A 57,671-nucleotide genomic window follows, 5' to 3' on the forward strand; every position below is an offset into this window, starting at 1 on the left:
CGGGATCCGCGAAAGATCGCGCTCCGGAAAACACACGGGCGCCGCTGTCGGATACCGAACCTCTTGCAAAACCTCAACCGCAAGAACCCGGTTTTTACGTCGTGCCCAGAAGCACGACTCGCGAACAGCTGGAGTCCACGCTGTTCCCTTCGCGCGATCCGACGGTCCTCAGAAAGTTTCTGGCGTTAAATCCGAACCTGGGCGATGTCAAAGCCGGCTCGATGATCGTCCTCAGTGAGCCGAACAACTGGCAGTGCACTCGCGAAGAAACGCTGCTGATGGAAACGGCGGCCAAGGTGAATGACGCGCTCAAGCCCCTGAGCGCGCAGGAAGCCGATTTCATGCTGCGTCACCGTGACGAAATCGAAACTTTTCTTGCCCAGGGTTCAGCCGCTATCGGTATCGGCGAAGCCATGTTCGCCAAGAACCTGGAGGACGTTAAAACCGTTCTGCGTGATATTGAAGCCTTGCACCAACGCACGTTTCAGGCAAATGGCCATTTGCGCTCGCCAGAGTTCTTTGCTGAACGTAAACAGCTGTTGGCAAAGCTCGACACCCACCTGACAACCATGACGCGAAAGGGCATTGGTTTCCCGGATCATCCAAACTTGAAAAGTGCCCTGGGCATTTCCAGTCGCAGCTTGGTTCATCGCTGGACCCAGGCCGGCGCCACCGGGCAAATCCCGGGGTATGCCACCCATATCGAAGGCGTGTCCAAGGCGGCTAAAATTATTAAATACGGCGGTTGGATCGGTACGGCCCTTGGCGGCGGAGCCTCGTATTTCAAGGTTCAAGAGGTTTGCACGGCAGGTAATACCGAGGCGTGCGAGAAAATCAAATTCACGGAGACAGGTAGTTTTACAGGTGGGGTGGCGGGTGGTGCGACAGCAGGTGGTTTTTTGACAGTTCCTGTCGTTGGAGCTTTGTGTGTTGGGCTGGGTGTGCCGACTGGGGGGTTCGCCACTTTGGCGTGCGGTGTCGTAGTGGTCGGAGCTGGATCTTTTGCGGGAGGTGCTCTTGGCGGAATGGGAGGAGAGACCATCGGCGAGATCATCTATGAGAGTGTTAAATGACCAGCGCTGCGTTTATTGTTGGTTATCTATGCGGTTTGGTGCTCCTCTGCATATTTGCTTTGATCGCAATCTCGTTGCGTTTGGCCTACACCAAGATGGATGTAATGCTTGAGCACCTCAAGAACAGCTCTTCAGTTATGTCTTTGGCAGCACTTAGGCATGGTGGGCCTTGGGGAAAATTGCTGTTGGTCGGTGGAATTTCTGGTTTTGTCACATTCTCCGGTTTTTATCTTAAACATGGCGGGGTAGATGCTGAGGATCTGAAAAATTTTCCCGTATCGCTTAAGCGCAAACTAACGATATTGCAGTGGAGTGCAATAGGACTGCTAGGTGCTTTAGCATTTTTTGTAGCATTATACAAAGTAATAGTGGCGTACCATATCTGACATTGAGTAACCGTCTAACATCGAAAGAGCATCCAAGACTGCCAATGGTTGGATCGGTACGGCCCTTGGCGGATAGATTCGTTTGGATTGGAGTCGTGCTGCAATGGGCTGCCACTGAGCGACGATCCGCTCAAACCTCACTCACCTCTCACGCACACTCGCGCTACGTCATCACTTAGCCTGGAGGACAAACTGGTCACGGCGCTATCGATCCTGCAATCGGCAGCGGCCACGGCGTATGCATCCGCCGACCAACTCGACGGGGCAAAGCGTAAGTTGGCAATGGGCACGATCCATTTGATCGAGTTGGCCCAGTCGTGGGTCGACGCAGTGATCGATGAAACGTCGACAGTGGGGAATGCTAGCTGATCCAGAGCCTGAGCTGGAGTTAAAGACGCCTTCGCGGGCAAGCTCCGCTCCCACATTAGGTTCTCGATCGGCCACAGGCTTCATGCTCGACGCGAATTTCTAATGTGTGAGGGCCTGCCGGATTCTACAGGTCCGTGTGTCATTGCAAAAATAACGTCGTGCCGAGCTGCTGGTCAGGCTCCCTCAGCGACGGTTCGCCCAACGCAGGCGCAACCACTCCAGGTCTTCAGGGCGGGTGACCTTGATATTGTCCGAACGCCCTTCGATCAGGCGCGGTGCCTGCCCTGCCCATTCCATCGCCGAGGCTTCATCGGTGATGGTCGCATCGGCCACCAGGCTGTCGGCCAGTGCCCGGTGCAAGGCCCCGAGGCGGAACATCTGCGGCGTATAGGCCTGCCAGATCAAGCTACGGTCGATGGTTTCCAGCACCCGCCCGTGCGGGTCGACACGTTTGAGCGTATCCCGTGCCGGCACAGCCAGCAGGCCGCCCACCGGGTCATTGGCCAACTCGGCGAGCAAGGTGTCGAGATCATGGCGCGACAGGTTGGGCCGTGCCGCATCATGGACCAATACCCAATCTTCCTCCGCCGCCCCCAGGGTATGCAGGTGCAGCAAGGCATTGAGCACCGAGTCGGCCCGCTCGTCACCGCCGTCGACCCGTTGAATACGCGAATCCGTGGCACAAGCCAGGTCCGGCCAATAGGGATCGTGCGGGGCCAGAGCAACCACCAGGCCTTTCAAGCCCGGATGATCGAGGAAACAGCCGAGGCTGTGTTCGAGAATCGTGCGTCCGCCCAGGGACAGGTACTGCTTGGGACGGTCCGCGGCCATGCGGGCACCGACGCCCGCGGCAGGAATCACGGCCCAGAAGGCCGGTAGGGAGAATTCAGTCATTGCGCCAGCTGATAAAGGGTTTCACCGTCCTTGACCATGCCCAGCTCATGGCGAGCGCGTTCTTCAACGGTCTCCATGCCTTTCTTCAGTTCAAGAACTTCCGCGTCAAGCACGCGATTGCGCTCCAGCAGACGCTCGTTTTCGGCGTGCTGCTCGGCAATCTGCTGTGTCAGGTCGGCTACCTGCGCCAGGCTCCCATTGCCCACCCAAAGGCGGTACTGCAGGCCAGCCAGCAGCAAGAGCAGAACGAGGAACAACCAATTGGGACTGCGCATCGAATTTCAGTTATCCAGTGGAAAAGACAGCCATGCCAACCATTTCGAACCGACTGATAGCACGAAGCCTGGAAGATCCAGGCTTGTGCTCTCAAAGCATCAGATTAGTGCCAAAAAACCCACGATAGCGACTTTTTCGACACGATCTGGTGTCTTTTTACCATCTACGGCTTATCCGCGAAACTCGGAGCGACCGTTGTACTTGGCCTTGGCGCCCAATTGCTCTTCGATACGCAGCAGTTGGTTGTACTTGGAAACGCGGTCGGAGCGGCACAACGAACCGGTCTTGATCTGGCCCGCAGCGGTGCCCACGGCCAGGTCGGCAATGGTCGAATCTTCGGTTTCACCGGAACGGTGCGAGATCACCGCGGTGTAGCCGGCGGCCTTGGCCATCTGGATGGCTTCCAGGGTTTCGGTCAGGGTACCGATCTGGTTGAACTTGATCAGGATCGAGTTGGCGATCTTTTTATCGATGCCTTCTTTCAGGATCTTGGTGTTGGTGACGAACAGGTCATCACCTACCAGTTGGGTCTTCTCGCCGATCTTGTCGGTGAGAATCTTCCAACCAGCCCAGTCGGACTCGTCCAGGCCATCTTCGATGGAGATGATCGGGTAACGCTCGGTCAGGCCTTTCAGGTAGTCGGCGAAGCCTTCGGCGGTGAACACCTGGCCTTCGCCGGACAGGTTGTACTTGCCGTCTTCGTAGAATTCGCTGGCGGCGCAGTCCAGGGCCAGGGTCACGTCGGTGCCCAGCTTGTAACCGGCGTTGGCCACGGCTTCGGCGATCACTTTCAAGGCATCTTCGTTGGAAGCCAGGTTCGGCGCGAAACCACCTTCGTCACCGACAGCAGTGCTCAGGCCACGGGCCTTCAGCACAGCCTTGAGATGATGGAAAATCTCGGTGCCCATGCGCAGGCCTTCGGAGAAGGTCTTGGCGCCCACTGGCTGAACCATGAATTCCTGGATGTCGACGTTGTTGTCGGCATGCTCGCCGCCGTTGATGATGTTCATCATCGGCACCGGCATGGAGTAGACGCCCGGCGTACCGTTGAGGTTGGCGATGTGCGCATACAGCGGCAGGTCCTGGTCCTGGGCAGCAGCCTTGGCGGCGGCCAGGGACACGGCGAGGATGGCGTTGGCGCCCAGGGTCGCCTTGTTCTCGGTAGCGTCCAGCGCGATCATCGCGTGGTCCAGGGCCTTCTGGTCGGAAGGGTCCTTGCCCAGCAGCAGCTCACGGATCGGGCCGTTGATGTTGCCGACGGCCTTCAGCACGCCCTTGCCCAGGTAACGGCTCTTGTCGCCATCACGCAGTTCCAGCGCTTCACGCGAACCGGTGGAAGCACCGGACGGCGCGCAGGCGCTGCCGATGATGCCGTTGTCCAGAAGCACGTCCGCTTCCACGGTGGGGTTGCCACGGGAGTCGAGAACTTCACGACCTTTGATGTCGACGATTTTTGCCATTGTTGTAAACACTCCAAAGTTGACGAAAACCCTGTAGGAGCCAGCTTGCTGGCGATAGCTATGTTACAGACGCCATCGCCGGCAAGCCGGCGCCCACAAAAGCTAAACGGCCGGCAGGCCAGAGCGAAAATTTGTGTGGCAGTTTACCGAAGAAACGAGGATCAGGCGGTTTCTACCGTCGGAAAACTCTTCACCAGTGTGTCCAAGGCCTTGAGTTGGGCCAGGAACGGTTCCAGCTTGTCCAGGCGCAGGGCACAAGGTCCGTCGCACTTGGCGTTGTCCGGGTCCGGATGCGCTTCCAGGAACAGCCCGGCCAGGCCCTGGCTCATGCCTGCCTTGGCCAGGTCGGTGACCTGGGCCCGACGGCCACCGGCGGAATCCGAGCGACCGCCTGGCATCTGCAGGGCGTGGGTCACATCGAAGAACACCGGGTATTCGAACTGCTTCATGATGCCGAAGCCGAGCATGTCCACCACCAGGTTGTTATAGCCGAAGCTCGAACCGCGCTCGCAGAGGATCAACTGGTCGTTGCCCGCTTCCACGCACTTGCTCAGGATGTGTTTCATTTCCTGGGGCGCGAGGAACTGGGCCTTCTTGATGTTGATCACCGCTCCGGTCTTGGCCATGGCCACCACCAGGTCGGTCTGGCGCGACAGGAAGGCCGGCAACTGGATGATGTCGCAGACCTCGGCGACCACGGCGGCCTGGGCCGGCTCGTGGACGTCGGTGATGATCGGCACGCCAAACGCCTGCTTGATGTCCTGGAAAATCCGCATCCCTTCTTCCAGGCCGGGGCCACGGTAGGAGGTGACGGACGAACGGTTGGCCTTGTCGAAGCTGGCCTTGAATACGTAAGGAATAGCCAATTTCTCGGTAACCTTCACGTATTCCTCACAGACCTGCATCGCCATGTCCCGGCTTTCCAGTACGTTCATGCCGCCGAACAGCACCATCGGCTTGTCGTTGGCAATCTCGATGTCGCCTACGCGGATGATCTTTTGGGCCATGCTTCTATCTCTCCGAGATCACGCGTTCTTCTGGTGTTGAGCCAAGGCCGCCTTGACGAAACCGCTGAACAGCGGATGGCCGTCGCGCGGGGTCGAGGTAAACTCGGGGTGGAACTGGCAAGCAACGAACCATGGATGATCCGGGGCCTCGACCACTTCCACCAGCGCGCCGTCACCGGAGCGACCGGAAATCTTCAGGCCGGCTTCGATGATCTGCGGCAGCAGCTTGTTGTTCACTTCGTAGCGGTGACGGTGACGTTCGACGATCACGTCCTTGGCATAGCAGTCGTGTACCAGGGAGCCGGCTTCGAGCAGGCAATCCTGGGCGCCAAGACGCATGGTACCGCCCATGTCAGAGGTTTCGGTACGGGTCTCGACCGCGCCGGTGGCGTCTTCCCACTCGGTGATCAGGCCCACCACCGGATGAGCGCTGGTGCGATCGAACTCGGTGGAGTTGGCGTCTTTCCAACCCATCACGTTACGGGCGAACTCGATGACCGCCACTTGCATGCCCAGGCAGATACCCAGGTACGGCACCTTGTTTTCCCGGGCGTACTGCACGGCGGTGATCTTGCCTTCCACGCCACGCAGACCGAAACCACCGGGAACCAGGATGGCATCAACGCCTTCGAGCAGCGCGGTGCCCTGGTTTTCGATGTCTTCGGAGTCGATATAACGCAGGTTGACCTTGGTCCGGTTGGTGATGCCGGCGTGACTCATCGCTTCGATCAGCGATTTGTAGGCGTCCAGCAACTCCATGTACTTGCCGACCATGGCGATGGTGACTTCGTGTTCCGGGTTCAGCTTGGCGTCCACCACGGCGTCCCACTCGGACAGGTCGGCACCGCCGCATTGCAGGCCGAAACGCTCGACGACGAAATCATCCAGGCCCTGGGAGTGCAGGATGCCCGGGATCTTGTAGATGGTGTCGGCATCTTCCAGCGCGATCACCGCCCGCTCTTCAACGTTGGTGAACTGGGCGATCTTGCGCCGCGACGAGATATCGATCGGATGGTCGGAACGGCACACCAGCACGTCCGGTTGCAGGCCGATGGAACGCAGTTCCTTGACCGAGTGCTGGGTCGGCTTGGTCTTGGTTTCGCCGGCCGTGGCGATGTAAGGCACCAGGGTCAGGTGCATCAGCATCGCGCGCTTGGCACCGACTTCGAAACGCAACTGACGGATGGCTTCGAGGAACGGTTGCGACTCGATGTCGCCGACCGTCCCGCCGATTTCCACCAGGGCCACGTCGGCATCGCCGGCGCCCTTGATGATGCGGCGCTTGATCTCGTCGGTGATGTGCGGGATCACCTGGATGGTGGCGCCCAGGTAATCACCACGACGTTCCTTGCGCAGCACGTGCTCGTAGACACGGCCGGTGGTGAAGTTGTTGTTCTGGGTCATGGTCGTGCGGATGAACCGCTCGTAGTGACCCAGGTCCAGGTCGGTCTCGGCGCCGTCGTGGGTGACGAAGACTTCACCGTGCTGGAACGGGCTCATGGTGCCCGGATCGACGTTGATGTACGGGTCCAGTTTGAGCATGGTGACTTTCAGCCCCCGCGCCTCCAGGATGGCCGCCAATGAAGCCGAGGCAATGCCTTTCCCCAATGAAGAAACAACACCGCCCGTGACGAATATGTAGCGCGTCATGAAAAACCCTAGAAGTCTGCGTTAAAGCGGTCCGAGCCGCCGGGGAAAGCGAAGGAAGGCCGAAGCCCCCGATTACCTGCGATCATCACAGTGCACCTTTCGAAAAACTGCTGCGTTGAGACGGTCCACAGGGGTAAACCTGCGGTACGGTGCGCGCTACACATTTTTTGGAATCGCCCGGCAAAGACAGCCTGGTAATCGGCAACTCCTGCAATTGCTGGCAATCCACAGAAGTTGTATCAAGAAGGGAGCGTAGTCTACCGGAAAGCGCCTTTCAGCTCAAACCTTGATCGCTCGAAGGTGGCTGCCAATGCAAATGCCAGTCGCCCAACGCCCCGCCGTCCAGGCCTGGAAGGTTCGCCACCGCGAGCAATTCGTCGCCCCGATAGAGCAGCGGCAATCGGCCGCGGATAAACCAGGGCACGCCACTTTCGTTAAGCAGACGCTTCAGATCGCGGTGTCCGCGGTCCGGCAGATGCAAAACCTCACCGCCCTGACGATAGCGCACCTGCAAGGGGCCGGCCGGCGCCTCGCCGACCATCAGTAATTCGCCGTTGTCCGGCAGCTCCAGCGGACGATTCGGACAGTTCCAGGGGATATCCGCCAGCGGCTGGCGCAACCAGGACCCGCTCAACCACCACAGGTGCTCGTCGGCGCGGTGCAATTCGCCCTCGGCCAGACGCCATTTCGGGCGGGCATCATGGGCCGCATCGCGCAGATCGTCCCAACCGGCCCAATGATCGCTGTCCGGCAGCCGGGTCAGCGGTGCCAGCCAATGCCGCAGAGCGTTGCGCTGCCGAGCCGGAGACAGGTCGATCAAGGCGTCCAGAGCCAGCGACGGCATGCCCAGCCAGACGTGCCGGGAATGCGCCAGGGCATCATCGAGGTCGACTTCGGCCAGCTCGTCGAGCAGCTCCTGGGCTTCACGCAGGTGCGCGGCACTGCGCACCATGCTGCTCACCGCTTGTGGCCAGCGCTCGGTCAGCCCGGGGAAGGCCCGATGGCGCAGGAAGTTGCGCGAGAACTGCTGATCGCTGTTGGACGGATCTTCGATCCAGCGCAGCTCGTGCTCACGGGCATAACGCTCGAGCTCGGCCCGGGAAACATCCAGCAACGGACGCACCAGATAGCCACCACCGACCTCACGCTGCGTCGGCATCGCCGCCAGGCCGCGTACCCCGGCACCGCGCAGCAGGCGAAAGAGCAGGGTTTCTGCCTGGTCTTCGCGGTGCTGGGCGGTCAGCAGCACATCGTGCAACTGGGTCACCCCGGCAAAGGCCAGATAACGCGCATCACGGGCGGCACGCTCAAGGCTGGCACCCAGCTGAACGCTGACCCGGATCACCTGCAACGGTACTCCCAACTCATCACAGACCGCCTGGCAATGGGCCGGCCAGCCGTCGGCCACCGCTTGCAGCCCGTGATGGACATGCAAGGCGGCAATCCTGGGCAGGGGCCGGGTTTTCGCCAGGGTGGCGAGCAGGTGCAGCAGTACCGTTGAGTCCAGGCCGCCGGAGAAGCCGATCCGCCAGGTCTGGGCATTGCGCCAGGGCGAAAGGGCTTCGAGCAACCTGGAAGGCAGATCGATATCAGGCTGACGCATGGGTTGCCCCCCGCGCTGGCTCACAAACGATAACGCGCGCTATCAGAGACCGTAGCTCATCAGACGCTCGTAACGACGAGCCAACAGCGCATCGTTGTCGAACTTCTTCAGCATAGCCAACTGCGCGCTGAGTTCGGCACGAATCGAGGCCGCCGCGCTGACCGGATCGCGATGGGCGCCACCCAGAGGCTCGGAAATCACCTTGTCGACAATTCCCAGGCCCTTGAGGCGCTCGGCGGTAATGCCCATGGCTTCGGCTGCGTCCGGTGCTTTCTCGGCAGTTTTCCACAGGATGGAGGCACAGCCTTCCGGGGAAATCACCGCGTAGGTCGAGTACTGCAACATGTTCAACTGGTCGCACACGCCGATAGCCAAAGCGCCGCCGGAACCACCTTCACCGATCACGGTGGCGATGATCGGCGTTTTCAGCCGTGCCATCACCCGCAGGTTCCAGGCAATCGCTTCGCTCTGGTTGCGCTCTTCGGCGTCGATGCCCGGGTAAGCACCCGGGGTATCGATAAAGGTCAGGATCGGCATCTTGAAGCGTTCGGCCATTTCCATCAGGCGACAAGCCTTGCGATAGCCTTCCGGACGCGGCATGCCGAAGTTGCGACGGACCTTCTCGCGCACTTCACGGCCCTTCTGATGGCCGATCACCATCACCGGCTGGTCGTCCAGGCGGGCAATACCGCCGACAATCGCCGCGTCGTCGGAAAAATGCCGATCGCCGTGCAGTTCGTCGAACTCGGTGAAGATGTGGCTGATGTAGTCCAGGGTATACGGACGACGCGGGTGACGCGCCAGACGCGCGATCTGCCAACTGGTCAGCTTGCCGAAAATATCTTCGGTCAGCGTGTTGCTCTTGTCCTGCAGGCGGGAGATCTCATCGCCGATGTTCAGCGAATTGTCGTTACCGACCAAGCGCAGCTCTTCGATCTTGGCTTGCAGGTCAGCGATCGGCTGTTCGAAATCAAGAAAATTCGGGTTCATAAGCATCCGTCTTGGGTCGAGCACAGTAGTTTTTACACAGCCTGGCCGGCCGATTGATCTGTATCGCGCCCTACCTTACGGGATATGGCGCGCTCAGGTCGAGATTAAAAATAGGGTCAAGGTCGCAGCGCAGCGAGTGCGCCACCGTCCTAACGGTATTGGAGGAAGACGTTGTCTCGCCCGAACTGGTCACGCAATGCCTGAATCAGACTGTCCGCCGGGTCGATCCGCCAGCTCTCGCCGAACTGCAACAAGGCCTTGGCGTCGCTGCCGGTGTACTCCAGGGTGATCGGGCAGGCACCCCGGTGCTTGCCGAGCAATTCCCCCAGCCAGCGCAGTTGATCGCCCTTGAGCGCGGCACTTTGCAACTTCAGGCGCAGGCTTTCGGCCAGGTTGGTGCGGGCGTCTTCCATGCTCATCACCCGCTTGACCCGCAGGCGCAGTCCGCCGGAGAAGTCGTCGTTGCTGACCTCGCCCTCGACCACCACCATGGCATCGGTCTGCAACAGCGACTGGGCCGACATGAAGGCATCGGCGAACAACGAGGCCTCGATCCGTGCCGAACGGTCGTCGAGGGTGATAAAGCCCATCTTGTCGCCTTTTTTGTTTTTCATCACCCGCAGGTTGATGATCATTCCGGCGACTGTCTGGGTATCCCGGGCCGGCTTCAGGTCGATGATGCGCTGACGGGCGAACCGGCGGATCTCGCCTTCGTACTCGTCGATCGGGTGACCGGTGAGGTACAGGCCTAGGGTGTCTTTCTCGCCCTTCAGCCGCTCCTTGAGGGTCAGTTCCTTGGCCTTGCGGTGATTGGCGTAGACATCGGCATCCTCTTCGACGAACAACCCGCCAAACAGGTCGGCATGGCCACTGTCATGGGTCCGGGCGGTCTGCTCGGCGGCCTTGATCGCCTCTTCCATCGCCGCCAGCAATACGGCGCGGTTACGGTCGATATTGGCCTGGTAGGCCTTGGCCTCGTCATGGAAATACGGACCGAGGCGATCCAGCGCCCCGCTGCGGATCAGGCCGTCGAGGGTGCGCTTGTTGATACGCTTGAGGTCGACCCGGGCGCAGAAATCGAACAGGTCCTTGAACGGACCGTCCTGGCGCGCTTCGGTGATCGCCTCCACCGGTCCTTCGCCGACGCCCTTGATCGCCCCGAGGCCATAGATGATCCGGCCTTCGTCGTTCACTGTGAACTTGAACTCAGAGGCATTCACGTCCGGTGCGTCGAGGCGCAGCTTCATGGTGCGCACTTCCTCGATCAAGGTCACGACCTTGTCGGTGTTGTGCATATCCGCGGACAGCACTGCGGCCATGAACGGCGCCGGATAGTGGGCCTTCAGCCAAGCGGTCTGGTAGGAGACCAGGCCGTAGGCGGCGGAGTGGGATTTGTTGAAGCCGTAACCGGCGAATTTCTCCACCAGGTCGAAGATGTTCCCCGCCAGATCAGCATCAATATTGTTGGTGGCGCAACCTTCAATGAAACCGCCACGCTGCTTGGCCATTTCCTCGGGCTTTTTCTTACCCATGGCTCGCCGCAGCATGTCCGCGCCGCCAAGGGTGTAGCCGGCCATGACCTGGGCGATCTGCATCACCTGTTCCTGATACAGGATGATGCCGTAGGTCGGCGCCAGTACTGGCTTGAGGCCTTCGTACTGGTAATCGGAGTGCGGGTACGCCAACTCGGCACGACCGTGCTTGCGGTTGATGAAGTCGTCCACCATGCCGGACTGCAACGGCCCCGGACGGAACAGGGCCACCAGGGCGATCAGGTCTTCCAGGCAGTCGGGCTTGAGCTTCTTGATCAGCTCCTTCATGCCACGGGATTCAAGCTGGAACACCGCCGTGGTCTCGGCCTTCTGCAACAGGCTGTAGGTCGGCTTGTCATCCAACGGGATAAAGGCAATATCCAGCGGCGGTTCGTTGACCTTGGCGCGATCACGGTTGATGGTCTTCAGCGCCCAATCGATGATCGTCAGAGTCCGCAGGCCGAGGAAGTCGAACTTCACCAGGCCGGCCGCCTCCACGTCGTCCTTGTCGAACTGGGTCACCAGGCCGTCGCCTTCCTCGTCGCAGTAGATCGGCGAGAAGTCGGTCAACTTGGTCGGCGCGATCACCACGCCACCGGCGTGTTTACCGACGTTACGCACCACACCCTCGAGCTTGCGCGCCATCTCCCAGATTTCCGCCGCCTCTTCATCGACCTTGATGAAGTCCCGCAGGATCTCTTCCTGCTCGTAGGCTTTTTCCAGGGTCATGCCGACTTCGAAGGGGATCATCTTCGACAGGCGGTCCGCCAGGCCGTAGGACTTGCCCTGGACCCGCGCCACGTCACGTACCACCGCCTTGGCGGCCATGGAGCCGAAGGTGATGATCTGGCTCACGGCGTTGCGACCGTACTTCTCGGCCACGTAGTCGATCACCCGGTCGCGGCCGTCCATGCAGAAGTCGACGTCGAAGTCGGGCATGGAAACCCGTTCCGGGTTGAGAAAACGTTCGAACAGCAGGTCGTATTCCAGCGGGTCGAGGTCGGTGATCTTCTGTACGTAGGCCACCAGGGAACCGGCACCCGACCCCCGGCCGGGACCGACCGGCACGCCATTGCTCTTGGCCCACTGGATAAAGTCCATCACGATCAGGAAGTAACCGGGGAAACCCATCTGGATAATGATATCCAGCTCGAAATTCAACCGGTCGACATAGACCTGGCGCTTGGCTTCATAGTCTTCGGTGGTGTCCCTCGGCAGCAGCACCGACAGGCGATCTTCGAGGCCGTCGAAGGACACCTTGCGGAAATATTCGTCGATGGTCATGCCATCGGGGATCGGAAAGTTGGGCAGGAAGTGCTTGCCCAGCTTCACTTCAATATTGCAGCGCTTGGCGATCTCGACACTGTTTTCCAGGGCGTCGGGCAGGTCGCTGAACAGCTCGGCCATTTCCTCGGCGCTTTTCAGGTATTGCTGGTCGCTGTAGTTCTTCGAGCGCCGCGGGTCGTCGAGGGCCCGACCTTCACCGATGCAGACGCGGGTTTCGTGGGCCTCGAAGTCTTCCTGCTTGATAAAGCGCACATCGTTGGTCGCCACCAGCGGCGCCCCCAGCTTGTCGGCCAGGGCCACGGCGCCGTGCAACTGCTCCTCGTCGTTGGGACGGTTGGTACGCTGGACCTCCAGGTAGAAACGGTCCGGGAACACCGCCATCCATTCACGGGCCAGGGCTTCGGCTTCAGCGGCGTTGTCGCCGAGCAGGGCCATGCCGATCTCACCTTCCTTGGCCGCCGAGAGCATGATCACGCCCTCGCTGGCCTCGGCCACCCACTCGCGCTCGATGATGACCATGCCGTTGCGCTGGCCATCGATATAGCCACGGGAAATCAGCTCGGTGATGTTGCGGTAGCCGACGGCGTTCATCGCCAGCAGGCTGATGCGACTCAGCGGGGCATCGGGATCCTTGTTCGACAGCCACAGGTCGGCGCCGCAGATCGGCTTGATCCCGGCGCCCATGGCGGCCTTGTAGAACTTGACCAGGGAACACATGTTGTTCTGGTCGGTCACCGCCACGGCGGGCATGTTCAGGCCGTTCAGGGCCTTGACCAGCGGCTTGATCCGAACCAGGCCGTCGACCAGGGAGTACTCAGTGTGCAGGCGTAGATGAACGAATGAAGCCGGCATAGTGATCCTGTCTAATCTGTATAAACAACAAGGCCCGGATTGTACCGGGCCTTGGCTAAAACATCAGCAGCGTTAAAGTTCGCCCGAGCGCCCATGAACCTCATAGGCCAAGCGTACCGGTGCGAACGAGCGCCGGTGAATCGGCGTCGGCCCCAGCCGTTGCAGGGCTTCCAGGTGCACCGGTGTCGGATAGCCTTTATGCCCGCCGATGCCGTAACCCGGGTAGATCAATTCGACAGCCGCCATTTCACGATCACGACTGACCTTGGCCAGGATCGATGCCGCCGCGATCGCCGGCACCTTGCTGTCGCCCTTGACCACCGCTTCGGCCGGCATCGACAGTCTCGGACAGCGGTTGCCGTCGATCATCGCCAGCTTGGGCTGGATATGCAGACCTTCGACCGCCCGCTGCATCGCCAGCATGGTCGCATGCAAAATGTTCAGTTCGTCGATTTCCTCCACCTCGGCCCGAGCGATACACCAGCTCAGGGCCTTTTCGCGGATTTCGTCGTAGAGTTTTTCGCGCCGCGCCTCGGTAAGCTTCTTCGAGTCGTTCAGGCCGAGGATCGGGCGCTTGGGATCGAGGATCACCGCCGCGGTCACCACCGCGCCGCAGAGCGGGCCACGACCGACTTCATCGACGCCGGCCACCAGGTCTTCGGCATCGGCCACCAGGGTGAAGTCCAATCCCATCTGCATTTTCACGTTACTCATACGGTTTGGCCGATCAGCTTCAACACCGCGTCGGCAGCCTGGTTCGAGGCGTCCAGGCGCAAGGTGCGATGGATCTCATCGAAGCCCCGGGTCTGTTCTTCGCCGCCTTCGATCAGGGGCGACAAGGTCTGCGCCAGGGCTTCAGCGGTTGCGTCGTCCTGCAACAATTCAGGCACCAGCAGACGCTGGGCCAGCAGATTGGGCAAGGAGATGTAGGGGCTTTTTACCAGCCGTTTGAGAATCCAGAAGGTCAGCGGCGCCAGACGGTAAGCGACAACCATCGGACGCTTGTACAACAGCGCTTCCAGGGTCGCCGTACCGGAGGCAATCAACACCGCGTCGCAGGCGGCCAGCGCCTGGTGGGACTGACCGTCGAGCAGGGTCAGCGGCAGGTCGCGACCGACCAGCAAGGCCTCGATCTGGGTGCGCCGCTGCGGACTGGCACAGGGTATGACAAACCGGATAGTGGGGTGCATTTCCCGCAGCCGTTGCGCGGTGTCGAGGAACAGGCCACCCAGACGCCCGACTTCACCACCGCGACTGCCTGGCATCAGCGCGACCAGGGGACCGCCCGGTAAACCGAGTTCAGCCCGCGCCTGGGCTCGGTCAGCCTGCAAGGGGATGGCGTCAGCCAGGGAATGCCCGACAAAGCGCACCGGCACGCCTTTCTCTTCATAGAACCGCGCTTCGAAAGGGAACAGCGTCAGCATCAGGTCGCAGCCTTCGCGGATCTTCAGCACCCGCCTCTGCCGCCAGGCCCAGACCGACGGGCTGACATAATGCACGGTCTTGATCCCGGCACGACGGAGCTTGAGTTCAATGTTCAGGGTGAAATCCGGCGCATCGATGCCAATGAACACGTCGGGCCGTTCAGCGATCAGCGTCTGGATCAACAGCTTGCGTCGCTTGAGCAGTTCAGGCAGACGGCCGAGCACCTCCACCAGGCCCATCACCGACAGCCGCTCCATGGGGAAATAGGAGACCAGGCCTTCAGCCTGCATCAGCGGGCCACCGACCCCGATGAACTCGATTTCGGGATGCTGGGCCTTGAGCGCCCGCATCAGACCAGAACCGAGAATATCGCCGGAGGCTTCCCCGGCGACCAGCGCAACTCGCAAAGTCGCCATGATCAGCGGGTAATGCCGCGGGTCGAGGACTGGATCGACTCGCGGAACACCGCCACTTCCGGGTACTGCGCGGCAGGTTCAGCCAACTCGGCAACGGCTTGCTCCACCGTCAGGCCCTGGCGGTACACCACCTTGTAGGCCCGACGCAGGGCGTGGATCACTTCCTCGCTGAAGCCGCGACGGCGCATGCCTTCGAAGTTCATGCTGCGGGCTTCGGCGGGGTTGCCGAATACCGTGACATAGGCCGGGACATCCTTGCCGATGGCGGTGCCCATGCCGGAAAAACTGTGGGCGCCGATATGGCAGAACTGATGGACCAGGGTAAACCCCGAGAGAATGGCCCAATCACCCATGTGCACATGCCCGGCCAACGCGGTGTTGTTGACCAGGATGCAGTGATTACCGATCACGCTGTCGTGCCCGATATGCGCGTAGGCCATGATCAGGTTGTGGTCGCCCAGGGTGGTTTCCGAACGATCCTGCACCGTGCCCCGGTGGATGGTCACACCTTCGCGGATAATATTGTGGTCACCAATGACCAGGCGCGTCTCTTCGCCTTTGTACTTGAGATCGGGCGTGTCTTCGCCTACCGAGGAAAACTGGTAGATGCGGTTGTGTTTGCCGATCCGTGTCAGACCCTTGAGAATCACATGCGGCCCGATCACTGTCCCCTCGCCGATTTCCACACCTGCGCCGACGATCGACCAGGGGCCGACCTCAACGCCTTCGGCCAGTACGGCCGTCGGATCGATGATTGCGCGAGGGTCAATCAAACTCATACTTTCTGTTCCGCACAAATGATCTCGGCCGAGCAGACCGGCTTGCCGTCGACCGAGGCCTGGCATTCGAACTTCCAGATCTTGCGCTTGCAGCTGATGAACTTGGCTTCGAGGATCAACTGATCACCCGGCAGTACCGGTTGGCGGAAGCGCAGTTTGTCGGAACCGACGAAGTAGTACAGAGTACCGTCGGAAGGCTTCACGTCGAGCATCTTGAAACCGAGAATGCCGGCAGCCTGAGCCATGGCTTCGATGATCAGCACGCCCGGCATGATCGGATGCGCAGGGAAGTGGCCATTGAAGAAAGGCTCGTTGATGCTGACATTCTTGTAGGCACGAATGCGCTGGGCCTCGACATCCAGTTCCACCACCCGGTCCACCAGCAGGAACGGGTAACGGTGAGGCAGGTATTCGCGAATCTCTTTGATGTCCATCATTTCGTGGGGAAGCCTGTAGTAAAGAGTGGGAGCGCGCCACGCGCGGCTCCTCTAGCAAATCAAGAAGGCAGCTTGCGTACAGACCCAGGCGGCTACTTGATATGGAAAATGGTATCAGCCATCTGATGAAGCATTAGCGTCCGGGGTCACGTCGCCTACCCGCTTTTCCAGCTGCCGCAAGCGCCGGGCCATGTCGTCGAGCTGGCGAATACGCGCCGCGCTCTTGCGCCATTCGGCGGCCGGCTGCATCGCCGTGCCGGAAGAATAGGCACCCGGCTCGGTGATCGAGTGGGTCACCATGGTCATTCCGGTCAGGAAGACGTTATCGCAAATCTCGATATGCCCCACCAGGCCGACGCCACCGGCGAGCATGCAATGCTTGCCGATCTTGGTGCTGCCGGAGATCCCGCAGCAGGCGGCCATGGCCGTGTGATCGCCGACCTGAACGTTGTGGGCGATCTGAATCTGGTTGTCGAGCTTGACCCCATTGCCAATGATCGTGTCGGCCAATGCCCCGCGGTCAATGGCGGTGTTGACGCCGATCTCCACATCGTCACCGATGGTCACGCCGCCGATCTGGGCAATCTTCTGCCAGATACCCTTTTCGTTGGCAAAACCGAAGCCTTCACCGCCGAGCACGGCACCAGACTGGATCACCACGCGCTTGCCGATGCGCACGTCGTGGTAAAGCGTGACCCGTGGCGCCAGCCAGCCGCCCTCACCGATGTCACAACGGGCACCGACAAAAGACTGGGCGCCGATGGTCACGCCGGCACCAATACGCGCGGCACTCTCGATCACCGCAAAGGCACCGATGCTGGCGCTCGGATCGACCTGCGCATCGGCAGCCACCACCGCGCTCGGATGAATCCCGGCAGGCGCCTTGGGCTTGGGGTCGAACAGGTGCGAAATACGCGCATAGGCCAGGTAAGGATCGGCCACCACCAGTGCATCGCCGGCATAACCTTCGGCGTCGGCGGCCTTGAGCAATACAGCGCCAGCCTGGCTGTCAGCCAGGTATTTGCGGTACTGGGGATTTGCCAGAAAGCTCAACTGAGCTGGGCCAGCCTCCTGCAAGGTGGCTAGCCCAGTGATTTGTTTCTCCTCGTTGCCACGTAGGGTGGCACCGAGGATCTCGGCCAATTGGCCGAGCTTGATGGTCGCTGTCATGGATTACTTCAGCTGGTTCATGCGCTCGATCACCTGGCGGGTGATGTCGTACTGCGGTTTGACATCGATCACAGCGCCACGCTCGAACACCAGGTCAAAGGCACCTTTCTTGATGACTTCTTCCACTGCACCATCCAGCTTCGGCTTGAGCTGCTTGAGCATTTCACGGTCAGCAACGGCTTTTTGCTCGTTCAGCTCCTTGGACTGGAACTGGAAATCACGGGCCTTTTGCTTGAATTCCAACTCAAGACGCTCGCGCTCGCCCTGCTGCATCTTGTCGCCGCCGGCCACCAGACGATCCTGGATACCCTTGGCGCTGCTTTCCAGGGCCTTGAGCTTGGTCAGTTGCGGACCGAATTTCTTCTCCGCATCGACGGCGTACTTCTTGGCTGCGTCGGACTCCAGCAAGGCCATCTGATAGTTCAGGACCGCGATTTTCATTTCGGCAAAGGCCGGGGTCGCTACCAGAACAGTGGCCAGCAGAACCAGTTGAGTCAACTTACGCACGATAAACTCCTACAAAATCCGTTGTCGTTATCTAGGGGCAGGCCGTTAGAAGGTCTGACCGAGGGAGAATTGGAAAACCTGGGTTTCAGCGTTATTAGGCTCTTTGATCGGCATTGCCAGAGCGAAACTCAACGGCCCCAGGGCAGTCACCCAGGTCACGCCAACACCCACGGAACTGGCCATGTTGCTGAAACTGATATCGTTGCACTGAGTCTGCGACAGCGTGCCATTGGTGTTACGAACCTGTTCGCACTTGGAGTCGAACACGTTACCCACGTCCCAGAACAGCGAGGTACGCAGCGAACGCTGGTCTTTCACGAATGGCAGCGGGAACAACAGCTCCGCACCACCTTGAATCAACACGTTACCACCGAACGGCAAGGCGCTCGTGCTGGTATCGGCAACCGTACCGACGTTACCGGTCACATCGACGCCACGACTTGGCGTGCCGCGAGGACCCAGGGTGCTGTCCTTGAAGCCACGTACCGAGTTGAAACCACCGGCGTAGTAGTTCTCATAGAACGGCAGACCGTTGGTCGAACCGTAGCCGTCGCCATAACCCAGTTCGGTATGGAGACGCATGGTGTAAGTGTCGCTCAACGGCTGGAACACCTGGCCGCGGTAGTCGAGTTTGAAGAACAACAGGTCACTGCCCGGAATAGTACTTTCCAGGGTCAGGCTCTGGGAATGACCACGGGTCGCCAGCACGCCTTTGTTCAGGGTCGATTCCGACCAACCGGCCGAGGCCTTGTAGTTCAGGAAGCTGTCGCCCTGGTTGTTAACGAAGTTGAAGATTTCGTCGACGGTGTACAGGCCGGTCTGGATCTTGTCCTGCTGGGCCGTCAGGCCGAAGGTCAGGCGCGAGGTCTCGCTGATCGGGTAACCAACGCTGACGCCAGCACCCAGGCTGTCCACGGCATAGCTGGCGACGCTGACATCGAGCTGGGCGTAGTCGGTGGTGCGATAGAACACGTTGTAGCCCAGGCTGACACCGTCCGGCGTCCAGTAGGGGTCGACATAACCGAAGTTATAGCGGCTCTGGTACTGGCTGCGGGTCAGGCCGATGCTGACCTTGTTACCGGTACCGAGGAAGTTGTTCTGGGTGATCGAACCGCCCAGGATCAGACCGGCGCTCTGGGCAAAACCGACGCTGGCGGTAATCGAACCCGAAGCCTGCTCTTCCACGGCGTAGTTCACGTCGACCTGGTCGTCGACACCCGGAACCGCTGGGGTTTCGACGTTGACTTCCTTGAAGAAGCCCAGACGCTCAAGACGGGTCTTGGACTGGTCGATCAGGTAGGTGGAAGCCCAACCGCCTTCCATCTGACGCATTTCACGACGCAGTACTTCGTCCGCTGACTTGGTGTTGCCACGGAAATTGATACGGTTGACGTAGGCCCGCTTGCCCGGGTCGACCACAAAAGTGATATCGACGGTATGGTCGTCCTCGTGCGGCGTCGGGACGCCGTTGACGTTGGCGAAGGTGTAGCCGTCGTTACCCAGGCGGCGGGTGATCAGTTCCGAGGTGGTGGTCATCAGCTTGCGCGAGAACACCTGGCCCTTTTCCACCAGCAGCAGGGATTTGACCTGGTCTTCAGGCACCTTCAGGTCACCACTGAGCTTCACGTCACGGACCTTGTATTTCTGGCCTTCGGTGACGTTGACAGTGATGTAGACGCTTTTCTTGTCCGGGGTGATGGAGACCTGGGTCGAAGCGATATCCATATTGATATAGCCACGGTCCAGGTAGTAGGAACGCAGGCGTTCCAGGTCACCGGAGAGCTTTTCACGGGCGTATTTGTCATCGTTCTTGAAGAACGACAACCAATTGGTGGTCTTGAGCTCGAACAGATCGATCAGGTCTTCGTCCTTGAATACCGAGTTACCCACCACGTTGATGTGCTGGATCGCGGCAACGGTGCCTTCGTTGATCTTGATCTTCAAGCCTACGCGGTTACGCGGCTCGGGAACGACTTCGGTCTCGACCTCGGCCGAGTAGCGGCCTTGGGCGACATACTGACGCTGAAGCTCGTTACGCACGCCTTCAAGGGTCGCACGCTGGAAGATTTCACCCTCGGCCAGGCCGGACTGCTTCAGACCCTTCATCAGGTCGTCAGTCGAGATCGCCTTGTTGCCTTCGATATCGATGCTGGCCACCGAGGGTCGTTCAACGACCGTGATGACCAGGACGTTACCTTCGCGCCCCAGCTGGATATCCTGGAAGAAACCGGTTTTGAACAGCGCACGAGTGGATTCCACCAGGCGACGGTCATCCGCTTGCTCCCCGACATTCAACGGTAACGCGCCAAACACGCTACCAGCGGATACCCGCTGGAGGCCGTTGACACGAATATCGGAGATAGTGAAGGACTCGGCGTGAACTTCGGCGATCATCAATACGGTGAGGACCGCAGTTAGCAGCAGACGTTTCATGAAGTCCTTTCTTATTCCAACTGGCAATAAACAAACTGCCGCACAATGCGGCAGATTCGCAATTTTCGCGAAGCGTTACAGTCGACCCAGATCGTTGACCAGGGCAAGCAACATCACCCCAACCACCAAACTGATACCGATCTGAATCCCCCAACCTTGCACCCGATCCGACAAGGGACGACCACGCGCCCACTCGATCAGATAAAACAGCAAATGCCCCCCATCCAGTACCGGGATGGGCAACAAATTCAGAACCCCTAGGCTGATACTCAGATAAGCCAGGAAATTCAGGAAATCAGCGACGCCCGACTGGGCCGAAGCGCCCGCCACTTTAGCAATGGTTATCGGTCCACTCAAGTTTTTTACCGAGAGCTCGCCGAACAACATTTTCTTCAGCGAGTCCAGGGTCAGGACACTCATGGTCCAAGTGCGTCGAGCGCCTTCGCCAATCGCCGCCAGAGGGCCGTAACTGACCTCTCGTACCATCTCCGGCGGCCAGTCCACAGCCTTGACGCCAGCCCCCAGATATCCGCTCGCCTTCTTGCCTTCGCCGCGGCTGGCCAGGGTCAACGGGACATCGATTTGAGCACCATCACGCTCGACGTGCAGCACAATTTTGGTATCAGGACGTACACGGACCCAATCCACCACCTGCTGCCAATCGTTCAGCGGCTGGTCATTCACCGCCAACAGGCGGTCGCCGGTCTTGAGGCCGGCGGCCTGGGCCGGCCCCTTCGGATCGAGTTCGGCCAGCACCGGCGCCAGCGCCGGACGCCACGGGCGAATCCCCAGGGACTTGATCGGATCGGGCTCATCGGTGCCTTGCAACCAGTGGTCCAGCGCCAGTTCGCGCGGCGAGTCGGCCGTCGAGCCGGACTCACGGACGCGAAATTCCAGGGTGCCACTTTCCCCCAGGCGACGCACCAACTGAAGATTGACCGCCCCCCAGCCGGTGGTCGGCTCGCCGTCGATGGCAACGATTTCCTGACCGCTGCTCAACCCGGCCTTCTCGGCCAGGCTGCCGCTTTCCACGGTACCGATGACCGGGCGCACCTGCTGGCTGCCCAGCATCGCCAGCCCCCAGAAAAACACGATGGCCAGGAGAAAGTTGGCAATCGGGCCGGCGGCGACGATCGCGATACGCTGGCGCACCGACTTGCGGTTGAAAGCCTGGTCGAGCAGCTCCGGCGGAACTTGCGCCTCGCGCTCGTCGAGCATTTTCACGTAGCCGCCCAACGGAATCGCGGCGACCACGAACTCGGTGCCCCGGCGATCATGCCAACGCAGCAGCGGCATGCCGAAGCCCACGGAAAAACGCAGGACCTTGACGCCGCAACGACGGGCCACCCAGAAGTGGCCGAATTCGTGGAAGGTCACCAGCACACCCAGGGCCACCAGGGTGCCGACTATCATATAGAGCGCGCTCATTTACTTTCTCCGCAATCCCAGGTGCCGACAGCCCCGAAGGCTACGCCAGATTCATCGCCCGTGGCGACTCAGCCATTGCTCGGCCAGCGCCCGGGCCTTGGCGTCTGCAGCGAATACCGCATCGAGCTCATTGACCGCGACCACCGGCTCCAGGTTTAAAACGTCCTCGATGATACTCGCGATCTCGAGGTAGCGGATGCGCCGTTCGAGAAATGCCGCCACGGCCACCTCATTCGCCGCATTCAACATCGCCGGCGCGCTGCCCCCGGCCTCGGCAGATTCACGGGCCAGGCGCAGACAAGGAAAACGCTGTTCATCCGGGGCCTGGAAGTCCAGGCGAGCCACGGCAAACAGGTCCAGCGGTGCCGCTCCGGAGTCGATCCGCTCAGGCCAGGCCAGGGCATTGGCGATTGGCGTGCGCATGTCCGGGTTACCCAATTGGGCCAGAACCGAACCGTCCACGTAATCGACCAGGGAGTGAATCACACTCTGCGGGTGGATCACCACTTCGACCTGGGACGGTTTGGCGTCGAACAACCAGCATGCCTCGATCAGCTCCAGCCCCTTGTTCATCATACTCGCCGAGTCGACCGAGATCTTGCGCCCCATCGACCAGGTGGGATGGGCGCACGCCTGCTCGGGGGTGACATCGACCAGTTCGGCCAGCGGCGTTTGCCGGAACGGACCACCCGAGGCGGTCAGCAGGATACGTCGCACACCGACGGCGGCCAGGCCCCGGGCGTGATCCTGGGGCAGGCACTGGAAAATCGCATTGTGTTCGCTGTCGATCGGCAGCAGCACCGAACCGCTCTTGCGCACCGCCTGCATAAAGAGTGCGCCGGTCATCACCAGCGCCTCCTTGTTAGCCAGCAGGATCTTCTTGCCGGCTTCGACCGCCGCCAAGGTTGGGCGCAGGCCGGCCGCGCCGACGATCGCCGCCATCACCGCATCGACCTCGGGATCGGCGGCGATCCGGCACAGCCCCGCCTCCCCCACCAGCACTTCGGTCGCCAGGCCCGCATCGCGCAACTGCGCCTGCAAACCATGCCCCGCAGACGCCTCCGGCACCACCGCGTAGCGCGGGCGATGCCGCACGCACAGGGCAAACAGCTGCGCCAGCCGGCTGAAGCCGCTCAAGGCAAAGGCCTGGTAGCGTTGCGGGTGGCGAGCGATGACATCCAGGGTGCTCAGGCCGATGGAGCCGGTGGCGCCGAGCACGGTAATTTGCTGTGGGCGGCTCACGATGCAGCGATCCACAGGAGGACGGCGAAGGTCGGAATGGCCGCCGTCAGGCTATCGATGCGATCGAGGATACCGCCATGTCCAGGCAACAGGCTGCTGCTGTCCTTGACCCCCGATTGGCGCTTGAACATGCTTTCGGTCAAGTCGCCGACCACCGAGATCACCACGACCAGCGCCGCACCCAGCAGGCTGGCAATCATCTGCCCGACGCCCCAGCCGCGCACGACCCCGACCACCGCAGTGATTACCAGGCTCAACGCCAGGCCACCGTAGACGCCTTCCCAGCTCTTGCCCGGACTGACCGCCGGTGCCAACTTGCGCTTGCCGAACGCCTTGCCGGAAAAGTAGGCACCGATATCAGCGCCCCAGACCAGAACCATCACCGCCATGATCAACCAGTTGCCCAACGGCTCCTGCTTGATCAGAATCAAGCCTTGCCAGGCCGGCAGCAGGATCAGGAAACCGATCACCAGCTTGCTGGCGGTGGTCGACCAGTGCGCGCTGGTGCGCGGGTAGGTCAGCACCAGGAACGCCGCCAGGCCCCACCACAACACCGCCGCCCCCAGCACCCAGGGGGCCAGGTTGGGCAGGATGTACATGAAGAACAGCAGCACCGCGACCAGCGCCGCGTAGACCACGCGGGCCGGCTGCGCCTCAAACCCCGCCAGGCGCGCCCATTCCCAGGCGCCCAGGGTGACGACCAGGCCGATGAACAGCGCAAAGCCGGCGCCTTCGAGCAGGAAGAACCCGCACAAGGCGATGGGCAGGAGAATGAGTGCCGTGATGATGCGTTGCTTGAGCATTAAACCCGGGCTCCTGCTTCGACCTGTTCGCTCGTTTTACCGAAACGACGCTGGCGGGAAGCAAAATCGGCCAGCGCGGTACGCATGGCTTCGTGTTTGAAGTCCGGCCAGAACAGGTCGGAGAAATACAGCTCGGCATAGGCCAACTGCCACAACAGGAAATTGCTGATGCGATGTTCGCCACCGGTACGGATGCACAGGTCCGGCAACGGCAGGTCGCCGGTGGCCAGACAGGTCTGCAGCAGTTCCGGCGTAATATCGTCCGGACGCAGATGCCCGGCCTGCACTTCACGGGCCAGCCGCTGGGCCGCCTGGGCGATATCCCACTGCCCGCCGTAGTTGGCGGCGATCTGCAGAATGAACCGATCACTGCCGACCGTCGCCGCTTCCGCCTCGCGCATCGCTGCTTGCAGCTCGGGGTGAAAGCGCGAGCGGTCGCCAATGATCCGCAGGCTGATATTGTTCTCGTTGAGACGCTTGGCCTCGCGGCGCAGCGCCTTGAAGAACAGGTCCATCAAGGCACTGACTTCGTCGGCGGGACGCTGCCAGTTCTCGCTCGAGAACGCGAACAGGGTCAATACCTCGACCCCGGCCTCGGCACACACTTCAATGACGGCACGCACCGCGTCGACGCCAGCCTTGTGCCCGGCAACACCGGGCAAAAAGCGTTTCTTCGCCCAGCGGTTATTGCCGTCCATGATGATTGCAACATGGCGCGGCACCGAGGACGGTACAACCTGCTTGGTCTTTTCCATGAAAGCGTCCTGACCCTTAAACGGCCATCAGGTCCGCTTCTTTTTGCTTCACGGCCACTTCGATTTCCGCCACGAACTTGTCGGTCAGCTTCTGGATATCGTCAGCCGCACGGCGCTCTTCGTCTTCACTGATCTCTTTTTCCTTGACCAGGTCCTTCAGGTCACCCAGCACATCGCGACGAATGTTACGCACGGCAATACGAGCGTTTTCCGCTTCTTCGCGAGCCTGCTTGGTGAAACCACGCCGGGTTTCTTCGGTCAGCGCCGGCATTGAGATCAGCAGCAGCTCGCCCAGGTTGGTCGGATTGAGGTTCAGGCCGGCACTGCCGATCGCCTTGTCCACGGCACCGAGCATGTTGCGCTCGAAGGCCACGACCTGCAGGGTGCGCGCGTCCTTGACGGTGATGTTGGCGACCTGCTTGATCGGGGTGTCAGTGCCGTAATAAGGCACCATGACGCCTTCCAGAATGCTTGGGTGGGCCTGCCCGGTACGAATCCGGCCAAATGCATGGGCCAGGGATTCCAGGGACTTCTTCATGCGCTCTTGGGCGTCTTTCTTGATTTCGTTGATCATTGTTGGCCTTCCTCGATCAGGGTTCCTTCAGCGCCGCCATGCACGATGTTCAGCAGGGCGCCGGGCTTGTTCATGTTAAATACGCGCAGCGGCATCTTGTGATCGCGGCACAGGCAGATAGCGGTGAGGTCCATGACACCCAGCTTGCGATCCAGTACTTCATCGTAGGTCAGATGATCGAACTTCTCGGCATGCGGGTCTTTGAATGGGTCCGCGGTATAAACGCCATCGACCTTGGTCGCCTTGAGCACCACATCGGCGTCGATTTCGATCGCACGCAAGCAGGCAGCCGAATCCGTGGTGAAAAACGGATTGCCAGTACCGGCCGCGAAGATCACCACTTCCTTGGCGTTGAGGTGACGCATGGCCTTGCGGCGATCATAGTGATCGGTCACGCCGACCATGGAAATAGCCGACATTACGATGGCCGAGATATTCGCACGTTCCAGCGCGTCGCGCATCGCCAGCGCGTTCATCACCGTGGCCAGCATGCCCATGTGGTCGCCCGTGACACGATCCATCCCGGCGGCACTCAAGGCGGCGCCGCGGAACAGGTTGCCTCCACCGATCACCAGGCCTACCTGAACGCCGATACCAACCAACTGGCCGACTTCCAGCGCCATGCGATCCAGAACCTTCGGGTCGATCCCGAACTCTTCCGAGCCCATCAGGGCCTCGCCGCTAAGTTTGAGTAGAATGCGTTTATAGCGAGCTTGATAGCCACTGCCCTGCTGAGCCATTGCGAATCTCTCCTGCGGCGTTTAAAAAAAACTTGCGAGCTGTTTGCAGCCTGCGCTTACTCTAGCTTGGCGCTGCGACAGCGCCATCAGAACACATCTCTGTAAAACGGTTCCGAATGGAAAAAGAGAAACCTCTCCTCCCATTTGAAAAGAGGCTGCGCGCGTAAGCGGGCAGCCTCTTGGGTCGACAGTTGAAAACCGTCTTTTACTTGTTGGCAGCCAGCTGAGCAGCAACTTCTTCAGCGAAGTTGTCCACTGGCTTCTCGATGCCATCACCTACTTTGAAGTAAGTGAAGGAAACGATTTCAGCGCCGGCTTTCTTGACCAGGGCACCGACGGTGACTTCCGGGTTCTTGACGAAAGCTTGCTCAACCAGGCTGGCTTCGGCCAGGAACTTGCTGATACGGCCGCCGACCATTTTTTCAACGATTTCAGCGGGCTTGCCTTTGATCTTGTCTTCGTTGAGGGTCATGAAAACGCCTTTTTCGCGTTCAATGGCTTCAGCGGAGACCTGCGATGGCAGCAGGAACTCAGGGTTGGTTGCCGCAACGTGCATGGCAACGTCTTTGGCCAGATCTTCGTTGCCGCCTTTGAGGGCCACAACCACACCGATCTTGTTGCCGTGCAGGTAAGCGCCGACCACATCGCCTTCGATACGAGCCAGGCGACGGATGTTGACGTTTTCGCCAACTTTGGCAACCAGTGCTTCGCGTGCCGATTCCTGAGCAGCGATCAGCGGAGCCGCGTCGGTCAGTTTGTCAGCGAAGGCTTTTTCAACGCTGGCAGCGACGAAGGCCTTGAAGTCGTCTTGCAGAGCCAGGAAGTCGGTCTGCGAGTTCACTTCCAGGATCACGGCAGCCTTGCCGTCGCCCTTGATTGCGATGGCGCCTTCAGCGGCAATGTTGCCGGCTTTCTTGGCGGCCTTGATGGCGCCCGAAGCGCGCATGTCATCAATGGCTTTTTCGATGTCGCCGTCCGCCTTGGTCAAGGCCTTCTTGCAGTCCATCATGCCTTCGCCGGTACGCTCGCGCAGTTCTTTGACCAACGCTGCAGTAATCTCTGCCATTTCAAAATTCCTCTTGGATAGGTTATCAACCATTCCACCCGATCGAACGGGCGTTCAATTCTTCCCGATCCCGTTGTAGCGGCTACACATTACAAAGGCTGTAGCGGCACCAGCGACCAACGGTTTTCGAGGTGGCAAAAAGGGGGCCAAGCCCCCTTTTTGCTTACTGAGTCAACGCCAGGGCGTGTTACTCAGCTGCGGCGACCGGAGCTTCTTCAGCAGCGGCGAACTCGACGGTGCCACCGTTGACGTTGTTGCGACCACGGATCACAGCGTCAGCCATCGAACCCATGTACAGCTGGATGGCGCGGATGGCGTCATCGTTGCCTGGGATGATGTAGTCAACGCCTTCCGGGCTGCTGTTGGTATCGACTACGCCGATAACCGGGATGCCCAGCTTGTTGGCTTCGGTGATCGCGATGCGCTCGTGGTCAACGTCGATCACGAACAGCGCGTCAGGCAGACCGCCCATGTCCTTGATACCACCCAGGGAACGATCGAGCTTTTCCAGGTCGCGAGTGCGCATCAGCGCCTCTTTCTTGGTCAGCTTGGCGAAAGTACCGTCTTCGGCCTGGATTTCCAGGTCGCGCAGACGCTTGATCGAAGCACGGATGGTCTTGAAGTTGGTCAGCATGCCGCCCAACCAGCGGTGATCGACGTACGGCGAACCGCAACGTGCAGCTTCTTCAGCAACGATCTTGCCAGCGGAACGCTTGGTGCCGACGAACAGAATCTTGTTTTTGCCCTGGGCCAGACGTTCTACGAAAGTCAGCGCTTCGTTGAACATTGGCAGGGTTTTTTCAAGGTTGATGATGTGGATCTTGTTACGCGCGCCGAAAATGTACTTGCCCATTTTCGGGTTCCAGTAACGGGTCTGGTGACCGAAGTGCACACCGGCCTTCAGCATATCGCGCATGTTGACTTGGGACATGATAGTTCCTTGATAAGTCGGGTTTGGCCTCCACGTATCCCAATGACCAACCAGCAGCATCAGCTGAAGGCACCCAGGTCATCGTGTCGACACGTGTGTGGATTTAAGCTTCGCGGGGCTATCCCCGGAAAGCGGCGCATTTTATACCACAGCGACGACCAAAACGAAACCCGCATTCGCATTTCCCACCCCGGGCTTTTGCGCGCACCCTGGATTCAGGCGAGAATGGCCCCAGATTATAGAGAGAAGCGATGGCCGGACGTTCATGGTTTACCCCGTCCGTCTGGTAGAATCGCACTTTTAAGGGTACTGAAACCCCGGGCCAGCCATCACGGCCCCGCCGTTTCACCCCATTCCGTGTTTGTTCGCGCCCGGCGCGTAAAAGAGAGCCTGTATGACCGTCACCCTCAAAACCCCCGAGGACATCGCAAAAATGCGTGTCGCTGGCCGCCTGGCTGCCGATGTACTGGAAATGATCGGTGAACACGTCAAGCCCGGTGTCACCACCGAGGAACTGGACCGTATCTGCCACGACTATATCGTCAACGTGCAGCAGGCCATTCCCGCCCCACTCAACTACAAGGGTTTCCCGAAGTCGATCTGCACCTCGGTCAACCACGTGGTCTGCCACGGCATTCCCGGCGACAAGCCGCTCAAGGATGGCGATACAGTGAACATCGACGTGACCGTCATCAAGGACGGCTACCACGGCGACACCAGCAAAATGTTCCACGTCGGCAGCGTGCCGGTCTGGGCCGAGCGCCTGTCGCAGATCACCCAGGAATGCATGTACAAGGCCATCGAGATCGTCAAGCCCGGCTGCCGCCTGGGTGACATCGGTGAAATCATCCAGAAGCACGCGGAAAAGAATGGCTTCTCGGTGGTGCGCGAGTTCTGTGGCCATGGCATCGGCAAGGTGTTCCACGAAGAGCCGCAGATCCTGCACTACGGCCGCGCCGGCACCGGCATGGAACTCAAGGCCGGCATGACCTTCACCATCGAACCGATGATCAACCAGGGCAAGGCCGACACCAAGGTGCTGGGCGACGGCTGGACCGCAATCACCAAGGACCGCAAGCTGTCGGCGCAGTGGGAGCACACCCTGCTGGTCACCGACACCGGCTACGAGATCTTCACCCTGCGCAGCGATGAGACCATCCCGCGCATCTCGGCCTGATCGGTTGCACCTGCCGCCTTATACAGAACGCCTATAGAACCCAAGGAAAGCCAATCGATGCCGCAGGTGGACCCCGAACTCTTCGACCGCGGCCAGTTCCAGGCGGAACTGGCCCTGAAAGCCAGTCCCATCGCCGCTTTCAAGAAAGCCATCCGCCAGGCTCGCGAGGTGCTTGACGAGCGCTTTCGGGTCGGGCGCGATATCCGCCGGCTGATCGAAGACCGCGCCTGGTTCGTCGATAACATCCTGCAACAGGCCTGGGACCAGTTCAGCTGGAGCGAAGACGCCGATATCGCCCTGGTGGCGGTCGGCGGCTACGGTCGCGGCGAACTGCACCCCTACTCGGACATCGACCTGCTGATCCTGCTCGACAGCGCCGACCACGAGATCTTTCGCGACTCCATCGAGCGTTTCCTCACCCTGCTCTGGGACATCGGCCTGGAAGTCGGCCAGAGCGTGCGCTCGGTCGATGAGTGCGCCGAAGAAGCCCGGGCCGACCTCACCGTCATCACCAACCTGATGGAAAGTCGCACCGTCGCCGGCCCCGAGCACCTGCGCCAGCGCATGCTCGACGTCACCAGCACGGCGCACATGTGGCCAAGCAAGGAGTTTTTCCTGGCCAAGCGCGCCGAGCAGAAGGCCCGCCACCACAAGTACAACGATACCGAATACAACCTGGAGCCCAACGTCAAGGGCTCGCCCGGCGGACTGCGGGACATCCAGACGATCCTCTGGGTCGCCCGTCGCCAGTACGGCACCCTGAACCTGCGAGCCCTGGCCGGCGAAGGCTTTCTGGTGGAGAGCGAAAACGCCCTGCTGGCCTCGTCCCAGGAGTTCCTCTGGAAAGTCCGCTACGCCCTGCACATGCTCGCCGGCCGCGCCGAAGACCGCCTGCTCTTCGACCACCAGCGCAGCATCGCCGGGCTGCTGGGTTTCAAGGGCGACGATGCGAAACAGGCCATCGAAAACTTCATGCAGCAGTACTACCGGGTGGTCATGAGCATTGCCCAGCTCAGCGACCTGATCATCCAGCATTTCGAGGAAATCATCCTCGCCCCGGAAGACGAAGCGCCGCCGCAACCGTTGAACTCGCGCTTCCAGCTACACGACGGTTACATCGAGGCGTGCAATCCCAACGTCTTCCGGCGTACCCCGTTCGCCATGCTGGAAATCTTCGTGCTGATGGCCCAGCAACCGGAAATCAAGGGCGTGCGCGCCGACACCATCCGCCTGCTGCGGGAACACCGGCACCTGATCGACGACGACTTCCGCCACGATATCCGTAACACCAGCCTGTTCATCGAGCTGTTCAAGTGCAAGATCGGCATCCATCGCAACCTGCGCCGGATGAACCGCTACGGCATTCTCGGGCGCTATCTGCCGGAGTTCGGCGATATCGTCGGGCAGATGCAGCACGACCTGTTCCATATCTATACGGTCGACGCCCACACCCTGAACCTGATCAAGCACCTGCGCAAACTGCAGTACACCCAGGTCTCGGAGAAATTCCCGCTGGCCGCCAAGCTCATGGCCAAGCTGCCCAAGCCCGAACTGATCTACATGGCCGGGCTTTACCATGACATCGGCAAGGGCCGCCACGGCGACCATTCGGAACTCGGCGCGGTGGATGCCGCGGCCTTCTGCGCGCGTCACCAGTTGCCGCAGTGGGACAGCCGCCTGATCGTCTGGCTGGTACAGAACCACCTGATGATGTCCACCACCGCCCAGCGCAAGGACCTCTCCGACCCGCAGGTCATCCATGACTTCGCCCAGACCGTCGGCGACCAGGTTCGCCTGGACTACCTGTACGTGCTGACCGTCGCCGACATCAACGCGACCAACCCGAGCCTGTGGAACTCCTGGCGCGCCAGCCTGTTGCGCCAGCTCTACACCGAGACCAAGCGCGCCCTGCGCCGCGGCCTGGAAAACCCGGTGGACCGCGAAGAGCAGATTCGCCAGACCCAGAGCGCCGCCCTGGATATCCTGGTGCGCGCCGGCACCGACCCGGACGATGTCGAGCAGCTCTGGTCGCAACTGGGCGATGACTACTTCCTGCGGCACACCGCCGGCGACGTGGCCTGGCACAGTGACGCGATCCTGCAGCAGCCGGCCGATGGTGGCCCGCTGGTGCTGATCAAGGAAACCACCCAGCGCGAATTCGAAGGTGGCACGCAGATCTTCATCTACGCCCCGGACCAGCACGACTTCTTCGCCGTGACCGTGGCCGCGATGGACCAGCTCAACCTGAACATCCACGACGCCCGGGTCATCACCTCCAGCAGCCAGTTCACCCTCGACACCTACATTGTGCTGGACAACGATGGCGGCTCCATCGGCGACAATCCGAAGCGCATCAAGCAGATCCGCGAGGGCCTGACCGAAGCCCTGCGCAACCCGGACGACTACCCGACCATCATCCAACGCCGGGTACCGCGCCAGCTCAAGCACTTCGCCTTCGCCCCGCAGGTCACCATCCATAACGACGCCCAGCGCCCGGTCACAGTGCTGGAGCTGAGCGCGCCGGACCGTCCCGGGCTGCTGGCGCGGATCGGCAAGATCTTCCTGGAGTTCGACCTGTCGCTGCAGAACGCCAAGATCGCCACCCTCGGCGAACGGGTGGAAGACGTATTCTTCATTACCGATGCCGACAACCAACCGCTGTCCGACCCGCAGCTGTGCAGCCGATTGCAGGACGCCATCGTCGAACAGCTGAGCGTCAACGCCGAACCCCCTCTTGAAACGATGCGCCTGAGTATCTGAATAAATGCTTCGCTGTGGGAGCGTCGAGCGGCCGCCCCCACACTTGATCTGCTGCGCCCGGCAGACCGCATGCCTACAACTGAATTGAACGAGACTGTCCATGAACAACGCCCTGAACCAGTTGCAGCCCTACCCGTTCGAGAAACTCCGTGCCCTGCTCGGCAGCGTGACACCGAACGCGGACAAGCGGCCGATCGCCCTGTCCATCGGCGAACCGAAACACCGCTCGCCGGCGTTTGTCGCCGAGGCCCTGACCGCCAACCTGGAACAGATGGCCGTGTACCCGACCACCCTCGGCGTGCCGGCCCTGCGCGAAGCCATCGCGGCCTGGTGCGAGCGGCGTTTCGGCGTGCCGAGCGGCTGGATCGACCCGGCGCGCAATGTGCTGCCGGTCAACGGCACCCGCGAGGCGTTGTTCGCCTTCACCCAGACCGTGGTCAACCGTGGCGACGACGCGCTGGTGGTCAGCCCCAACCCGTTCTATCAGATCTACGAAGGCGCGGCCTTTCTCGCCGGGGCCAAGCCGCACTACCTGCCGTGCCTGGACGAGAACGGTTTCAACCCGGACTTCGAAGCCGTTCCGGCCGAGATCTGGCAGCGCTGCCAGATTCTGTTCCTGTGCTCGCCGGGCAATCCGACCGGGGCACTGATTCCGCTGGAGACCTTGAAAAAGCTGATCGCCCTGGCCGACGAGCACGACTTCGTGATCGCCGCCGACGAGTGCTACAGCGAACTGTACTTCGACGAACAGACCCCGCCGCCGGGCTTGCTCAGCGCTTGCGTCGAGCTGGGGCGCAAGGACTTCAAGCGTTGCGTGGTGTTCCACAGTCTGTCCAAGCGCTCCAACCTGCCGGGGCTGCGCTCGGGTTTCGTTGCTGGTGACGCGGATATTCTCAAGGCCTTCCTGCTGTATCGCACGTATCACGGCTGCGCGATGCCGGTGCAGACCCAACTGGCCAGCGTGGCCGCCTGGAACGACGAAGTGCATGTACGGGCCAACCGTGCGCTGTATCGGGAGAAGTTCGATGCGGTGCTGGAGATCCTTGCGCCGGTGCTGGATGTACAACGCCCGGATGGCAGCTTCTACCTGTGGCCGAATGTGCAGGGCGACGATGCGGCGTTCTGCCGTGATCTGTTTGCCGAGGAGCATGTGACCGTGGTGCCGGGCTCCTACCTGTCACGCGAGGTCGACGGCGTCAATCCGGGGGCCGGGCGCGTGCGCATGGCCCTGGTTGCACCATTGGCCGAGTGTGTCGAGGCCGCCGAGCGGATTCGCGCGTTCATCCAGCGCCGCAAGTAGTCACTGTCAAAGCCCTCTCAAGCCAAACGCAACCTTGTGGCGAGCGGGCTTGCCCGCGCTCGGCTGCGAAGCAGCCGCAAAAACCTGAGTTTGCGTTCCGCCTGACACAATGAAATAGCTGATTTGGGTCCGCTTCGCGCCCCAGCGCGGGCAAGCCCGCTCGCCACAAGAGCGCGTTCGACTTCAAATATCCGGTCCTTGCGGGAGCAGAGTTTGGTCCGTCCCCTCAGTACCCTGCCCCCCCGCCGGCTATTTCACCGCCCCCAGGTTCGCCTCGCTCAGATCCAGCTCCGCCAGCACCTCGCGCAACACATCGTCGCCGATCTGGTGCTGGCGACTGAGTCGGTACAGCTCCAGGCGCTGCGCCCGTAGCGCCTTCAAGCGCAGGCGGCGATCCAACTGGTCCATCTGGAACGCCAGCGCCTGGGCTTCGGCGGAGTCGTTGAACACCTCCAATTGATGCCGATATTCGGCCATCAACTGCGCTTTCAACTCGATTGCCAACGCGGCCTGGGTCGCATCCTGGACCGCATCCTGGGTTGTGTCCTGCGCAGCCCCCAGTTCCTCGGCCTCCAGTACATGGATCGCCGCTTCGGCGGTCTTCTTCCAGGCCTCACGCACTTCGCCGCGATGCTGGTCATCCTGGCTCTTCGGCAAGTCACGCAGCAGCAACGGCAAGGCAATGCTGGCCGTCGCCAGCGACAGCAGGATCACTCCCGCGGCAATGAAAAACAGCAAATCACGCTCGGGAAAGTCCACCCCCGGGGCGATCAGCAATGGCACCGACATCACACCCGCGAGCGTCACGGCCCCGCGCACCCCGCCCACCGTCAGCAACCAGCAGGAACGCCCCTTGGCCATCCCCGACAGTTGGCTTTTGCCACGCCAGCCACGCAGCAGCTCCGACAACCGCCAGATGCTGTGCACCCAGATAAAGCGCAACGCCACCAGCGCCAGAAAGATCGCCAGCACCTCCAGGCAGCGATAGGCCAGGGTCGGCCACAACGAAGTCTCATGACTGGCGACCGCCTTGACGATATCCGGCAATTGCAAGCCCAGCAGCAGGAAGATCAGCCCGTTGAAGGCGAACTCCAGCAACGACCAGACACTGCGATTGAGCAGCCGGGTACTGGTCTGGCGCGGCAACAGGTCGAGCCAGCTCTGCATCATCCCCGCCGCCACCGCCGAGAGGATTCCCGACACTCCGAGACGCTCGGCCAACACATAGGCGGCGAACGGCAACAGCAACATGAACACCACATGGGTCGCCGGATCGTCCCAGCCACGGGCAATCATCCAGACCCGAAAGCGCCCCACCAGCCAGCTCAGCACCACGCCGACGGCCAAGCCACCGACCGCCACCAGGACAAAGGTCAGGCTCGCAGTGGCCAGGGAGAAGGCACCGGTCACGGCCGCCGCCAGGGCAAACTTGAAGGTCACCAGGCCCGAGGCGTCATTCATCAGCGCCTCCCCCTGGAGCATGTGCGTCAGCGGCGTCGGCAGGCGGTTCTGAGAGATGGCGGAAACCGCCACGGCGTCGGTCGGCGACAACACCGCAGCCAGGGCGAACGCCACCGGCAAGGGGATGGCCGGCAACAGCCAGTGGATGAAATAACCGGCCCCCACCACCGTGAACAGCACCAGCCCCACGGCCAGGGTCAGGATCGGCCCGCGCAGGCGCCACAGCTCGCGCTTGGGCATGCGCCAGCCATCGGAAAACAGCAGCGGCGGCAGAAACAGGAACAGAAACAATTCCGGGTCCAGCGCCACGTGCAGGCCCAGGGTCGGCCAGGCCAACAACGCTCCCGCGGCAATCTGCACCAAGGGCAGCGGCAGCGGGATCACCCGCCAGAGCAGACGCGAGACGCCGACCAGCATCAACAGAATCAGGACGGTGTAGGCAGTCTGCATAAAAAGCTTTCCCAATCGTTTAAAACATATCCCCGGCAACAACCTGCCGTCGAAGTGCCATATTAGCCGCTTAAGCAGCCGCCCGGACGCTGCACCAACGTCGCACTCGGCAGGAGAAGATGTAACCGCACACGACTAAGGCGCCTAAGCGGCCCGGTCATGGCATAATCTTCAACCTTTCATCCCTCGCATCTCCAAAGGGGAGGCAATTGCTGTGACCGCTTCGAGCAAAACCTTGCACCTTTTCGGAATCAAGGCGTGCGACACCATGAAAAAGGCCCGTACCTGGCTCGACGAGCAGGCCGTGCCTTACGCTTTCCATGACTACAAGACCGCCGGCATCGACCGCGAACACCTGACCCAGTGGTGCAACGAGCACGGCTGGCAAGTGGTGCTGAACCGCGCCGGCACCACCTTTCGCAAACTCGACGACGAACGTAAAGCCGATCTCGACCAGGCGAAAGCGATTGAACTGATGCTGGCACAACCCTCGATGATCAAGCGCCCGGTGCTTGATCTCGGTGACCGAACCCTGATTGGCTTCAAGCCAGATAGCTATGCGGCGGCCCTCAACTGAGCCAGAGCGCTCAAGGCCCCCACTCATTTTGCAAGAGGTAACTGCATGTCCACTACTCTGTTCAGCCTGGGCTTCGGCGTTGGCACCCAGAATCGTCAAGGTGCCTGGCTGGAAGTTTTCTACGCCCAACCCCTGATTCAGCCTTCGGCCGAGCTGGTCGCCGCGATCGCGCCGATCCTCGGTTACACCGGCGGCAACCAGGCGATCACCTTCAGCACTGCCCAGGCCTCGCAACTGGCCGATGCCCTGAAAACCATCGACGCCGCCCAGGCCGCCCTGCTGACCCGCCTGGCAGAAAGCCACAAACCGTTGGTCGCCACCGTGTTGGCGCAAGACGCGCAGCTGACTTCCACCCCCGAGGCCTACCTCAAGCTGCACCTGCTCTCCCACCGCCTGGTCAAGCCCCACGGCCTGAGCCTGGCGGGCGTGTTCCCGCTGCTGCCGAACGTGGCCTGGACCAGCCAGGGCGCCATCGATCTGTCGGAGCTGGCCGCGCATCAACTGGAAGCGCGCCTGCGTGGCGAGTGGTTGGAAGTGTTCTCGGTGGACAAGTTCCCGAAAATGACCGACTACGTGGTGCCGAGTGGCGTGCGCATCGCTGACAGCGCGCGGATTCGCCTGGGCGCCTATATCGGCGAAGGCACCACCGTGATGCACGAAGGTTTCGTCAACTTCAACGCCGGTACCGAAGGCCCGGGCATGATCGAAGGCCGAGTTTCGGCGGGTGTCTTCGTCGGCAAGGGTTCGGACCTGGGCGGCGGTTGCTCGACCATGGGCACCCTGTCCGGTGGCGGCAATATCGTCATCAAGGTCGGCGAAGGTTGCCTGATCGGTGCCAACGCCGGTATCGGCATTCCCCTGGGCGACCGCAACACTGTGGAGTCGGGCCTGTACGTGACCGCCGGCACCAAGGTGGCGCTGCTCGACGAAAACAACCAGTTGGTCAAGGTGCTCAAGGCCCGCGACCTGGCCGGCCTGCCGGACCTGCTGTTCCGTCGCAACTCGGAAACCGGTGCCGTGGAATGCAAGAGTCACAAGTCGGCCATTGCGCTGAACGAAGCCCTGCACGCGCATAACTGAGCAGGATTGCCGCAGGCCTTGCGGCACGCCCCCTTGTAAGAGCCAGCTTGCTGGCGATGGCGCCTGAAAGGCCGTCTTCGCGGGCAAGCTCCACTCCCACAGTAGGGCGTTGAGCGCAGTTTTTTGTGCACGGCACAAATCTTTTGTGGGAGCGGAGCTTGCCCGCGAAGAGGCCCTCAAGGCTGCTACAAATCTCGCTGACAAGCTCTGCTCCCAACACCAGGGCCGAACACCATGCTGATACCTTCTCCCTGGCGCGCCGATTTCCCGGCCATCGCCGCCCTGCAACGGCAAGACCAGGTCTACCTGGACAGCGCCGCCACCACCCAGAAGCCCCAGGCATTGATCGATGCCCTGGCGCACTATTACAGCAACGGTGCGGCCAACGTGCACCGCGCCCAACACCTGCCCGGTGCCCACGCCACCCAGGCCTTCGAGGACAGTCGGAGCAAGACTGGCCAGTGGCTCAACGTCGGCCATAGCGGACACATCGTCTTCACCCACGGCGCCACCTCGGCGCTGAATCTCCTGGCCTACGGCCTCGAACCGCTTTTCCAACCCGGCGATGAAATGGTCATCAGCGCCCTGGAGCATCACGCCAACCTGCTGCCCTGGCAGCAACTGGCCCAGCGCCGGGGGCTGCGGCTGGTGGTTCTGCCGATCAGCGACAGCGGCCTGATCGACCTGGAAGCCGCCCACCAGTTGATCGGCCCGCGAACCCGCCTGCTCGCGGTCAGCCAATTGTCCAATGTACTCGGCGCCTGGCAACCGTTGTCGCCTTTGCTGGCGCTGGCCCGGTCGTTCAACGCGCTGACCGTGGTCGACGGTGCCCAGGGTGTAGTCCACGGGCGCCACGACGTCCAGGCGCTGGGCTGCGATTTCTATGTATTCTCCAGTCACAAGCTCTACGGTCCCGATGGCGTCGGCGTGCTCTACGGCCGCCATGAAGCCCTGAGCCAACTGCGCCATTGGCAGTTCGGCGGTGAGATGGTGCTGGACGCGGACTATCAACAGGCCAGCTTCCGCCCTGCCCCATTGGGCTTCGAAGCCGGAACACCACCGATTGCCGGCGTCATCGGCCTCGGCGCGACCCTCGACTACCTGACCGGCCTCGACCAGGCCGCGATCTCGACCCACGAAACGGCGCTGCACGCCCATCTGCTGCAGGGCTTGCAAGTACGCAAGGGCATCCGCCTGCTGGGCGAACCGCAACTGGCACTGGCCAGTTTCATCGTCGACGGCGTGCACAATGCCGATCTGGCGCACCTGCTGACCGAACAGGGAGTCGCCGTGCGCGCCGGCCATCACTGTGCGATGCCATTGATGAAACAGCTCGGGCTGGCCGGCGCGATCCGCGTATCGCTGGGTTTGTACAACGACTCCGAGGACCTGGAGCGTTTTTTCGAGGCGCTGGATCAGGCCCTGGAATTGTTGCGATGAGCCTGCCCGCCGAGGCGCAGTTGGTGCTGGAAAATTTCCAGCACCTGGTGGGCTGGGAACAACGGGCGCGCCTGTTGATGCAATGGGGCGAGCGCTTGCCGCCCTTGAGCGACGTCGACAAGACCGAAGCCAACCGCGTGCATGGCTGCGAAAGCCAGGTGTGGTTGACCGGGCACTTGCGAGACGGTCAATGGCAGTTTGCCGCGAGCAGCGACGCACGAATGATACGCGGGCTGGTGGCGTTGCTGCTGGTGCGGGTCAATGGCCTGAGCGCCGACGAATTGCAGCAGGTCGACCTGCCGGACTGGTTCAACCAGTTGGGCCTGTCCCGGCAATTGTCGCCGTCGCGCAGCAACGGCCTGAATGCCGTGTTGCAGCGGATGCGGAAGCTGGCGCACAGCGCATGATTGAACGGATGTGTGTGGCGAGTGGGCTTGCCCGCACTGGGCCGCGAAGCGGCCCTAAAACCGGCGAGCCCGGTGCATCAGGTACACCGAGGTGCCCGGTTTTGCGACTGCAGCACAGCTGAGCGCGGCGGTGCGGCGCTCCGACAAGCCCACTCGCCACAAAGGAGGCCATCTGCTACTCGGGTTTGATCCGATCCGCCGGCCGGCGCATGCCGGCGACGATCTTGTCCACCGCCTTGGTCGCCGCCACCATGCCGAAGGTTGCCGTGACCATCATCACAGCACCGAAACCACCGGCACAATCCAGTTTCACTCCATCACCGACAAAACTCTTCTGCAGGCAGATGCTGCCATCGGGCTTCGGATAGCGCAGCTGCTCGGTGGAAAACACACACGGCACACTGTAATGCCGGGTCACCGTACGGGAAAACCCGTAGTCACGGCGCAAGGTCGAACGCACTTTCGAGGCCAGGGGATCATTGAAGGTACGGTTCAGGTCACAGACCTGGATCAACGTCGGATCGATCTGCCCGCCGGCACCGCCCGTGGTGATGATCTGGATCTTGCGCCGCTTGCACCAGGCAATCAGCGCGGCCTTGGCATTGACGCTGTCGATGCAGTCGATCACGCAGTCGATGTCCGCGGTGATGTATTCAGCCATGGTCTCGCGGGTCACGAAATCCGTCACCGCGTGGACCTGGCAGTCCGGGTTGATACCCTTCAGGCGCTCGGCCATCACCTCGACCTTGGCCCGCCCCACGGTGCTGTCCAGGGCATGCAACTGACGGTTGCTGTTACTGACGCAGACATCGTCCAGGTCGAACAGCGAGATCTCGCCGACGCCGCAACGGGCAATGGCTTCCGCCGCCCAGGAGCCGACACCGCCGACGCCGACGATCGCCACATGGGCCGCCTTCAGCCGCGCCAGACCTTCAATGCCATATAACCGGGCAACGCCGGCAAACCGCGGATCTTCTGCACTCATGACCATTACCCCAAAAACCGGCGCGCATTATAGGGCCGGGCGTCGGCCGAGGGCAGCTTTAGCCTATGAATGGCGGTCCATGAGCGTTAAATCACAACGCTTTGACGAGAATAGAGCTACAACGAATCAGGAAAGAACTTAAGTCCCGCGTCATTGCCCAATGTCTGCGCGCACTCCACGGTGCTGTACGGTCGACGGATAGCAAGTGTAGGATGCGCGCCGCTCTGTTCCCTGTTCTAGCCCTTTTCGGAACCCGAAATACCTATGTCATCGCGTAAATTTGGACTCAATCTGGTCGTGGTGCTGGCAATCGCCGCACTATTCACCGGTTTCTGGGCGTTGATCAACCGCCCGGTTTCGGCGCCTGACTGGCCCGAGCAGATCGCTGGCTTCTCCTACTCGCCTTTCCAGCAGGGACAATTCCCGCAGAAAGACCAGTACCCGACCGACGATGAAATGCGTCGCGATCTGGAGATCATGAGCAAGCTGACGGACAACATCCGTATCTACTCGGTCGACGGCACCCTCCAGGACATTCCCAAGCTCGCCGAAGAGTTCGGCCTGCGGGTAACCCTGGGGATCTGGATCAGCCCGGACCAGGAACGCAACGAGCGCGAAATCACCCGCGCCATCGAACTGGCCAACACCAGCCGCAGTGTCGTGCGGGTGGTGGTCGGTAACGAGGCGATCTTCCGCAAGGAAATCACCGCCAAGGAACTGGCCGTGCTGATCGACCGCGTGCGGGCCGCCGTCAAGGTGCCGGTGACCACCTCGGAGCAGTGGCATATCTGGGAACACAACCCGGAACTGGTCAAGCACGTCGACCTGATCGCCGCGCACATCCTGCCCTACTGGGAATTCATCCCGATGGACAAGGCCGGCCAGTACGTTCTGGACCGCGCCCGCGAACTCAAGCGCATGTTCCCGAAAAAGCCCCTGCTGCTTTCGGAAGTGGGCTGGCCGAGCAACGGCCGCATGCGTGGCGGTGCCGATGCGACCCAGGCCGACCAGGCTATTTACCTGCGGACCCTGGTCAACAAGCTTAACCGCCAGGGCTTCAACTACTTCGTGATCGAAGCCTTCGACCAGCCGTGGAAGGCCAGCGACGAGGGTTCGGTGGGCGCCTACTGGGGCGTGTTCAACGCCGCGCGCCAGCAGAAGTTCAACTTCGAAGGCCCGGTGGTGGCGATCCCGCAATGGCGCGTACTGGCCATCGGCTCGGTAGTATTGGCACTGCTCTCGCTGACCCTGCTGATGATCGACGGCTCGGCCCTGCGCCAGCGCGGCCGGACCTTCCTGACCTTTATCGCGTTCCTCTGCGGGTCGGTGCTGGTGTGGATCGGCTACGACTACAGCCAGCAATACAGCACCTGGTTCAGCCTGACGGTGGGCTTCCTCCTGGCCATCGGCGCCCTGGGCGTGTTTATCGTCCTGCTCACCGAGGCCCACGAACTGGCCGAGGCGGTCTGGACCCACAAGCGCCGGCGTGAATTCCTGCCGGTGGAAGGCGACTCGGACTATCGGCCGAAAGTCTCGATCCATGTACCGTGCTACAACGAGCCGCCGGAGATGGTCAAACAGACCCTCGACGCCCTCGCAGCCCTCGATTATCCAGACTACGAAGTCCTGATCATCGACAACAACACCAAGGACCCGGCGGTCTGGGAACCGGTGCAGGCCTACTGCGAAACCCTCGGTCCGCGCTTCCGTTTCTTCCACGTCGCGCCACTCGCCGGTTTCAAGGGCGGGGCCCTGAACTACCTGATCCCGCACACCGCCAAGGACGCCGAAGTCATCGCGGTGATCGACTCGGACTACTGCGTCGACCGCAACTGGCTCAAGCACATGGTGCCGCACTTCGCCGATCCGAAGATCGCCATCGTGCAATCGCCCCAGGACTACCGCGACCAGAACGAAAGCACCTTCAAGAAGCTCTGCTACTCCGAATACAAGGGTTTCTTCCATATCGGCATGGTCACCCGCAACGACCGCGACGCGATCATCCAGCACGGCACCATGACCATGACCCGGCGCTCGGTCCTGGAAGAACTGGGCTGGGCCGACTGGTGCATCTGCGAAGACGCCGAGCTGGGCCTGCGGGTCTTCGAAAAAGGCCTGTCGGCGGCTTATCACCACAACAGTTACGGCAAGGGCCTGATGCCCGATACCTTTATCGACTTCAAGAAACAGCGGTTCCGCTGGGCCTACGGGGCGATCCAGATCATCAAGCGGCACACCGCCAGCCTGCTGCGTGGCAAGGACACCGAGCTGACCCGTGGCCAGCGCTATCACTTCCTCGCGGGCTGGTTGCCGTGGGTGGCCGACGGCATGAATATCTTCTTCACCGTCGGCGCCCTGCTCTGGTCGGCGGCGATGATCATCGTGCCGAAACAGGTCGACCCACCGCTGTTGATCTTCGCGATCCCGCCATTGGCGCTGTTTGTGTTCAAGGTCGGCAAGATCCTGTTCCTCTACCGCCGCGCGGTCGGGGTCAACATGAAGGATGCCTTCGCCGCCGCACTGGCCGGCCTGGCCTTGTCCCACACCATCGCCAAAGCGGTGCTGTACGGTTTCTTCACCACCAGCATCCCGTTCTTCCGCACACCGAAAAACGCCGACAATCACGGCTTCTGGGTGGCGATTTCGGAAGCCCGGGAAGAGATGTTCATCATGCTGCTGTTGTGGGCCGCGGCGCTGGGGATCTGCCTGGTGGATGGTTTGCCGAGCTACGACATGCGCTTCTGGGTGGTGATGTTGCTGGTGCAGTCGCTGCCGTACCTGGCGGCGCTGATCATGGCGTTCGTCTCCTCGCTGCCTAAACCGGCCACCGAGCCGGAGCCGGCAGCCGTCGCATAAACGCGATGCACGACACGAAACGGCGGCCTGCGGGCCGCCGTTTTGCTTTAAGATAACCACCCTTTGCGCGCCCCTACCCGTGTAGGAGCCGGCTTGCCGGTGATCCAGGCGCCGCGGTGATCCAGGTTCACCGCGGCTTACGAATCGCCGGCAAGCCGGCGCCTACAAAAAGCACCGGAGCTTTCCCATGACGGCCCACGCCGACCTTTCGCCGACCCTGCAACTCGCTTGCGACCTGATCCGCCGCCCTTCCGTGACCCCGGTCGACGCCGACTGCCAGAAGCTGATGATGCAGCGCCTGGGCGATGCCGGTTTCAAGCTCGAGCCGATGCGTATCGAAGACGTCGACAACTTCTGGGCCACCCATGGCAAGCATGAAGGCCCGGTGCTGTGTTTCGCCGGTCACACCGACGTGGTGCCCACCGGTCCCGTGCAGGCTTGGCAGAATGATCCGTTCGATGCGCTGATCGACGAACACGGCATGCTTTGCGGGCGCGGCGCCGCCGACATGAAAGGCAGCCTGGCCGCGATGCTGGTGGCCGCCGAACGTTTTGTCGGCGACTACCCGGACCACCGTGGTTCGGTCGCGTTCCTGATCACCAGCGACGAAGAAGGCCCGGCCCACCACGGTACCAAGGCCGTGGTCGAGCGCCTCGCCGCCCGTAGCGAGCGCCTGGACTGGTGCATCGTCGGCGAACCATCGAGCACCACCCTGGTCGGTGACGTGGTGAAGAACGGCCGCCGTGGCTCCCTCGGCGCCCGGCTCACCGTGCGCGGCGTACAAGGTCATGTGGCCTACCCGCACCTGGCGAAAAACCCGATCCACCTGGCCGCCCCGGCCCTGGCCGAACTGGCCGCCGAGCACTGGGACGACGGCAATGCCTTCTTCCCGCCGACCAGCTTCCAGATCTCCAACCTCAACTCGGGGACCGGCGCGACCAATGTGATCGCTGGCGAACTGGTGGCGTTGTTCAACTTTCGTTTCTCCACCGAGTCCACGGTCGAAGGCCTGCAACAGCGGGTCGCGGCGATCCTCGACAAGCACGGCCTGGACTGGCAGGTGGAATGGGCACTGTCCGGCCTGCCGTTCCTGACTGAACCGGGCGCGCTGCTCGATGCGGTGTCGGCGAGCATCAAGACCATCACCGGGCGCGAGACCAAGGCCTCCACCAGCGGCGGCACCTCCGACGGGCGCTTTATCGCCACCCTCGGCACCCAGGTGGTCGAGCTGGGCCCGGTCAACGCGACCATCCACCAGGTCAACGAACGGGTCCTGGCCAGTGACCTCGACGTACTGACCGAAATCTACTACCAGACCCTGATCAAGTTGCTTGCCTGATGCTCATCTGCCCTCTCTGCAGTGCCCCCCTGAGCGCGGTCGACAACGGCGTGGCGTGTCCGCTCGGACATCGTTTCGACCGGGCGCGCCAGGGTTACCTGAACCTGTTGCCGGTCCAGCACAAGAACAGCCGTGACCCGGGCGATAACCTGGCCATGGTCGAAGCCCGGCGTGATTTCCTCAACGCCGGCCACTACGCACCGGTGGCCCACCGCCTGGCGCAACTGGCGGCCGAACGGGCACCGGGGCGCTGGGTCGATATCGGCTGTGGCGAGGGCTACTACACTGCGCAGTTGGCCGAGGCCCTGCCCGGGGCTGACGGCTATGCGCTGGATATTTCCCGCGAAGCGGTCAAACGCGCCTGTCGACGCAACCCGCAACTGACCTGGTTGATCGCCAGCATGGCGCGGGTGCCATTGGCCGACGCCAGCTGCCAGTTCATCGCCAGCGTATTCAGCCCCCTGGACTGGCAGGAAGCCAAACGCCTGCTGAGACCGGGTGGCGGTCTGATGAAAGTCGGACCGACCAGCGGGCATCTGATGGAACTGCGTGAGCGTCTGTACGATGAAGTGCGCGAATACACTGACGACAAGCATCTGGCCCTGGTGCCGGAAGGCATGGCGCTGCAACACAGCGAAGTGCTGGCATTCAAGCTGAGCCTGAGCAGCGCCCAGGACCGGGCGAACCTGCTGGCCATGACGCCCCACGGCTGGCGCGCCAGCGCCGAGCGCCGGGCCCAGGTCATCGAACAGCCGGAGCCGTTCGAGGTCAGCGTGTCGATGCGCTACGATTACTTCGTTTTGCAATAACCCCACTTTTCATGGCCTTGGACACGGGTTCAAGGCCGGCAAAATCCGCGAATGGATTTTTCGAACAACCGCAGCGAGGATTTCCATGCGCCAGCCCGATATCGAGATTTACCTCAAGGACGACGACGTCGATCACAAGGCCGTTGCCGCCTGGCTCGGCGCCGCGCTGGGCCCTTGCAGCGACTGGGTCCAGAAAGGCCAGACCTGGAAGTGCCGGGCCGGCAGTGTGCCGGTAACCTGGCTGCCCAAGGCCGTGGGCAAATGGAACAGCCTGTACCTGGAAAGCGACCAGACCCCGTGGGACGATGACATCGCCTGTGCCCGCGCCGCCTTTGCCGCGCTGCATGTGGAAGTGCGTTGTGCCCCGGGCAGCTGGGTCGAGGAAGAAGGCGAGGAGACGGCCGATCGCTGGATCCGCATCAGTGCCGATGGCGAAGAAGAGATCACCTGGCGTACCGCCTGATGCTGATTGCGGGCACGGAGTCTGTGTGCCGAGCGTGCCCCTGTGGCGAGCGGGCTTGCCCGCGCTCGGCTGCGAAGCAGTCGTAAATCGGCTGACGCAGTACACCTGAAAGTTCGCGTCAGCCGGTTTGGGGGCTGCTTCGCAGCCCAGCGCGGGCAAGCCCGCTCGCCACAACGGGCCCCTCAACAGCATCACACCGGCGGTTAGAGCCCAACCACATCCTCGGCCTGCAGGCCTTTCTGACCTTCCACCACCGCGTATTCCACCTGCTGCCCTTCCGCCAGGGAGCGGTGGCCTTCGCCACGAATCGCGCGGTAGTGCACAAACACATCCGCGCCGTCTTCGCGCTGGATAAAGCCGTAGCCCTTGGCATCGTTGAACCACTTCACATTGCCTGTCTCGCGAGTTGCCATGAATCCGTACTCCGTCTTGTTATTGTGGGGAGAGGCCCGGCTCGACGGGCCTTGCCTGCAGCGTCGCCAGAACGCCGTGCTATGCGGATGAATCCTACCGTTCATGGCGAACGTCCGAGTATAAGACAGGTCAAAAAACTCTCAATCAATATTAGTTCGCCGCGTTTTTGCCGATTTTGGGGGAATACGGCACACTAGCCGCCCCGAGCAAACGCTCGGTTCAATCCATTTGCCTGCAGAAGCCGTATGACCCGCTCCCCGTTCCGCCGTCTCGTGTTTGGTACCTTGCGCCGCCTTCTGTACCTCTGGGTGCGCTCGGAGACGATCAACCAGTCGGCGCTGACCCTCGACTTCGACCGCAGCCGGCCAGTGTTCTACGTCCTGCAATCGCCCTCGCTGACCGACCTGGCGGTGGTCGACCACGAGTGCACCAAGGCCGGCCTGCCGCGCCCGGTGCTGCCGGTGTCGGTCGGTTCGCTCATGGAGCCGGCGGCGTTCTTCTACCTGACCCCCGAGCCCGATTGGCTGGGCCGCCAGGACAAGCGCGGCGCGCCACCGACCCTGACCCGCCTGGTCAGCGCCCTGACGCAAAACCCCGCCGAAGACGCCCTGATCATCCCGGTCAGCGTGTTCTGGGGACAGTCGCCAGATAGCGAATCGAGCCCCTGGAAACTCTTGTTCGCCGACAGCTGGGCGGTCACCGGTCGCCTGCGGCGCCTGATGAGCATCCTGATTCTCGGGCGCAAGACCCGCGTGCAGTTCTCCGCGCCGATCCACCTGCGCGGCCTGATCGAACACAACAAGGGCCATGAACGCACTGTGCGCATGGCCCAACGCATCCTGCGGGTGCATCTGCGCAACCTCAAGGCCGCGGTGATCGGCCCGGACATCTCCCACCGGCGCAACCTGGTCAAGGGCCTGATCAACGAGCCGATGGTGCGCCAGGCCGTCCTCGAGGAAGCCCAGCGCGAGAACATCTCCGTGGAGAAAGCCCAGGCCCAGGCCCTGCGCTACGGCAACGAGATCGCCTCGGACTACACCTACACCGCGATCCGCTTCCTCGAAGTGGTGCTGAGCTGGTTCTGGAACAAGATCTACGACGGCATCAAGGTCAACCATATCGAAGGCGTACAGGCCGTGGCCCAGGGTCATGAAGTCATCTACGTCCCCTGCCACCGCAGCCATATCGACTACCTGCTGCTGTCCTACCTGCTGTTTCGCAACGGCCTGACCCCACCGCACATCGCTGCCGGGATCAACCTGAACATGCCGGTGATCGGCAGCCTGCTGCGGCGCGGCGGCGCGTTCTTCATGCGCCGCACCTTCAAGGGCAACCCGCTCTACACCTCGGTGTTCAACGAGTACTTGCACACCCTGTTCACCAAGGGGTTTCCGGTGGAGTACTTCGTCGAAGGCGGCCGTTCGCGCACCGGGCGCATGCTGCGGCCCAAGACCGGCATGCTGGCGATCACCCTGCGCAGCTTCCTGCGCTCCTCGCGCATGCCGATCGTCTTCATCCCCGTGTATATCGGCTACGAGCGGGTGCTGGAAGGTCGCACCTACCTGGGCGAACTGCGCGGCGCGAGCAAGAAGAAAGAATCGATTTTCGACATCTTCAAGGTCATTGGCGCACTCAAGCAGCGCTTCGGTCAGGTCGCGGTCAACTTCGGCGAGCCGATCAAGCTGGCCGAGTTCCTCGACCAGGAACAACCGGACTGGCGCGCCCAGGAACTGGGGCCGCAGTTCCGCCCGGCCTGGCTCAATGAGACGACCAATCGCCTCGGCGAGCGCGTGGCCCGGCACCTGAACGAAGCCGCGGCGATCAATCCGGTGAACCTGGTGGCCCTGGCGTTGCTTTCGACCACCCGCCTGGCCCTCGACGACCGCGCCATGGCCCGGGTCCTCGACCTCTACCTGGCGCTGTTGCGCCGTGTGCCGTACTCGCCGCACACCACCCTGCCGGAAGGCGATGGTCGCGCGCTGATCCAGCATGTCAAGGACATGGACCTGCTGGCCGAGCAAAGCGACGCCCTGGGCAAGATCCTCTACCTGGACGAACAGAACGCCGTCCTGATGACCTATTACCGCAACAACGTGCTGCACATCTTCGCCCTGCCTTCATTGCTGGCGAGCTTCTTCCAGAGCGCCACGCGCATGAGCCGTGAACAGATCCTGCGCTATAGCCGCGCGCTCTATCCGTACCTGCAGGCGGAGCTGTTCATCCGCTGGTCGCTCGACGAGCTGGACGCGGTGATCGACCAATGGCTGGCAGCCTTTGTCGAACAGGGCCTGCTGCGCCTGGAAAACAATGTCTACCTGCGCCCGGCACCGAGTTCTCGGCACTTCGTGCTGTTGACCCTGCTGTCGCGGAGCATCGCCCAGACCCTGCAGCGCTTCTACATGGCTATCTCGCTGCTGCTCAACAGCGGCCAGCACAGCATCAGCGCCGAGGAGCTGGAAGACCTGTGTACGGTCATGGCCCAGCGCCTGTCGATTCTGCATGGCCTGAATGCCCCGGAATTTTTCGACAAGAGCCTGTTCCGCCACTTTATCCAGACCCTGCTCGACCTCGATGTCCTGCGCCGCGACGCGGCCGGCAAGCTGGGCTATCACGAACTGCTCGGCGAGCTGGCCGAGGGCGCGGCCAAACGGGTACTACCGGCGGAAATCCGCCTGTCGATTCGTCAGGTCGCGCTGCATCGTAGCGAGGATGCCGCCGAACAGAGCCCTGTGTCGGGTCCTGATGTGGGATAAAGCGAACCACCCACGTCAGGCCATTCGGTAAAGCAGCAAGGATGTTTCTCCACCGGTTTTCAAGCACAAAGGCCCGTGTAGACTCAATCTTGCGTTGCCTTTGACGCGTTCGATAAGGACATCGAGATGACCGCAAAAAACGTCGTGACCGCTGTTTTCCACTTTCCCGCGGACTACAGGATCCCGGCCAAGGCCGAAACCCGCATCACCCTGCGCAACCGCTGCAACGACACCCTGCTGGGGACCTGGACCAGCGCGCAACTGCCCGACCAGTCGCCCTGGCGCTTTACCTTCGAGCTGCCGGCGGACCTCAAGCGTAACTGCAAGGTCGAGATCGACATCGACCTGAGCGTTGCCGGCGCTTCGCTACTACCGGACATCAAGTACAGCTTCCGCTGGCGCCGGGACAACCAGGAAGAAACCTTTCACCTGAGCCCACCGGGGTATTTGTACCTCAGCGCGGCGTTGGTACCGATGATTGGCACTCAGGACAACACCCTGGCCACCTTGAGGCTGGTCGCGCAGACCGAGCCGGGTATTCCGGTGCATGTCCTCAGCGAAGAGATCACCTTCTTCAAGGGATCGATCCCGCGCTACCTGCGCTACGACGTGAACAAGGTCAAGCCGGGGCAGACCTACGAGACCCAGGGCACCTTCGGCAGCCGGCGCAAGTTCACCATGAAGCCCATTCCGCGCACTGTCGTATTGCTGAAAGAGAAACCGCAAAGCCTTATCCTCAGTGCCTGAGTAGCGTGGCGCCTTTCAAACACTGGCGTTTGTCGATAAATCCGTTAGCTTCTTACAGGCTGGCGCCAGGATTCTTCTGGCGCCACGAACCTGTGAGATCCACCGTTATTCGATCAGTGCTCGCATCGAACCCGACGGCCAGTTACTGTTTATCGACACCTGACATCAAGGCGTTCAATTGAACGGCCAGGATCCACAACTCTTGCGCATCCGTGTCGACGCGGTGCGCTGATTTCCTTAACCGACCCAACAAGGAACTTCCATGCTCCGTCCCTCCCTTCGTCTGGCCGGCCTCTGCGCGGGCCTGCTGATTTCCGTCAATGCCCTGGCCTTGTCCCTCGGCAGTCTTACCCAGGGCGAAGCGTCCGGCGGCCTCAAGGACGCCCTGGCCCAGGGCGCCGTCGCCGCCGTGACCAACCTCGGCAAACCGGGTGGTTTCAGCAATAACCCTGACGTGAAGATCGAACTGCCGGGCAAGCTGGGCAAGGTCGCCAGCAAAATGAAGCAGTTCGGCATGGGTGCTCAGGTCGATCAGTTGGAAACCAGCATGAACAAGGCGGCGGAAGCGGCCATGCCGCAAGCCCAGGCCCTGCTGGTGGACGCGGTGAAGAAGATGACCGTGACCGATGCCAAGGGCATCCTCACCGGGGGCAAGGACTCGGCCACCCAGTATCTGGACAAGACCAGCCGCGAACAGATCCGCGCCAAGTTCCTGCCGATCATCAAGCAGGCCACCGACCAGGTGGGCCTGGCCAAGCAATACAACTCGTTCGCCGGGCAGGCGGCGACCCTCGGCGTACTCGATGCCAAGAGTGCCAACATTGAAGGCTACGTGACGGAAAAGGCCCTGGACGGCCTGTTCAAGATGATCGCGCAGAAGGAAGAAGACATCCGCGCCAACCCGGCGGCGGCGGCCACGAGCCTGGCGAAGAAGGTGTTTGGCGCGCTTTGATGCAACACACTCTAGAAGCTGGTTGGTTCACTTGAGCCCGAGCGCCACCCTGTGCAAGCCAGTTGGCTCACTTGAGCCCGAGCTCCACCTTGTGCAAGCCAGTTGGCTCACTTGAGCCCGAGCTCCACCTTGTGCAAGCCAGTTGGCTCACTTGAGCCCGAGCTCGACCCTGTGGGAGCGGAGCTTGCCCGCGAAGGCGGCAGTGAGGCCGCTAAAAGCTTCGCGGGCAAGCTCCGCTCCCACAAGTTATCCTGCACGCTTTATGGCGCTGTCTTCTTCACCCTGAACCACCCCGCATACAACGCCGGCAGGAACAGCAGGGTCAAGGCCGTCGCCACGATCAACCCCCCCATGATCGCCACCGCCATCGGTCCGTAGAACACGCTGCGAGACAGCGGGATCATCGCCAGCACCGCCGCCAGCGCGGTCAGCACGATAGGGCGGAAACGCCGCACCGTCGCCTCGATGATCGCCTGCCATTGCGACATGCCCGCCCGGATATCCTGCTCGATCTGGTCCACCAGGATCACCGAGTTGCGCATGATCATCCCCGACAGGGCGATGGTCCCGAGCATCGCGACAAACCCGAACGGCTGGCGGAACACCAGCAGGAACAGGGTCACCCCGATCAGGCCCAGCGGCGCGGTGAGGAACACCAGCGCCACTCGCGAGAAGCTGCGCAGTTGCAACATCAACAAGGTCAGCACCACCACTATGAACAGCGGCACGCCGGCATTCACCGAGGCCTGGCCGCGCTCCGAATCCTCCACGGTACCGCCAACCTCCAGCAGGTAACCGTCCGGCAACTCGGCGCGAATCGGGTCCAGGGTCGGCATGATCTGCTTGACCAGGCTCAGCGGCTGCTCCTGGCCGTAGATATCGGCACGGACGGTCACGTTCGGCAAGCGGTTGCGGTGCCAGATAATGCCCTCCTCGAAACCGTACTCCAGGGTCGCGATCTGCGACAGCGCCACGCTGGTGCCGTTGTCCGTCGGTATCGCCAGGCTCGGCAGCGCCGATAACTGGCTGCGCTCCTGAGCAGTGCCGCGCATGAGGATTTCGATCAACTCGTTGTCCTCGCGGTACTGGCTGACACTCGAACCGGTCAGCGTCAGTTGCAGGAAGCGCGACAGGTTCGCGGTACTCACCCCCAACGCCCGGGCCCGGTCCTGATCAACGTTCAGGTACACCACCTTGCTCGGTTCCTCCCAGTCCAGGTGCACGTTGGTCACATGCGGGTTCTCGCGGACCTTGGCCGCCACCTTGCGCGCCAGGGCACGGACCACCTCGATATGCTCGCCGGTCACCCGGAACTGCACCGGATAGCCCACGGGCGGCCCGTTCTCCAGGCGCGTGACCCGCGCCCGGACATCGGCGAACTGCTCGTCGAGGACCTTGATCAGCCAGCTGCGCAGCACTTCCCGATCCTCGATGCTCTTGGCCAGCACGACGAACTGGGCAAAACTGGTGGCCGGCAGTTGCTGGTCCAGGGGTAGGTAGAAACGCGGCGAACCGGTGCCGACATAGGCCACATAGTTGTCGATGCCGGGGTGATCCTTGAGCAGAGCTTCCAGACGCGATACCTGCTCGGTGGTGCTGTTCAGGGAGGCACCTTCGGCCAGCTTGAGGTCGACCATCAGCTCCAGTCGCCCGGAGGCCGGGAAGAACTGCTGCGGCACAAAGCGGAACAGCAGCACCGAGCCGATAAACAGGGCGATGGTCAGCACGATCACGGTTTTACGCCGACGCACGCACCACTCCACCGTGCGCCTGACACGCTGGTAGAACGGTGTACCATAGGGGTCCGGTTGCTCGCCACCGTGCTTGGCGGCGTGGATCTTGGCCAGGTCCGGCAGCAGTTTTTCACCCAGGTAAGGTACAAACATCACAGCGGCAATCCAGGACGCCAGCAGCGCCAGGGTCACCACCTGGAAAATCGAACGGGTGTACTCACCCGTGCCCGACTGCGCGGTAGCAATCGGCAGGAAGCCGGCGGCGGTGATCAGGGTCCCGGTGAGCATCGGGAACGCCGTGCTGGTCCAGGCAAAACTCGCCGCCTTCAAGCGGTCAAAGCCCTGTTCCATCTTGATCGCCATCATCTCCACGGCAATGATCGCATCGTCCACCAGCAAGCCGAGGGCCAGCACCAACGCACCGAGGGAAATTTTGTGCAAGCCGATGCCCAGGTAATACATGGCGGCAAAAGTCATCGCCAGCACCAGCGGAATCGCCAGTGCCACCACCATCCCGGTGCGCACGCCCAGGGAGAAGAAGCTCACCAGCAAGACGATGACCAGGGCTTCCACCAACACCTGGACGAACTCGCCGACGCCGGTCTTCACCGCGGCCGGCTGGTCGGAGACCTTGCTCAGCTTCATGCCCGCCGGCAGGTTTTTCTGGATACGCGCGAACTCGACTTCCAGTGCCTTGCCCAGCACCAGGATATCGCCACCGTCGTTCATCGCCACCGCCAGGCCGATCGCATCTTCGCCCATGAAACGCATGCGCGGCGCCGGTGGGTCATTGAAGCCGCGATGCACATCGGCGACATCGCTGATCCGGAAGGTGCGGTCACCGACGCGAATCGGGAAGTTCCTGATCTCGTCGACCGTCTTGAAGTTACCGCTGACGCGCAATTGCACGCGCTCGGTCGGGGTCTCGAAGAAGCCGGCGGTGGACACCGCATTCTGCTCTTGCAGGGCCTGTTGCACGGCGGTCAGCGGCAGCCCAAGGGTCGCCAGCTTGACGTTCGACAGTTCGATCCAGACCTTTTCATCCTGCAGACCGAGCAGGTCGACCTTGCCCACGTCCTTGACCCGCTGCAACTGGATCTGGATGCGGTCGGCGTAATCCTTGAGCACGGCGTAATCGAAGCCTTCGCCGGTCAGGGCGTAGATATTGCCGAAGGTGGTGCCGAACTCATCGTTGAAAAACGGTCCCTGGATATCCGGCGGCAAGGTCTGGCGGATATCGCCGATCTTCTTCCGGACCTGGTACCAGAGGTCGGGAATCTCCGAGGAGTGCATCGAGTCCCGGGCCATGAAGGTCACCTGGGACTCCCCCGGCCGGGAGAAGGACACGATCCGTTCGTACTCGCCGGTCTCCATCAGCTTCTTTTCGATGCGTTCGGTGACTTGCCGCGAGACTTCCTGGGCCGTAGCCCCCGGCCAGTTGGTCTTGATGACCATGGCCTTGAAGGTGAACGGAGGGTCTTCGCTCTGCCCCAGCTTGGTGTAGGACAAGGCTCCGACCACTGCAAGCAGGATCATCAGGAACAGTACGATCTGGCGATTACGCAACGCCCACTCGGAAAGATTGAAACCCATCGGGGACTACTCCTTGGCCGCCAGATTGACCACGCGGTTGGAGCGATCCACCGGGCGAACCAGTTCGCCGTCATGCAGCACGTGCACACCGGCCGCCACCACCCAATCGCTGGCCGTCAGGCCTTCGAACACCGGAACGGTCTTTTCGCCAAAGGCGCCGACCCGCACCGGGGTGCGCTTGAGGGTGTTGTCCGGCTGGACCCGCCAGACATAGGTCGCACCGTTTTCCGCGGTCAGCGCCGACAGCGGCACCGACAATGGCACCACGCCGGCGGCCTGGATAAACACCCGGGCACTCTGGCCCAGCTCAGCCGGCACCTTGCCAGCGCTGAAGGCGATACGGGCGGCGAAGGTCCGCGACTTCGGATCGGCGGCCGGCGACAACTCACGGATACGCCCGTTGAACCGTTGGTCCGGCTGCGACCAGAGCTCCACGGCGACATCCTGGCCTATCTTGAAACGCCCGAAGGCCTGCTCCGGGAAACTGATCAGCACTTCACGCTCGCCATCGGCGGCCAGAGTGAAGACCGTCTGGCCGGCGGCGACCACCTGGCCGACTTCCACCAGGCGCTTGGCTACCACGCCGTCCTGGGGGGCGCGCAATACGGCATAACCGGCCTGGTTGCTGGACACGTCAAACTCGGCCTTGATCTGCTTGAGCCGGGCTTCGCCGGAGCGAAAGAGGTTTTCCGCGTTGTCGTACTGCGAACGGCTGACCATCTGCCGGTCGAGCAAGGTCTTGTAGCGATCGCGCTCGGAGCGCACCAGGTTGAGGTTGGCCTCGGCGGCCGCGACCTGGGCACGGGTCGCCTCCAGTTGCAGGCGGACATCCTGTGGGTCGAGCTCCGCCAGCGGCTGGTTGGCCTTGACCCGCTCACCCTCCTCCACCAGTCGTCGGCTGACCTTGCCCGCGATGCGGAAGGCCAGGTCGGGCTCGAAACGCGCACGGACTTCGCCGGGGTAGCTGTCCATGGCTTGAGCCGAAGGTTGTGGCTGGACCACCATGGCAGGGCGTACGCTGACCTGGGCCGACTCTTCATGACCACAACCGACCAGGAAAAGGGCTAGACTGACGGGCAACGCAAGGGGCAGGACATAGCGGAACATGGTATGGGACCTTTCGCTAATAGTGCTCAGAATATTTACACTTGCCAGTATGGTATTAATACCAAACTGACCAGTCCAGTATTAAGTAAGAAAATGTCCGACAATCTTTCAGTGCCCAGCGGCCCCGGCCGCCCCAAGGACCTGGCAAAACGCCAGGCCATCCTGCAAGCGGCGAAAGATCTGTTCCTGAGTCATGGATACGCCAGCACCAGCATGGACGCAGTCGCTGCAGCAGCAGGTGTTTCAAAGCTCACGGTGTACAGCCACTTCAACGACAAGGAGACCCTGTTCTCCGCTGCCGTGGTGGCCAAATGTGCAGAACAGCTGCCCGAACTGTTCTTCGCCCTGCCCGAAGGCGTGCCGGTGGACAGCGTGCTGCTGAACATCGCCCGGGGCTTTCATCAGTTGATCAACAGTGACGAGTCGGTGAACCTGCATCGGCTGATCATGACCCTGGGCAGCCAGGACCCGAAGCTCTCGCAGATCTTCTTCGAGGCCGGGCCCCAGCGCATGCTCACGGAGATGGAGCGGTTGCTAAGTCGGATCGACCAGAGCGGTGCCCTGGCGATCGACAGGCCGCACAAAGCCGCCGAGCACTTTTTCTGCCTGCTCAAGGGCGCGGCGAACTTCCGCCTGCTCTACGGCTGCGGCGAGCCGCTGAGCGAGGCCGAGGGCGAAGCCCATGTGCGCGAGGTGGTGGGCTTGTTCATGCGCGCCTACAGGCCCTGAGAGCCCATCGGCCTCAGGGCTTCAGGGCTTTCTTCGGATAGATGTCGTAGCGACTCGACTTGCCGTCCAGGCCATGGCTCGGTTTCGGCCCATCGATGCACGGCGCCTTGCGCGGGCGCTTGACCACCACCCGATGGGTCGCCAGGGCCAGTGCCGCCGCCAGCAACGCCGGCGCATCCGGGTCATCACCCACCAACGGGCGGAACAGGCGCATTTCCTTCTTCACCAGGGCGGTTTTCTCGCGGTGAGGAAACATCGGGTCAAGGTAGATCACCTGGGGCGCTTCCCCCTCCCAATTGCGCATCACCTCGATCGAATTGCCCTTGAGCAGGCGCATGCGCGAGACGATCGGCGCCACGTCGAAATCCTCCAGCCCACGGGCCAGGCCGTCTTCGAGCAAGGCGCCGATCAGCGGCTGGCGCTCGATCAGGCTCATCTCGCAGCCCAGGCTCGCCAGCACGAACGCATCCTTGCCCAGGCCCGCCGTGGCATCCAGCACCCGCGGCCGGACGCCCGGCTGGATGCCCACGGCCTTGGCGATCATCTGCCCGCTGCCGCCGCCATACAGACGTCGATGCGCCGCGCCGCCTTCGACAAAGTCCACCCGAACCGGTCCAGGCGCCTCCGGCCCCAGTTGCTGCAACTGCAAGCCCTGCTCCGACACCTGCAAAGCGAACTCCGCTTCGGGTTCCCGCAACGGCAAACCGAGGCGTTCGGCCCACGCTTCGGCCCGGGATTGCAACCCTTCGGCCAGGGCCTCGACTCTGATACGAACCGGCGCTTGCTGCTCACTCATGAAAAACACGCTCAAAAATTCAATGATCGGCAAAAGCTGCCGATAAAAACATTATCCAGCATTTTGCCAGACCTGAGCGTCACTCGAGAGCCATGTCAGACATTCGCAATACATCCATAGGTTATCTGTCGCCCACGGGCGATTATGGCCTGCGCAACTCCCAGGCACTGAGCGGTGTCAGTCACCTGTGGCAAGATTTCTTTGCCCGGGCGCTGGCCGAACAGGTCGGGGATACGCGGGGTGACAAGAATGTCCAGGCACAACTGCCGGTCGATGGCCCGGTAGAACCTACCGCCGGCGCCGAGTTGCTGGCGCACATCGTCGACCAACGCCAGTGCAATGTGCAGGAAAACCCGGTCCGCCCACCCGAGCCGCTGTTCCTGCCGATTGCCGAATTCGATCTGGACCTGCTGAAACGGCCCGTGCCCTATCCACCGGAAGAAGTCGTCGCCCAGCAGAAGCAGCAGGATTTCGAAAGCGGCTGGGTCCGTCCTATCGTCCTCAACGCCGGCCAGCCGCTGCCCACCCCGGGGCCTGCGCCGCAACCGCGTCCGCTGCACCTGCCGATTGCCGAGTTCGAACTGGATCTGCTGGAGCCGCACGTGCCGTTCGACGAAGCCACCCTGGCCAAGCAGCAGAAAGCCATGGACTACGACCTGAACTGGGCCCGTCCGCTGGTGGCACAGAATCTGCGCCTCGCGGCCTGAGCCTGAAGCCGGTCGAGACTCGATTGCCCGCGAGACCTTTGACTATCTCAAGGGCCCCTTCGCGAGCAAGCTCTGCTCCCACAGTACAGGGTCGCGGCCAGTGTTGTGCTCGAGCGCAAAGCGCCCTAGCCCTTGAACATCTGATTGATCCGCGCAAAGGGCATCGCCTGATCCAGCGCGGTAAATGTCCCCTGCCCACGAATTTCCTCGGCCGCCCGATAAAACGCGCCATAGGCCGCGCGGGCCAGCGCCGACCCGACACTGATACGCTTGACGCCCAGCTCGCCCAACTCGCTCACCGATAGATTGACCCCGCCCGACATCAATACATTCACCGGCTTGGGGGCCACGGCCTTGACCACCGCCAGGATTTCCTCTGGGGTGCGCAGGCCAGGCGCATACAACACATCGGCGCCGGCCTCGGCGAAAGCCTGCAAACGGCGAATCGTATCCGCCAGATCCAGGCGCCCATGCAACAGGTTCTCCGCCCGCGCCGTGAGCATGAAGGGGAAGGACAGGCTGCGGGCTGCGGCAACCGCCGCTTCGACCCGTTCGACCGCCTGGGTGAAGCCGTAGATGGGGTCGTCGGCATGGCCGCTGGCGTCTTCGATCGAGCCACCCACCAAACCGACTTCGGCCGCCCGCAGAATCGCCTCGGCACAGCCGGCGGGACTGTGGGCAAAACCATTTTCCAGATCCGCCGCCACCGGCAGCGTCGTGGCCAGGACAATGCCCCGCGCGTTTTCCAGCGTATCGCTCAGCGAGTTGGCCCCCTCCGCATCCGGACGCCCAAGGGAAAACGCCAAGCCGGCGCTGGTGGTGGCCAACGCCTCGAACCCCAGCGCGGCGAGCATTTTTGCCGAGCCGGCATCCCAGGGATTGGCAATCACGAAGGCTCCGGCACGCTCGTGCAGGGCCTTGAAGGCGTGGGCTCGAAAGGTTTGCGTATCC

At 61.8% G+C, this 57,671-nt stretch carries 49 protein-coding genes (1 of these 49 running past the window's edge); 19 read left to right on the forward strand and 30 right to left on the reverse strand.

All coding sequences use genetic code 11. The annotated features are described in order from the left end of the window. The 3 genes from M5B99_RS20915 to M5B99_RS30335 all read left to right on the forward strand — a co-directional run. Window positions 1-1,073: hypothetical protein (locus M5B99_RS20915; protein ID WP_248805810.1), on the forward strand; the 1,073-nt coding region annotated here is incomplete at its 5' end. Beyond that, window positions 1,070-1,459, forward strand: a complete 390-nt coding sequence (locus M5B99_RS20920; protein WP_248805811.1) for a hypothetical protein — start codon at window positions 1,070-1,072, stop codon at window positions 1,457-1,459. The genes M5B99_RS20915 and M5B99_RS20920, both read left to right, overlap by 4 nt. Before the next feature lie 87 nt (window positions 1,460-1,546). Continuing rightward, on the forward strand, window positions 1,547-1,828 hold the full coding sequence (locus M5B99_RS30335; RefSeq protein WP_412548752.1) for a DUF6124 family protein: 282 nt from the start codon (window positions 1,547-1,549) through the stop codon (window positions 1,826-1,828). Window positions 1,829-2,011: 183 nt separating this feature from the next. On the opposite strand, the gene ispD is transcribed toward M5B99_RS30335, so the two are convergent. The 23 genes from ispD to rpsB all read right to left on the reverse strand — a co-directional run bounded on the left by ispD (window position 2,012) and on the right by rpsB (window position 28,085). Continuing rightward, complete coding sequence (ispD, locus tag M5B99_RS20925; RefSeq protein WP_248805812.1) at window positions 2,012-2,722, reverse strand: 2-C-methyl-D-erythritol 4-phosphate cytidylyltransferase; 711 nt, start codon at window positions 2,720-2,722, stop codon at window positions 2,012-2,014. Next, entirely contained in the window at window positions 2,719-2,997 is a 279-nt protein-coding gene (ftsB, locus tag M5B99_RS20930; protein ID WP_017906255.1) for a cell division protein FtsB, read from the reverse strand. The genes ispD and ftsB overlap by 4 nt, the downstream gene beginning before the upstream one ends. 171 nt (window positions 2,998-3,168) lie before the next feature. Then, entirely contained in the window at window positions 3,169-4,458 is a 1,290-nt protein-coding gene (gene eno / locus M5B99_RS20935) for a phosphopyruvate hydratase (protein ID WP_248805813.1), read from the reverse strand. Between the two features lie 161 nt (window positions 4,459-4,619). Continuing rightward, complete coding sequence (gene kdsA, locus M5B99_RS20940) at window positions 4,620-5,465, reverse strand: 3-deoxy-8-phosphooctulonate synthase (RefSeq protein WP_248805814.1); 846 nt, start codon at window positions 5,463-5,465, stop codon at window positions 4,620-4,622. Between the two features lie 18 nt (window positions 5,466-5,483). Further along, complete coding sequence (locus M5B99_RS20945; protein ID WP_248805815.1) at window positions 5,484-7,115, reverse strand: CTP synthase; 1,632 nt, start codon at window positions 7,113-7,115, stop codon at window positions 5,484-5,486. A 274-nt stretch (window positions 7,116-7,389) separates the two neighbouring features. Next, a complete protein-coding gene (gene tilS / locus M5B99_RS20950) occupies window positions 7,390-8,718 on the reverse strand; it encodes a tRNA lysidine(34) synthetase TilS (protein ID WP_248805816.1) in 1,329 nt (442 codons plus the stop codon). Window positions 8,719-8,760: 42 nt separating this feature from the next. Further along, window positions 8,761-9,708: an acetyl-CoA carboxylase carboxyltransferase subunit alpha gene (locus tag M5B99_RS20955; RefSeq protein ID WP_248805817.1), complete on the reverse strand. Its 948-nt coding sequence runs from the start codon at window positions 9,706-9,708 to the stop codon at window positions 8,761-8,763. 149 nt (window positions 9,709-9,857) lie between these two features. Next, complete coding sequence (gene dnaE / locus M5B99_RS20960; RefSeq protein ID WP_248805818.1) at window positions 9,858-13,379, reverse strand: DNA polymerase III subunit alpha; 3,522 nt, start codon at window positions 13,377-13,379, stop codon at window positions 9,858-9,860. Between the two features lie 72 nt (window positions 13,380-13,451). Then, entirely contained in the window at window positions 13,452-14,078 is a 627-nt protein-coding gene (gene rnhB / locus M5B99_RS20965; protein WP_248805864.1) for a ribonuclease HII, read from the reverse strand. An 11-nt stretch (window positions 14,079-14,089) separates the two neighbouring features. Next, a complete protein-coding gene (gene lpxB / locus M5B99_RS20970) occupies window positions 14,090-15,220 on the reverse strand; it encodes a lipid-A-disaccharide synthase (protein ID WP_248805819.1) in 1,131 nt (376 codons plus the stop codon). 2 nt (window positions 15,221-15,222) lie between these two features. Next, window positions 15,223-15,999 carry an acyl-ACP--UDP-N-acetylglucosamine O-acyltransferase gene (gene lpxA, locus M5B99_RS20975; RefSeq protein WP_248805820.1) on the reverse strand — a complete coding sequence of 259 codons (777 nt, stop codon included), beginning with the start codon at window positions 15,997-15,999 and terminating at the stop codon, window positions 15,223-15,225. Beyond that, a complete protein-coding gene (fabZ, locus tag M5B99_RS20980; RefSeq protein ID WP_040064770.1) occupies window positions 15,996-16,436 on the reverse strand; it encodes a 3-hydroxyacyl-ACP dehydratase FabZ in 441 nt (146 codons plus the stop codon). Before fabZ ends, lpxA begins: the two co-directional genes overlap by 4 nt. Window positions 16,437-16,550: 114 nt before the next feature. Continuing rightward, window positions 16,551-17,606, reverse strand: coding sequence for a UDP-3-O-(3-hydroxymyristoyl)glucosamine N-acyltransferase (gene lpxD, locus M5B99_RS20985; RefSeq protein ID WP_248805821.1), 1,056 nt, complete (start codon window positions 17,604-17,606; stop codon window positions 16,551-16,553). A 3-nt stretch (window positions 17,607-17,609) separates the two neighbouring features. Next, entirely contained in the window at window positions 17,610-18,113 is a 504-nt protein-coding gene (locus tag M5B99_RS20990) for an OmpH family outer membrane protein (RefSeq protein ID WP_248805822.1), read from the reverse strand. A gap of 45 nt (window positions 18,114-18,158) precedes the next feature. Beyond that, window positions 18,159-20,546, reverse strand: a complete 2,388-nt coding sequence (gene bamA / locus M5B99_RS20995) for an outer membrane protein assembly factor BamA (RefSeq protein ID WP_248805823.1) — start codon at window positions 20,544-20,546, stop codon at window positions 18,159-18,161. Between the two features lie 75 nt (window positions 20,547-20,621). Continuing rightward, window positions 20,622-21,974 carry a sigma E protease regulator RseP gene (gene rseP, locus M5B99_RS21000; RefSeq protein ID WP_248805824.1) on the reverse strand — a complete coding sequence of 451 codons (1,353 nt, stop codon included), beginning with the start codon at window positions 21,972-21,974 and terminating at the stop codon, window positions 20,622-20,624. A 51-nt stretch (window positions 21,975-22,025) separates the two neighbouring features. Continuing rightward, the gene (ispC, locus tag M5B99_RS21005; RefSeq protein ID WP_248805825.1) at window positions 22,026-23,216 is read right to left on the reverse strand and encodes a 1-deoxy-D-xylulose-5-phosphate reductoisomerase; all 1,191 of its coding nucleotides are present in this window, start codon (window positions 23,214-23,216) and stop codon (window positions 22,026-22,028) included. Beyond that, window positions 23,213-24,019, reverse strand: coding sequence for a phosphatidate cytidylyltransferase (locus M5B99_RS21010; RefSeq protein ID WP_248805826.1), 807 nt, complete (start codon window positions 24,017-24,019; stop codon window positions 23,213-23,215). Before M5B99_RS21010 ends, ispC begins: the two co-directional genes overlap by 4 nt. Next, the gene (gene uppS / locus M5B99_RS21015; protein WP_248805827.1) at window positions 24,019-24,774 is read right to left on the reverse strand and encodes a polyprenyl diphosphate synthase; all 756 of its coding nucleotides are present in this window, start codon (window positions 24,772-24,774) and stop codon (window positions 24,019-24,021) included. Before uppS ends, M5B99_RS21010 begins: the two co-directional genes overlap by 1 nt. A 16-nt stretch (window positions 24,775-24,790) precedes the next feature. After that, window positions 24,791-25,348: a ribosome recycling factor gene (gene frr, locus M5B99_RS21020; protein ID WP_100938582.1), complete on the reverse strand. Its 558-nt coding sequence runs from the start codon at window positions 25,346-25,348 to the stop codon at window positions 24,791-24,793. Beyond that, the gene (gene pyrH / locus M5B99_RS21025) at window positions 25,345-26,088 is read right to left on the reverse strand and encodes a UMP kinase (protein ID WP_003172271.1); all 744 of its coding nucleotides are present in this window, start codon (window positions 26,086-26,088) and stop codon (window positions 25,345-25,347) included. The genes frr and pyrH overlap by 4 nt, the downstream gene beginning before the upstream one ends. A gap of 205 nt (window positions 26,089-26,293) precedes the next feature. After that, window positions 26,294-27,154, reverse strand: coding sequence for a translation elongation factor Ts (gene tsf / locus M5B99_RS21030; RefSeq protein WP_248805828.1), 861 nt, complete (start codon window positions 27,152-27,154; stop codon window positions 26,294-26,296). A gap of 187 nt (window positions 27,155-27,341) precedes the next feature. Continuing rightward, window positions 27,342-28,085 carry a 30S ribosomal protein S2 gene (gene rpsB, locus M5B99_RS21035; RefSeq protein WP_248805829.1) on the reverse strand — a complete coding sequence of 248 codons (744 nt, stop codon included), beginning with the start codon at window positions 28,083-28,085 and terminating at the stop codon, window positions 27,342-27,344. Window positions 28,086-28,479: 394 nt separating this feature from the next. Here rpsB and map point away from each other — a divergent pair, with 394 nt between their 5' ends. The 3 genes from map to dapC all read left to right on the forward strand — a co-directional run bounded on the left by map (window position 28,480) and on the right by dapC (window position 33,322). Then, complete coding sequence (gene map, locus M5B99_RS21040; protein WP_248805830.1) at window positions 28,480-29,262, forward strand: type I methionyl aminopeptidase; 783 nt, start codon at window positions 28,480-28,482, stop codon at window positions 29,260-29,262. A gap of 57 nt (window positions 29,263-29,319) precedes the next feature. After that, window positions 29,320-32,022, forward strand: coding sequence for a [protein-PII] uridylyltransferase (locus M5B99_RS21045; RefSeq protein ID WP_248805831.1), 2,703 nt, complete (start codon window positions 29,320-29,322; stop codon window positions 32,020-32,022). A gap of 100 nt (window positions 32,023-32,122) precedes the next feature. Continuing rightward, the gene (gene dapC / locus M5B99_RS21050; protein WP_248805832.1) at window positions 32,123-33,322 is read left to right on the forward strand and encodes a succinyldiaminopimelate transaminase; all 1,200 of its coding nucleotides are present in this window, start codon (window positions 32,123-32,125) and stop codon (window positions 33,320-33,322) included. A 249-nt stretch (window positions 33,323-33,571) separates the two neighbouring features. On the opposite strand, the gene M5B99_RS21055 is transcribed toward dapC, so the two are convergent. Next, on the reverse strand, window positions 33,572-35,233 hold the full coding sequence (locus M5B99_RS21055) for a Na+/H+ antiporter (RefSeq protein WP_248805833.1): 1,662 nt from the start codon (window positions 35,231-35,233) through the stop codon (window positions 33,572-33,574). 268 nt (window positions 35,234-35,501) lie between these two features. On the opposite strand from M5B99_RS21055, the gene M5B99_RS21060 reads away from it, so the two are divergent. The 4 genes from M5B99_RS21060 (at window position 35,502) to M5B99_RS21075 (ending at window position 38,737) form a co-directional block, all read left to right on the forward strand. Beyond that, window positions 35,502-35,810 (forward strand): arsenate reductase, encoded by a 309-nt coding sequence (locus M5B99_RS21060; protein ID WP_248805834.1) that lies wholly within the window; start codon window positions 35,502-35,504, stop codon window positions 35,808-35,810. Window positions 35,811-35,855: 45 nt separating this feature from the next. Further along, complete coding sequence (gene dapD / locus M5B99_RS21065) at window positions 35,856-36,890, forward strand: 2,3,4,5-tetrahydropyridine-2,6-dicarboxylate N-succinyltransferase (RefSeq protein WP_248805835.1); 1,035 nt, start codon at window positions 35,856-35,858, stop codon at window positions 36,888-36,890. Between the two features lie 234 nt (window positions 36,891-37,124). Beyond that, window positions 37,125-38,330, forward strand: coding sequence for an aminotransferase class V-fold PLP-dependent enzyme (locus tag M5B99_RS21070; RefSeq protein WP_248805836.1), 1,206 nt, complete (start codon window positions 37,125-37,127; stop codon window positions 38,328-38,330). Next, window positions 38,327-38,737: a SufE family protein gene (locus M5B99_RS21075; RefSeq protein WP_248805837.1), complete on the forward strand. Its 411-nt coding sequence runs from the start codon at window positions 38,327-38,329 to the stop codon at window positions 38,735-38,737. The genes M5B99_RS21070 and M5B99_RS21075 overlap by 4 nt, the downstream gene beginning before the upstream one ends. 175 nt (window positions 38,738-38,912) lie before the next feature. Here M5B99_RS21075 and tcdA read toward each other — a convergent pair whose 3' ends face one another. Further along, entirely contained in the window at window positions 38,913-39,722 is an 810-nt protein-coding gene (tcdA, locus tag M5B99_RS21080) for a tRNA cyclic N6-threonylcarbamoyladenosine(37) synthase TcdA (protein ID WP_412548751.1), read from the reverse strand. 264 nt (window positions 39,723-39,986) lie between these two features. Here tcdA and M5B99_RS21085 point away from each other — a divergent pair, with 264 nt between their 5' ends. The 4 genes from M5B99_RS21085 to M5B99_RS21100 all read left to right on the forward strand — a co-directional run bounded on the left by M5B99_RS21085 (window position 39,987) and on the right by M5B99_RS21100 (window position 45,189). Beyond that, complete coding sequence (locus M5B99_RS21085; protein ID WP_248805839.1) at window positions 39,987-42,578, forward strand: glycosyltransferase; 2,592 nt, start codon at window positions 39,987-39,989, stop codon at window positions 42,576-42,578. A 187-nt stretch (window positions 42,579-42,765) separates the two neighbouring features. Continuing rightward, window positions 42,766-43,917, forward strand: a complete 1,152-nt coding sequence (gene dapE / locus M5B99_RS21090) for a succinyl-diaminopimelate desuccinylase (RefSeq protein ID WP_248805840.1) — start codon at window positions 42,766-42,768, stop codon at window positions 43,915-43,917. Beyond that, window positions 43,917-44,726, forward strand: coding sequence for a putative RNA methyltransferase (locus M5B99_RS21095; protein WP_248805841.1), 810 nt, complete (start codon window positions 43,917-43,919; stop codon window positions 44,724-44,726). The genes dapE and M5B99_RS21095 overlap by 1 nt, the downstream gene beginning before the upstream one ends. A gap of 85 nt (window positions 44,727-44,811) precedes the next feature. Next, entirely contained in the window at window positions 44,812-45,189 is a 378-nt protein-coding gene (locus tag M5B99_RS21100) for a hypothetical protein (RefSeq protein WP_248805842.1), read from the forward strand. Window positions 45,190-45,392: 203 nt separating this feature from the next. Here M5B99_RS21100 and M5B99_RS21105 read toward each other — a convergent pair whose 3' ends face one another. Further along, on the reverse strand, window positions 45,393-45,602 hold the full coding sequence (locus M5B99_RS21105; protein WP_017127105.1) for a cold shock domain-containing protein: 210 nt from the start codon (window positions 45,600-45,602) through the stop codon (window positions 45,393-45,395). A gap of 246 nt (window positions 45,603-45,848) precedes the next feature. Here M5B99_RS21105 and plsB point away from each other — a divergent pair, with 246 nt between their 5' ends. The 3 genes from plsB (at window position 45,849) to M5B99_RS21120 (ending at window position 50,055) form a co-directional block, all read left to right on the forward strand. Beyond that, on the forward strand, window positions 45,849-48,356 hold the full coding sequence (plsB, locus tag M5B99_RS21110) for a glycerol-3-phosphate 1-O-acyltransferase PlsB (RefSeq protein ID WP_248805843.1): 2,508 nt from the start codon (window positions 45,849-45,851) through the stop codon (window positions 48,354-48,356). A 126-nt stretch (window positions 48,357-48,482) separates the two neighbouring features. Continuing rightward, a complete protein-coding gene (locus M5B99_RS21115; RefSeq protein ID WP_248805844.1) occupies window positions 48,483-49,103 on the forward strand; it encodes a hypothetical protein in 621 nt (206 codons plus the stop codon). Window positions 49,104-49,365: 262 nt separating this feature from the next. Beyond that, window positions 49,366-50,055, forward strand: a complete 690-nt coding sequence (locus tag M5B99_RS21120; RefSeq protein WP_248805845.1) for a DUF4197 domain-containing protein — start codon at window positions 49,366-49,368, stop codon at window positions 50,053-50,055. Between the two features lie 260 nt (window positions 50,056-50,315). On the opposite strand, the gene M5B99_RS21125 is transcribed toward M5B99_RS21120, so the two are convergent. Both M5B99_RS21125 and M5B99_RS21130 read right to left on the reverse strand, forming a co-directional pair. Beyond that, window positions 50,316-53,381 (reverse strand): efflux RND transporter permease subunit, encoded by a 3,066-nt coding sequence (locus M5B99_RS21125; RefSeq protein WP_248805846.1) that lies wholly within the window; start codon window positions 53,379-53,381, stop codon window positions 50,316-50,318. Between the two features lie 6 nt (window positions 53,382-53,387). Beyond that, entirely contained in the window at window positions 53,388-54,488 is a 1,101-nt protein-coding gene (locus M5B99_RS21130) for an efflux RND transporter periplasmic adaptor subunit (protein WP_248805847.1), read from the reverse strand. Between the two features lie 93 nt (window positions 54,489-54,581). Here M5B99_RS21130 and M5B99_RS21135 point away from each other — a divergent pair, with 93 nt between their 5' ends. Beyond that, window positions 54,582-55,217, forward strand: a complete 636-nt coding sequence (locus M5B99_RS21135) for a TetR/AcrR family transcriptional regulator (RefSeq protein WP_248805848.1) — start codon at window positions 54,582-54,584, stop codon at window positions 55,215-55,217. Window positions 55,218-55,230: 13 nt separating this feature from the next. Here M5B99_RS21135 and M5B99_RS21140 read toward each other — a convergent pair whose 3' ends face one another. Then, on the reverse strand, window positions 55,231-56,013 hold the full coding sequence (locus tag M5B99_RS21140) for a class I SAM-dependent methyltransferase (RefSeq protein WP_248805849.1): 783 nt from the start codon (window positions 56,011-56,013) through the stop codon (window positions 55,231-55,233). 92 nt (window positions 56,014-56,105) lie between these two features. On the opposite strand from M5B99_RS21140, the gene M5B99_RS21145 reads away from it, so the two are divergent. Beyond that, on the forward strand, window positions 56,106-56,720 hold the full coding sequence (locus M5B99_RS21145; protein ID WP_248805850.1) for an energy transducer TonB: 615 nt from the start codon (window positions 56,106-56,108) through the stop codon (window positions 56,718-56,720). A gap of 125 nt (window positions 56,721-56,845) precedes the next feature. Here the strand turns inward: M5B99_RS21145 and M5B99_RS21150 are convergent, their stop codons facing one another. After that, window positions 56,846-57,671, reverse strand: partial view of an isocitrate lyase/PEP mutase family protein gene (locus M5B99_RS21150; protein WP_248805851.1) — the 3' portion only. The gene runs 2 nt beyond the window's last position; the window shows 826 of its 828 coding nt (coding positions 3-828); its start codon straddles the right edge of the window (only 1 of its three bases is visible, at window position 57,671); its stop codon occupies window positions 56,846-56,848.

It is taken from the genome of Pseudomonas sp. MWU13-2100, assembly GCF_023242365.1.
GTDB lineage: Bacteria > Pseudomonadota > Gammaproteobacteria > Pseudomonadales > Pseudomonadaceae > Aquipseudomonas.

Excerpts from the sequence above, each read along its gene's own strand:
- M5B99_RS20920 (WP_248805811.1), top strand. The coding sequence starts at position 1,070 with ATGACCAGCGCTGCGTTTATTGTTGGTTATCTATGCGGTTTGGTGCTC.
- ispD (WP_248805812.1), bottom strand. The coding sequence starts at position 2,722 with ATGACTGAATTCTCCCTACCGGCCTTCTGGGCCGTGATTCCTGCCGCG.
- ftsB (WP_017906255.1), bottom strand. The coding sequence starts at position 2,997 with ATGCGCAGTCCCAATTGGTTGTTCCTCGTTCTGCTCTTGCTGCTGGCT.
- eno (WP_248805813.1), bottom strand. The coding sequence starts at position 4,458 with ATGGCAAAAATCGTCGACATCAAAGGTCGTGAAGTTCTCGACTCCCGT.
- kdsA (WP_248805814.1), bottom strand. The coding sequence starts at position 5,465 with ATGGCCCAAAAGATCATCCGCGTAGGCGACATCGAGATTGCCAACGAC.
- M5B99_RS20945 (WP_248805815.1), bottom strand. The coding sequence starts at position 7,115 with ATGACGCGCTACATATTCGTCACGGGCGGTGTTGTTTCTTCATTGGGG.
- tilS (WP_248805816.1), bottom strand. The coding sequence starts at position 8,718 with ATGCGTCAGCCTGATATCGATCTGCCTTCCAGGTTGCTCGAAGCCCTT.
- M5B99_RS20955 (WP_248805817.1), bottom strand. The coding sequence starts at position 9,708 with ATGAACCCGAATTTTCTTGATTTCGAACAGCCGATCGCTGACCTGCAA.
- dnaE (WP_248805818.1), bottom strand. The coding sequence starts at position 13,379 with ATGCCGGCTTCATTCGTTCATCTACGCCTGCACACTGAGTACTCCCTG.
- rnhB (WP_248805864.1), bottom strand. The coding sequence starts at position 14,078 with ATGCAGATGGGATTGGACTTCACCCTGGTGGCCGATGCCGAAGACCTG.
- lpxB (WP_248805819.1), bottom strand. The coding sequence starts at position 15,220 with ATGGCGACTTTGCGAGTTGCGCTGGTCGCCGGGGAAGCCTCCGGCGAT.
- lpxA (WP_248805820.1), bottom strand. The coding sequence starts at position 15,999 with ATGAGTTTGATTGACCCTCGCGCAATCATCGATCCGACGGCCGTACTG.
- fabZ (WP_040064770.1), bottom strand. The coding sequence starts at position 16,436 with ATGATGGACATCAAAGAGATTCGCGAATACCTGCCTCACCGTTACCCG.
- lpxD (WP_248805821.1), bottom strand. The coding sequence starts at position 17,606 with ATGACAGCGACCATCAAGCTCGGCCAATTGGCCGAGATCCTCGGTGCC.
- bamA (WP_248805823.1), bottom strand. The coding sequence starts at position 20,546 with ATGAAACGTCTGCTGCTAACTGCGGTCCTCACCGTATTGATGATCGCC.
- rseP (WP_248805824.1), bottom strand. The coding sequence starts at position 21,974 with ATGAGCGCGCTCTATATGATAGTCGGCACCCTGGTGGCCCTGGGTGTG.
- M5B99_RS21010 (WP_248805826.1), bottom strand. The coding sequence starts at position 24,019 with ATGCTCAAGCAACGCATCATCACGGCACTCATTCTCCTGCCCATCGCC.
- uppS (WP_248805827.1), bottom strand. The coding sequence starts at position 24,774 with ATGGAAAAGACCAAGCAGGTTGTACCGTCCTCGGTGCCGCGCCATGTT.
- frr (WP_100938582.1), bottom strand. The coding sequence starts at position 25,348 with ATGATCAACGAAATCAAGAAAGACGCCCAAGAGCGCATGAAGAAGTCC.
- pyrH (WP_003172271.1), bottom strand. The coding sequence starts at position 26,088 with ATGGCTCAGCAGGGCAGTGGCTATCAAGCTCGCTATAAACGCATTCTA.
- tsf (WP_248805828.1), bottom strand. The coding sequence starts at position 27,154 with ATGGCAGAGATTACTGCAGCGTTGGTCAAAGAACTGCGCGAGCGTACC.
- rpsB (WP_248805829.1), bottom strand. The coding sequence starts at position 28,085 with ATGTCCCAAGTCAACATGCGCGATATGCTGAAGGCCGGTGTGCACTTC.
- map (WP_248805830.1), top strand. The coding sequence starts at position 28,480 with ATGACCGTCACCCTCAAAACCCCCGAGGACATCGCAAAAATGCGTGTC.
- M5B99_RS21045 (WP_248805831.1), top strand. The coding sequence starts at position 29,320 with ATGCCGCAGGTGGACCCCGAACTCTTCGACCGCGGCCAGTTCCAGGCG.
- dapC (WP_248805832.1), top strand. The coding sequence starts at position 32,123 with ATGAACAACGCCCTGAACCAGTTGCAGCCCTACCCGTTCGAGAAACTC.
- M5B99_RS21055 (WP_248805833.1), bottom strand. The coding sequence starts at position 35,233 with ATGCAGACTGCCTACACCGTCCTGATTCTGTTGATGCTGGTCGGCGTC.
- M5B99_RS21060 (WP_248805834.1), top strand. The coding sequence starts at position 35,502 with ATGAAAAAGGCCCGTACCTGGCTCGACGAGCAGGCCGTGCCTTACGCT.
- dapD (WP_248805835.1), top strand. The coding sequence starts at position 35,856 with ATGTCCACTACTCTGTTCAGCCTGGGCTTCGGCGTTGGCACCCAGAAT.
- M5B99_RS21070 (WP_248805836.1), top strand. The coding sequence starts at position 37,125 with ATGCTGATACCTTCTCCCTGGCGCGCCGATTTCCCGGCCATCGCCGCC.
- M5B99_RS21075 (WP_248805837.1), top strand. The coding sequence starts at position 38,327 with ATGAGCCTGCCCGCCGAGGCGCAGTTGGTGCTGGAAAATTTCCAGCAC.
- tcdA (WP_412548751.1), bottom strand. The coding sequence starts at position 39,722 with ATGAGTGCAGAAGATCCGCGGTTTGCCGGCGTTGCCCGGTTATATGGC.
- M5B99_RS21085 (WP_248805839.1), top strand. The coding sequence starts at position 39,987 with ATGTCATCGCGTAAATTTGGACTCAATCTGGTCGTGGTGCTGGCAATC.
- dapE (WP_248805840.1), top strand. The coding sequence starts at position 42,766 with ATGACGGCCCACGCCGACCTTTCGCCGACCCTGCAACTCGCTTGCGAC.
- M5B99_RS21095 (WP_248805841.1), top strand. The coding sequence starts at position 43,917 with ATGCTCATCTGCCCTCTCTGCAGTGCCCCCCTGAGCGCGGTCGACAAC.
- M5B99_RS21100 (WP_248805842.1), top strand. The coding sequence starts at position 44,812 with ATGCGCCAGCCCGATATCGAGATTTACCTCAAGGACGACGACGTCGAT.
- M5B99_RS21105 (WP_017127105.1), bottom strand. The coding sequence starts at position 45,602 with ATGGCAACTCGCGAGACAGGCAATGTGAAGTGGTTCAACGATGCCAAG.
- plsB (WP_248805843.1), top strand. The coding sequence starts at position 45,849 with ATGACCCGCTCCCCGTTCCGCCGTCTCGTGTTTGGTACCTTGCGCCGC.
- M5B99_RS21115 (WP_248805844.1), top strand. The coding sequence starts at position 48,483 with ATGACCGCAAAAAACGTCGTGACCGCTGTTTTCCACTTTCCCGCGGAC.
- M5B99_RS21120 (WP_248805845.1), top strand. The coding sequence starts at position 49,366 with ATGCTCCGTCCCTCCCTTCGTCTGGCCGGCCTCTGCGCGGGCCTGCTG.
- M5B99_RS21125 (WP_248805846.1), bottom strand. The coding sequence starts at position 53,381 with ATGGGTTTCAATCTTTCCGAGTGGGCGTTGCGTAATCGCCAGATCGTA.
- M5B99_RS21130 (WP_248805847.1), bottom strand. The coding sequence starts at position 54,488 with ATGTTCCGCTATGTCCTGCCCCTTGCGTTGCCCGTCAGTCTAGCCCTT.
- M5B99_RS21135 (WP_248805848.1), top strand. The coding sequence starts at position 54,582 with ATGTCCGACAATCTTTCAGTGCCCAGCGGCCCCGGCCGCCCCAAGGAC.
- M5B99_RS21140 (WP_248805849.1), bottom strand. The coding sequence starts at position 56,013 with ATGAGTGAGCAGCAAGCGCCGGTTCGTATCAGAGTCGAGGCCCTGGCC.
- M5B99_RS21145 (WP_248805850.1), top strand. The coding sequence starts at position 56,106 with ATGTCAGACATTCGCAATACATCCATAGGTTATCTGTCGCCCACGGGC.